The organism is Bifidobacterium sp. ESL0728 (assembly GCF_029392015.1).
Lineage (GTDB): Bacteria > Actinomycetota > Actinomycetes > Actinomycetales > Bifidobacteriaceae > Bifidobacterium.
The window spans coordinates 57,672-115,342 of the sequence record NZ_CP113925.1 but is presented as its reverse complement, the minus strand read 5'-3'; the positions used below and the strand labels follow the sequence as shown (position 1 = coordinate 115,342).

At 55.8% G+C, this 57,671-nt stretch carries 39 protein-coding genes and 1 tRNA gene (2 of these 40 cut by a window edge); 27 read left to right on the top strand and 13 right to left on the bottom strand.

The genetic code is table 11. The features are described from left to right. Together OZX67_RS00410 and OZX67_RS00405 are read left to right on the top strand one after the other, a co-directional pair. On the top strand, positions 1-1,865 hold the 3' portion of the coding sequence (locus OZX67_RS00410) for a serine/threonine protein kinase (protein ID WP_277143111.1). It extends 544 nt beyond the left edge of the window; 1,865 of the gene's 2,409 nt are visible here — the last part of the coding sequence; the start codon falls outside the window, past its left edge; the stop codon is at positions 1,863-1,865. A gap of 221 nt (positions 1,866-2,086) precedes the next feature. Next, complete coding sequence (locus OZX67_RS00405) at positions 2,087-3,043, top strand: thioredoxin domain-containing protein (RefSeq protein WP_277143108.1); 957 nt, start codon at positions 2,087-2,089, stop codon at positions 3,041-3,043. Between the two features lie 637 nt (positions 3,044-3,680). Here OZX67_RS00405 and OZX67_RS00400 read toward each other — a convergent pair. Next, positions 3,681-4,676, bottom strand: a complete 996-nt coding sequence (locus tag OZX67_RS00400; RefSeq protein ID WP_277143106.1) for a DsbA family protein — start codon at positions 4,674-4,676, stop codon at positions 3,681-3,683. Between the two features lie 540 nt (positions 4,677-5,216). Between OZX67_RS00400 and OZX67_RS00395 the strand changes: the two genes are divergently transcribed. The 6 genes from OZX67_RS00395 (at position 5,217) to OZX67_RS00370 (ending at position 13,945) form a co-directional block, all read left to right on the top strand. Continuing rightward, positions 5,217-5,290, top strand: a tRNA-Thr gene (locus OZX67_RS00395). A gap of 812 nt (positions 5,291-6,102) precedes the next feature. After that, positions 6,103-7,635: a G5 domain-containing protein gene (locus OZX67_RS00390; RefSeq protein ID WP_277143104.1), complete on the top strand. Its 1,533-nt coding sequence runs from the start codon at positions 6,103-6,105 to the stop codon at positions 7,633-7,635. 327 nt (positions 7,636-7,962) lie between these two features. Further along, a complete protein-coding gene (locus tag OZX67_RS00385) occupies positions 7,963-9,225 on the top strand; it encodes an ATP-binding protein (RefSeq protein WP_277143101.1) in 1,263 nt (420 codons plus the stop codon). Next, the gene (locus OZX67_RS00380) at positions 9,222-10,742 is read left to right on the top strand and encodes an rRNA adenine dimethyltransferase family protein (RefSeq protein ID WP_348519605.1); all 1,521 of its coding nucleotides are present in this window, start codon (positions 9,222-9,224) and stop codon (positions 10,740-10,742) included. Before OZX67_RS00385 ends, OZX67_RS00380 begins: the two co-directional genes overlap by 4 nt. Positions 10,743-10,991: 249 nt before the next feature. Then, positions 10,992-11,621 (top strand): LytR C-terminal domain-containing protein, encoded by a 630-nt coding sequence (locus OZX67_RS00375; RefSeq protein ID WP_277143099.1) that lies wholly within the window; start codon positions 10,992-10,994, stop codon positions 11,619-11,621. An 842-nt stretch (positions 11,622-12,463) separates the two neighbouring features. Next, positions 12,464-13,945 carry an RNA-binding domain-containing protein gene (locus OZX67_RS00370; protein ID WP_277143098.1) on the top strand — a complete coding sequence of 494 codons (1,482 nt, stop codon included), beginning with the start codon at positions 12,464-12,466 and terminating at the stop codon, positions 13,943-13,945. A 453-nt stretch (positions 13,946-14,398) separates the two neighbouring features. Here the strand turns inward: OZX67_RS00370 and OZX67_RS00365 are convergent, their stop codons facing one another. Next, positions 14,399-15,823 carry a CCA tRNA nucleotidyltransferase gene (locus OZX67_RS00365; RefSeq protein WP_277143096.1) on the bottom strand — a complete coding sequence of 475 codons (1,425 nt, stop codon included), beginning with the start codon at positions 15,821-15,823 and terminating at the stop codon, positions 14,399-14,401. Positions 15,824-16,200: 377 nt separating this feature from the next. On the opposite strand from OZX67_RS00365, the gene OZX67_RS00360 reads away from it, so the two are divergent. The 13 genes from OZX67_RS00360 to OZX67_RS00300 all read left to right on the top strand — a co-directional run bounded on the left by OZX67_RS00360 (position 16,201) and on the right by OZX67_RS00300 (position 36,079). Next, on the top strand, positions 16,201-20,196 hold the full coding sequence (locus OZX67_RS00360) for a BspA family leucine-rich repeat surface protein (protein ID WP_277143094.1): 3,996 nt from the start codon (positions 16,201-16,203) through the stop codon (positions 20,194-20,196). 72 nt (positions 20,197-20,268) lie between these two features. Further along, positions 20,269-22,020 carry an Eco57I restriction-modification methylase domain-containing protein gene (locus OZX67_RS00355; RefSeq protein ID WP_277143091.1) on the top strand — a complete coding sequence of 584 codons (1,752 nt, stop codon included), beginning with the start codon at positions 20,269-20,271 and terminating at the stop codon, positions 22,018-22,020. Next, positions 22,013-22,714: a PaeR7I family type II restriction endonuclease gene (locus tag OZX67_RS00350; RefSeq protein WP_277143088.1), complete on the top strand. Its 702-nt coding sequence runs from the start codon at positions 22,013-22,015 to the stop codon at positions 22,712-22,714. The genes OZX67_RS00355 and OZX67_RS00350 overlap by 8 nt, the downstream gene beginning before the upstream one ends. A 203-nt stretch (positions 22,715-22,917) precedes the next feature. Continuing rightward, positions 22,918-23,574 (top strand): NUDIX hydrolase, encoded by a 657-nt coding sequence (locus tag OZX67_RS00345; RefSeq protein WP_277143086.1) that lies wholly within the window; start codon positions 22,918-22,920, stop codon positions 23,572-23,574. After that, positions 23,532-26,489 (top strand): DUF6049 family protein, encoded by a 2,958-nt coding sequence (locus OZX67_RS00340; RefSeq protein WP_277143084.1) that lies wholly within the window; start codon positions 23,532-23,534, stop codon positions 26,487-26,489. Before OZX67_RS00345 ends, OZX67_RS00340 begins: the two co-directional genes overlap by 43 nt. Continuing rightward, entirely contained in the window at positions 26,486-28,867 is a 2,382-nt protein-coding gene (murJ, locus tag OZX67_RS00335) for a murein biosynthesis integral membrane protein MurJ (RefSeq protein WP_277143081.1), read from the top strand. Before OZX67_RS00340 ends, murJ begins: the two co-directional genes overlap by 4 nt. Before the next feature lie 69 nt (positions 28,868-28,936). Next, a complete protein-coding gene (locus OZX67_RS00330; RefSeq protein WP_277143079.1) occupies positions 28,937-29,554 on the top strand; it encodes a hypothetical protein in 618 nt (205 codons plus the stop codon). 182 nt (positions 29,555-29,736) lie between these two features. Next, positions 29,737-32,289, top strand: a complete 2,553-nt coding sequence (locus OZX67_RS00325; protein WP_277143077.1) for a hypothetical protein — start codon at positions 29,737-29,739, stop codon at positions 32,287-32,289. Between the two features lie 76 nt (positions 32,290-32,365). Further along, the gene (locus OZX67_RS00320; RefSeq protein WP_277143074.1) at positions 32,366-32,635 is read left to right on the top strand and encodes a hypothetical protein; all 270 of its coding nucleotides are present in this window, start codon (positions 32,366-32,368) and stop codon (positions 32,633-32,635) included. Further along, positions 32,628-32,957, top strand: coding sequence for a hypothetical protein (locus OZX67_RS00315; protein ID WP_277143072.1), 330 nt, complete (start codon positions 32,628-32,630; stop codon positions 32,955-32,957). Before OZX67_RS00320 ends, OZX67_RS00315 begins: the two co-directional genes overlap by 8 nt. A 27-nt stretch (positions 32,958-32,984) precedes the next feature. Further along, the gene (locus tag OZX67_RS00310; RefSeq protein ID WP_277143070.1) at positions 32,985-33,191 is read left to right on the top strand and encodes a hypothetical protein; all 207 of its coding nucleotides are present in this window, start codon (positions 32,985-32,987) and stop codon (positions 33,189-33,191) included. Between the two features lie 312 nt (positions 33,192-33,503). Beyond that, complete coding sequence (locus OZX67_RS00305) at positions 33,504-35,033, top strand: PLP-dependent aminotransferase family protein (RefSeq protein WP_277143068.1); 1,530 nt, start codon at positions 33,504-33,506, stop codon at positions 35,031-35,033. A 14-nt stretch (positions 35,034-35,047) separates the two neighbouring features. Beyond that, a complete protein-coding gene (locus OZX67_RS00300) occupies positions 35,048-36,079 on the top strand; it encodes a D-alanine--D-alanine ligase (protein WP_277143066.1) in 1,032 nt (343 codons plus the stop codon). 403 nt (positions 36,080-36,482) lie between these two features. Here OZX67_RS00300 and OZX67_RS00295 read toward each other — a convergent pair whose 3' ends face one another. Further along, a complete protein-coding gene (locus OZX67_RS00295; RefSeq protein ID WP_277143064.1) occupies positions 36,483-37,250 on the bottom strand; it encodes a rhomboid family intramembrane serine protease in 768 nt (255 codons plus the stop codon). A gap of 331 nt (positions 37,251-37,581) precedes the next feature. On the opposite strand from OZX67_RS00295, the gene OZX67_RS00290 reads away from it, so the two are divergent. Continuing rightward, positions 37,582-37,797 (top strand): hypothetical protein, encoded by a 216-nt coding sequence (locus tag OZX67_RS00290; RefSeq protein ID WP_277143061.1) that lies wholly within the window; start codon positions 37,582-37,584, stop codon positions 37,795-37,797. 285 nt (positions 37,798-38,082) lie between these two features. Then, positions 38,083-38,499, top strand: coding sequence for a sterol carrier family protein (locus OZX67_RS00285; RefSeq protein WP_277143059.1), 417 nt, complete (start codon positions 38,083-38,085; stop codon positions 38,497-38,499). Between the two features lie 54 nt (positions 38,500-38,553). Here OZX67_RS00285 and OZX67_RS00280 read toward each other — a convergent pair whose 3' ends face one another. The 4 genes from OZX67_RS00280 to OZX67_RS00265 form a co-directional block, all read right to left on the bottom strand. Further along, the gene (locus OZX67_RS00280) at positions 38,554-39,387 is read right to left on the bottom strand and encodes an amino acid ABC transporter permease (protein ID WP_277143057.1); all 834 of its coding nucleotides are present in this window, start codon (positions 39,385-39,387) and stop codon (positions 38,554-38,556) included. Continuing rightward, positions 39,378-40,061, bottom strand: coding sequence for an amino acid ABC transporter permease (locus OZX67_RS00275; protein ID WP_277143054.1), 684 nt, complete (start codon positions 40,059-40,061; stop codon positions 39,378-39,380). The genes OZX67_RS00280 and OZX67_RS00275 overlap by 10 nt, the downstream gene beginning before the upstream one ends. A 108-nt stretch (positions 40,062-40,169) precedes the next feature. After that, complete coding sequence (locus tag OZX67_RS00270) at positions 40,170-41,132, bottom strand: glutamate ABC transporter substrate-binding protein (RefSeq protein ID WP_277143053.1); 963 nt, start codon at positions 41,130-41,132, stop codon at positions 40,170-40,172. A 549-nt stretch (positions 41,133-41,681) separates the two neighbouring features. Continuing rightward, positions 41,682-42,110 carry a DUF3073 domain-containing protein gene (locus OZX67_RS00265; RefSeq protein ID WP_277143051.1) on the bottom strand — a complete coding sequence of 143 codons (429 nt, stop codon included), beginning with the start codon at positions 42,108-42,110 and terminating at the stop codon, positions 41,682-41,684. A gap of 138 nt (positions 42,111-42,248) precedes the next feature. Here OZX67_RS00265 and trpS point away from each other — a divergent pair, with 138 nt between their 5' ends. Then, the gene (gene trpS / locus OZX67_RS00260; protein WP_277143048.1) at positions 42,249-43,358 is read left to right on the top strand and encodes a tryptophan--tRNA ligase; all 1,110 of its coding nucleotides are present in this window, start codon (positions 42,249-42,251) and stop codon (positions 43,356-43,358) included. Positions 43,359-43,570: 212 nt separating this feature from the next. Here the strand turns inward: trpS and OZX67_RS00255 are convergent, their stop codons facing one another. From OZX67_RS00255 to OZX67_RS00240, 4 genes are all read right to left on the bottom strand, one after another. After that, entirely contained in the window at positions 43,571-45,124 is a 1,554-nt protein-coding gene (locus OZX67_RS00255) for an ATP-binding protein (protein ID WP_277143046.1), read from the bottom strand. Positions 45,125-45,517: 393 nt separating this feature from the next. Continuing rightward, positions 45,518-46,360, bottom strand: a complete 843-nt coding sequence (locus OZX67_RS00250) for a hypothetical protein (RefSeq protein ID WP_277143044.1) — start codon at positions 46,358-46,360, stop codon at positions 45,518-45,520. Between the two features lie 158 nt (positions 46,361-46,518). After that, positions 46,519-47,022 carry a hypothetical protein gene (locus OZX67_RS00245; RefSeq protein ID WP_277143042.1) on the bottom strand — a complete coding sequence of 168 codons (504 nt, stop codon included), beginning with the start codon at positions 47,020-47,022 and terminating at the stop codon, positions 46,519-46,521. 75 nt (positions 47,023-47,097) lie between these two features. Continuing rightward, positions 47,098-49,110 (bottom strand): threonine/serine exporter family protein, encoded by a 2,013-nt coding sequence (locus OZX67_RS00240; RefSeq protein ID WP_277145092.1) that lies wholly within the window; start codon positions 49,108-49,110, stop codon positions 47,098-47,100. Between the two features lie 1,139 nt (positions 49,111-50,249). Between OZX67_RS00240 and OZX67_RS00235 the strand changes: the two genes are divergently transcribed. From OZX67_RS00235 to OZX67_RS00225, 3 genes are all read left to right on the top strand, one after another. Further along, the gene (locus OZX67_RS00235) at positions 50,250-53,111 is read left to right on the top strand and encodes a phosphoenolpyruvate carboxylase (protein WP_277143041.1); all 2,862 of its coding nucleotides are present in this window, start codon (positions 50,250-50,252) and stop codon (positions 53,109-53,111) included. Positions 53,112-53,323: 212 nt separating this feature from the next. Then, positions 53,324-53,674, top strand: coding sequence for a DUF4143 domain-containing protein (locus tag OZX67_RS00230; RefSeq protein ID WP_277143039.1), 351 nt, complete (start codon positions 53,324-53,326; stop codon positions 53,672-53,674). A 488-nt stretch (positions 53,675-54,162) separates the two neighbouring features. Beyond that, positions 54,163-55,401, top strand: a complete 1,239-nt coding sequence (locus OZX67_RS00225; protein WP_277143037.1) for a Fic family protein — start codon at positions 54,163-54,165, stop codon at positions 55,399-55,401. 109 nt (positions 55,402-55,510) lie between these two features. On the opposite strand, the gene OZX67_RS00220 is transcribed toward OZX67_RS00225, so the two are convergent. Continuing rightward, on the bottom strand, positions 55,511-57,328 hold the full coding sequence (locus OZX67_RS00220; RefSeq protein ID WP_277143036.1) for an FAD-dependent oxidoreductase: 1,818 nt from the start codon (positions 57,326-57,328) through the stop codon (positions 55,511-55,513). Positions 57,329-57,368: 40 nt separating this feature from the next. Beyond that, positions 57,369-57,671, bottom strand: the 3' portion of a protein-coding gene (locus OZX67_RS00215) for a redoxin domain-containing protein (protein WP_277143034.1). 261 nt of this gene lie beyond the right edge of the window; 303 of the gene's 564 nt are visible here — the last part of the coding sequence; its start codon lies off the right edge, out of view — the gene reads right to left on this strand; its stop codon occupies positions 57,369-57,371.

Here is a 57,671-nt window from a genome sequence, read left to right as displayed (position 1 = left end):
GAGACGACCTGCAGCGTCTTGCCTCCAAACTTATCGATGCCGTGCGCGCGGTGCACGCGCAAGGCATTATCCACCGTGACATCAAGCCGACCAACGTCATGGTCTCGGCCGCGGGCCCGGTTCTGGTGGATTTCGGCATTGCCATGACCGCAGGCGAAAGCCACGTCACGCGAACCGGACTGGTGATGGGCACACCCGGCTTCATCGCCCCGGAAATCATCGACGGCGCGGAAAGCAACGAGGCCACCGACTGGTGGTCGCTCGCCAGCGTCATCGCCTTCGCCGCCACCGGCCGGCCGGTTTTCGGCAGCAAGCCGATGATGGCCGTGCTCGAACGCGAGGCGAGCGGCAACGCGAATCTCGCCGGCCTGCCGCCCAATACGCTTAACGCCTTGCGCAGCGCGCTCAACCCCGATCCGACGAAACGTTGCAGCCCCGACCAACTGTTGCAAGCCATCACACTCGACGCCTTGAATCCGTTCGAAAACGGCGAGCTGGACGATGACGATAATAGCGGCATTGAAAACGCCACCGGCAAGAGCGACAACAGCGCTGAAGGGGTGGTGCCCCCTTTTGGCCAAACGCCTCGGCCTGATTCGGATTCCTTGGACAAGGCGCCGAACAATCCCCGAGCCAATTGGACTGACGACCCATCTATATCGGTTACGCAGCCGATCAATTCCCCGCAACGTCAAATACGCGGTTCCACACAGGCAATGGCACAGGGCAAAAGCAACGGCGATGTGGCCGCAACGGTTCCACTTGCCCCAGCTACCGGGACAATGCCACTCAGCGCAGGGATGACACAAAGCCTGGAGCAGACGTCGCCTCTTTGCGCTGCGAACACGCAGGCGACACCACAACAAACCGAAGACGCCACGATGCCGCTCACGGTGGCCCCGGCACCATATATATATGGTCAGCCGAACGCGCAACCCGGCTATACGCCGCAACCGCAGCAACCCGGCTACATACCCCAGCAGGCCCAGCCCCAGCCCATGATTCAATCGCTGGAACCACAGCCGGCGGCGAACCCCGCGGACGTCAGGCGCGGCAAGCTCATTTCGCGCTCCATTCTGCCGCTGTGGCTTCTGGCGATTCCGTTCGCGCTGCTTTCGGCAAGCATGCCGACAATTTCGATATGCTGCGCGACGGCCCTGCTTTGGTTCCTTCTGACACTGGGCTACAGCGAAGAGGGCCAGCTTGAGCGCGAAGGTCGCCGCGGCGGCATCCGCAAGGGAGGGGACCCGGCGCTGCGCACCGTCGGTCTTCCCTGGCATATCCTCAAAGCCCTGATTTTCACCATTCCGCGAGCGCTTATCCTTTTCATCATCGCCGGTGTGGGCCCGGTGGTGGTGAATCTGGTTTCGGGACTTCCCACGCACATGGCGGCTCTGCAGATTGGTTCCTGGCACCTCCCGCTCCCCTTGCCTGCCGACCTTTCGCTTTCCTATTCGAGTGCATCGCTGGCGATATTCATGGCCGTCGCCTGGCTGGTCACCGTTTTCGGCCCGAAGACCACGTTGCTGCGTATCGGCGCCGGCCGTCTGCGCGGCCCCGCTTATCCCAAGCCAGACGTTGCGGCACAACCACTTTCCCCGTATCCTGCAGCAGACGGATACGGAAACGCATCGAATCAGGAAAGCGCGATGGGCGATATCGATGGCAACGCAGACGATATCGACGATATAGATGACGGCGAAGACGACGAAACAGACACGGAAAGCGCGAAAACCCTCAAACACCATTCGACTCGACGCTGGATGCTTTTGGCGATTTGGGCGATAGCAACGCTTGCGGCGCTCGCATTGGCCCTCACCAATCATCAGATCAACTGGATTCCACTCCCCAATCCCCAATTGTGATACACTATCAATGTCGTAGGCAAACCGAAATCGTACAATTTAGACAAAGTGGCAATATCTGCAAGAAACCGCCAACGCACTCAGCTGTAGGGCTATTCATCCACCCATACGTGCAAAATAAGAGAACACTGAGTCTATTTGAGTACATTTGTTGCTTGAGTCGTTTTAACGGTCGATGAACCCGCGATTGGCAGCATTTCTGTAAATATAAAGAAGGACATATGGCACAGCAGGGCAATAAAAAAGCGCAAAAACGCCAGACAAGAGCCAGACGCAAAGCCGAGGAAGAGGCACGGCAGAAAGCGCTAGAAGAGGCCGCTGCCAAGGAACGCAAGCAGCAGACCATCATCGGCGCCCTCGTCGTTGCCATCATCCTCATTCTCGCCATCATTATCGCCGTGGTTTCCTTGCAATCCATCCACAAGAAACACGAGGCGAACAAGATCACCCCGGATGCTTCATATTCCGCCCTGCAAAAAGTGAAGACCAAGCCGAAGCACATCGACAGCAAGGGCGGTATCCTCATCTCCAAGGACGGTTACGACAAGAAGATCGCCAAAGTACCGACCGTCGAGATCTACATGGACCCGCTTTGCCCCGGCTGCGGTTCGCTGCACCGCCAAATCGACACCGACCTCGATAAATTGGTGGATTCCGGCCAGATCAATCTCGTCTACCATTTCATGAATTTCCTGGACCCGGATTCAACCGACCAGTATTCCACCCGCGCCGCCGGCGCCTTGCTTTACGTCGCCAGCCACGATGCGGATTCCCAGCATCTGCTCGATTTCGTCAGCAACCTTTACAAGAAGGACTACCAGCCCGCCGAAGGCCCGGATTACAAGCCGACCAGCAATGCGCAGATTCAGGCGCAGGCCGTGTCCGCCGGCATTTCCCGCGACGTGATGAACAAGGCGTTCGACGGCACGTACAACAAGTGGCTCAAGGCGTCATACGATTACACGGTCCGGCGCAAGGACCTGCTCAACAGCTCCGGGCAGATGAGTACCCCGGCCGTCACCATCAACGGCAAGCTCATGGACATGTCCGAGATCTCGCAGCTGGGCATCACCCAGCAGCAGGCTCTGCTGAAGTCGCTTGGCATCAAAGAGGCACAAGTCGGCAAGGAAGGCGTCAAGCCGAAAATCGGCACCGGGGCGCCTGAATCCTTGAGCTGACAAGATTCTCACCATCCCGCTTCACAAAGCCGGCGGTAGATTCACGCTTTTGCGTGCAGTCTGCCGCCGGTTTTGTCGGTTATCGGCACGATTCATCGCTGCGATTGACAACTTTATGATTACTCCGTTTCAGCGTTAACAGGTTTTACTACTTTATTACTGACAGACTTGTTGTTTTATTGCCTTGCCACTTTGTTGCTTCATTGCTTTATTACTAACAGACTTATTGCTTCACTGTTTCACTGCTTCACTGTTTCACGGCTTCATCGCTTCATCGCAGAAGGCCCATCGTCCCGGCCTCACCGCTTGACTGACAACTTTGCGGCAACCGTATCTCTCTATATCCGCATCCCGGTGCGAAACCATTTAACGTGTTTGCTGTATCCGTATCCCGGCGCGAAACCACTTGGCTTGTTTACTGTATCCGTCAGCCGACATCAGCCATCCTGTATAGCTCCGCAGCAAACGAGCAGGAGCGGAAACCCGAATCAACGCGGCGCATAGAACCTACAGCTCGCCGTCAGCAAGACTACAAAACTACAAAACTACAAAACCGCAATAAAACAGGCAAGATTACAAAGCCAGCACTACCGCCACTACCGCCGAAGCCGCCCCCACCGGCAAAACCGCAGCAAGTTCACGCAGAAGGCTCGGTCTTGGGGAACGCTGGACTGCCGTTGCTGCCGATGGCCGGCTGCCTGCCGGGCATACCGATGTCTTCATTGGCAAGGCCGATGGACTGCAGAATGGCCACCTTATAGGTGAGGCCGATGTCGGAAATTCCCGAAATATCAAGCATCTTGCCGTTGATGACCACCACGGGCGTGGTGAGCTTGCCCTTGAACTGGCCGGTGATGTCCTTGAGCTCAGGCCGACGCAATGTGTATTGCGCAGCTGCGGAAAGCCACGGCTCGTATTCGTTGCCGAAAGCCTTGGCGGCAATATCCGCCGGAACACCGGACGCCACGGCCTGCTGCTGCAGCTGTTCGTTGCTCACGGGCTTGTAATTGGCCGCCTCTTCGGGCTGGAAGGCATCGGCGTGGATATTGGTGAGGAAGTCAAGCAGATGGTCGGGGTCGGGGTCGTTGGACGAAATATAGGCCACGCCGTTATCGGCACGCGATGAATAATGATCGGTTGACATGTTGTCCAGGAACGTCACCGGGTGAACTTCAAGATTGATCTGACCGGCATCGAGCAACGCACGGAACGTCGCATCCATCTGCTGATGGAGGACGGCGCATCCCGGGCACATCGGATCGGTGTAGATTTCGAGCGTCGGGGCGTTGGCGGCCTTTTTACCGTATCCCTCGTGCGAAAAGAGTATGCCACCTTTGTCGTTGGTATATCTCGGCTTCAGTTTTACGCTCTGCAACGCGGAGTAAGCCTGATCCTCGGTAATATTTTGTGCGGCATTGCGCTTGGCAATGGAACGGTAACTGACAAGTCCGATAACGGCCACGAAAATGACGACAATGACAAAAGCAATGAATCCGACGACACGACGCTGCTTACGTTCTTTGATTTCCTGCGCCCGACGGGCCTGAATCAGCAAATCTCCAGCGTCGGCGGCACCATACCAAGAGGTATTAGCTGTCGACCGTGCGTAGCTATTGCGTGTATGCCGAGCCATGCCCTGTCCTCTATACTCTTTGCGCTAGCAACGTTGTCCACTTTGCCGGACCCTTGCGGGATACCGGCCGATCATGTCCTAACATTCCTACCCCCCAACAAGCTATGTGGCATTTACGAAAATGCAATACCAAATACGATGTGCAAGAAGCAGCATTCTTACAATATAACACGAGTCAAAACCCGCCGAATCATGTCTCGTCTAGCGAAGTCGTTTTGCGCAAAACGCAACTCCATTTTATATGACGTAGAATGATAAAAGAGGCCAGAAATCCATTTATATCAGTAATTATCACTTTTTAACACCCATAGAAAACCGGAACTAAAAATAAACGTGGAACGTTTTATGTCAAGCCTGAATGTAGTCATACTTCGTTTTAAGTAACACTTATCACAAACGTTTGAATTACGTTTGGAATGATGAAATTTTTTAGTTCAAATTTCCGCGTACTACGAAAGCCAAACGAACGCCTCAAGGTAATCGAGCCTTGCTGTTACAGTAATGGTCTGTCTGGTTTTGTCGGATACGATCGAAGCCAACGCCTCCTTAGCTCAGATGGCCAGAGCGGCCGCCTTGTAAGCGGCAGGTCGTCGGTTCGATCCCGACAGGAGGCTCACCGGTGCGATGTTGCGGTGAGAGACAAGGGTTGTTTGTGTTGTAGATGTGTGCAGTTGAGTTGTGTGTTGTAGTTGTTCGCGGTTGAGGCAAGCGGTGCGCTTCAATTAAAGCAGTAACGGATTTTGTTGTAAGCCCACGAGAGTGGGTTGTGTGCGTTGTGGCGGTTCGTAAACCTCACGTCACAGCGATCCCGGCGTGAAGGAGGCGCCGACGGTATTACTCGTGCTCGAGTAAGTAAGCGTTGTTCCTCTTCCATACGGGGGCAACGTCCAAGGGCGAAACTTCCCCCAATTTGCTTCGCCCTTTAGGGGCGGGAATATCCCCTTCTCTCCCGCCCCTTTTCCCTTTTTAAAAGTGCCTAGCACTTTGGGATTCCAGTGGGAAAAGCACCATTTCAACGCCGATTTGGTGCTTTTCCCACTGCCCCACAACCCAACCGAGGAGAAAAGCACCTTTTCGAGGCCGTTTTAGTGCTTTTCCCACTGATTCACAACCCAACCGAGGAGAAAAGCACCATTCCACGGCCGTTTTAGTGCTTTTCCCACTGATTGACAGGCTTCCCGTGGAAAAAGCACCATTTCGAGGCCGTTTTAGTGCTTTTCCCACTGCTTCATAACCCACGTGAGGAGAAAAGCACCTTTTCGGACAGCGCCATTGAGTACGCCGTCTGTAGCCATGCTTTCTTTGCAAAACCTTGACCTCATAACCCGGATAGGCATGCAACCCCCAGCGTGAAACCGATAGACTGTAGAATGGATAGGACTATGGATATGCGCGGCATATCCGGCAATTTCTTCAGGGGGTTTGGATGGCACGTCGATGGACTCCGCGGCGCTTCGTCACGTTGCGCAGGATTCGCGTGGCGGTTTGCGTGGGCGTGGTGCTGCTGGCCAGCATCATTTTCTTCGCCATCACCGCGCGCAAAACCGTGGCCCTGACGGTCAATGGCGAAACCAAAAACGTCACTACTTATTCGGCGAGCGTTCCCAGATTCCTTGAATCGCAGGGCGTCAAGACAAAAACCCACGATTTCATCGATTCCACCAACGAGCAGGCGGGGCTTACCAATAACGATGTGGTCACCGTGCGCAGCGCCTACCAAACCACCATCAATATCGAGGGCCAGGAAGTGCCCTTCTGGACCTACGCGACGAGTGCCGACCAGCTGCTCGGCTTCTTCAAGGCCAATGATCAGAACGCCGCAAAGGTGTCGGTCAACGTCGGCAACGTCTATAACCAGCTCACCGGCGGGTTCGTCATCAACAAGGCCGGCCCGGTGACGGTGATCGCCGACGGCAAGACCTCAGTGGCACCCAACGGCAAGCTTACGGCCGCCTCGATTCTCGATTCCAAAAACATCACCATCGGCAAAGACGACCGGGTGAGCGTCAGCGAGGAAAATGGGCAGACCATTCTGCGCGTCCAGCGCGTCACCCATGGCGAGGAGACGAAGGACGTCAGCCTGCCGTTCTCCACGCGCACCGTGGTCGACCCGAACCTCCAGCCCGGCCAGACCGAGATTCGCCAGGCCGGCCAAAACGGCAACAAACAGCAGGTCTACGACGTCACCTACGTCGACGGACAGGCCGAAAGCTCGACGCTCAAATCCGAAGCCGTCACGCAAGTGCCGGTCGACCAGATTGTGGCCGTGGGCCCGGCAGCGCCTGCTCCGGCGCCTTCAACCGGCGGCGATAGCAGCAGCAATGGAAGTAGCACTGGAACCGGAACCGACTCTGATAGCGGATCAAACAGCAGTAGTGACGCGAACAAGGGCAATGACAATTCGAGCAATTCGAGCCCGTCCGCGCCTTCACCTTCTGCTCCGTCACAACAGCCAAATCAGCCCAGCCAACCGAGTACACCTTCCGCGCCGGCTCAACAGCCGCAGCAACCTCAACAGCCACAGCAGCCGAGCAAGCCCTCACAGCCGGCACCGGCACCAAGTCCTGCGCCGGCTCCGGCACCCGCACCTTCGACACCCAACCAAGGCGGCTTGTGGCATGCTTCCGGAACGGTGGCACAGACCTACGCCTGCGCAATGGTGATGCAACACAGCGGATGGGGCTGGGGCCAGGGGGATTGCCAGCCGCTCATCAACATGTGGAACAAGGAATCCGGCTGGAGATGGAACGCACAGTATTACAATAATGGTCGCAATGATCCATACAATAACGCCTATGGCATTCCCCAGTCGTATCCCGGTCGCAAAATGGCCGACTTCGGCAGCGACTGGTTGGACAACTCCGCCACCCAGATTGATTGGGGCTTGAGCTATATCCACAACAGGTACGGCAGCCCGACAGCGGCTTGGAACCACTGGCTGCAAACCGGCAGCTACTGATACGCGTGGTGGATGGTAGCGATAGCGGTAGCATTCCGCGATTCCAGGTCCTTAATCTGACTTGTAAGTCTTCGTCTTCCTGAATATGAGAGTGTAAGTTATACCTGACGCTCTCATATTTATCCCGTAAAACGTAAGTTATACCTGACGCTTTTGCCGTTTTCACCATCAACTTTCAGGCGTAACTGAAACTTCCAGCATACAAACCTCGAAATATCAGTTACAACTGACACTCTTACATTTTATTATGAAAGTGTCAGGTATAACTTACACTTTTACAATTTTATGCTAAAGTGTAAGTTACAACTGACACTTTGGAGCATCACTATGAACCATAAAACCGCCGTCCTCCGACCGCAATATCTTGCCGAACTCAAGCCCTTCATCGGCACGGAACAGGTCAAGGTGCTTCAAGGCGTCCGCCGCTGCGGCAAATCCACCATCCTCCGCATGATCTGCGACGAACTGGCAGCCACTGGCGTGCCAAAAAGCAACATTTACTACAAGCGCTTCGACGAATTCGGCCTGCCTATGCGCAAGACCGGGGATGAACTGACCCGGGAACTCTCGAAAGCCTTCGAACGCAGCGACCCCAGCAAGATGATGTACGTCTTCCTCGACGAGATTCAGGAAGTCGACCAATGGGAAAAGGTCGTGCGCGGCCTGCACACACGCGAAAACACCGACGTCTATATCACCGGTTCCAACGCGGCCCTGCTTTCGAGCGATCTCGCGACGCTGCTTGCGGGACGTACCATCACTTTCAACATTTACCCGCTTTCGTTCGCCGAATACCTCGATTTCATCGACCATTTCAAAGAAACCAGCGCCAAAGTGCTTGCCAAAAAATCAACCGATGATCTATTCTTGGAATACCTGCGTTTCGGCGGCATGCCAAGCCTTTTCTCACTCCAATCCTGGAATCCGGAAATCATCGCGCGTGAATTGGACTCGATTTACAACACGGTCATCCTGCGCGACGTGGCCGAACGACTCGATATCCGCGACATCGCTCTGCTCAACCGCCTGGTCTCGTACCTGTTCTCCACATCCGGCAACCTTTTCTCCACACGTAAAATCGTCGGCGCACTGGTGAGCTCCGGCAGGAAGACCTCGGCGGAAACGGTGGAAAACTACATCGCCGCGTTGAGTCAGGCGTTCATCATCAACGGCGTGGCACAAACCGGGCTTCGGGGCAAAAAAGCGCTCACGCCTCTTCGCAAGTTCTATCCGGTCGACACCGGCTTGCGCAACATGGCGAACGACTTTTCAGCCAGCCGAGACCTCGGTTTCCAACTCGAAAACGTGGTATGCAACGAGCTGCTGCGCCGCGGCTGGAAGGTGGAGGTCGGCACAGACGGCAAGGCGGAAGTCGATTTTGTGGCACGAAAATACGCGAAAATAGAATATTTCCAAGTTACGGAAACCATGCTCGGTGCTGACGTTCGCGCCCGTGAGCTCGCGCCGTTGCAAGCTCTGCGCGACTCGTTCCCAAAGACGGTGCTGACGCTGGACCATTTCTCCACCGGGACCACCGAAGACGGCATCAATATCGTCAATATCATCGACTGGCTGACTGCAAAGCAATGAGCCGCGCCACGCCTACGAGTAATTTGGACTGCATGAACGAGCGAGCAACGAGGGACATGATGGGGCAATCTGGAACGGTTCCGTCCGGCGGCAACAAACGCACAGCAGAAACGAGAAATGAGGCGACGCCGCCTAGTCGGATAGATGACCGGTCGCACACCGGCCACTTATCGGACCACTTATCGGACCGTTTATCGGAAACGCAAGAAACAGAAAATAACGACGCTTCAGCCACTCACACAGACGGTCGGTCACATACCTGCCATTTATCGGGAACGAAAGACGCAGAAAATGGGGACGCTTCGGCCACTCACGCCAACGGACAGTCTCATACCGGCCACCTGCTGGGGGCGGGGGATATTCGGCGGATCGCTAGCGAAGCGGGGATCAGCCCGACCAAGAAATTCGGGCAGAACTTTGTGATTGACCCCGGGACCGTACGGCGAATCGTGCGCGAAGCCGGGGTTTCCGCCGATACCAAAGTGCTCGAAGTCGGGCCCGGCCTGGGCTCGCTTACGTTGGCATTGCTGGAAAGCGGCGCATCCGTCACGGCGGTGGAAATCGACCCTGCGCTGGCGAAACGTCTGCCGGAAACCGTCGCCGAATTCATGCCGGAAGCGACCGACCGACTTACCATCGTCACCGCCGACGCGATGAGCCTGAGTCCCGAGACGCTACCAGATTTTGCGCCGAACAATGTTTGCCAACCTGGCCGTAGGCATTCGGCCATAAATACTGAGACAAATTCGGATTCCAGCAACAACAATGGCAACTCTCTAGCGAACGTTAAGGGAAACGACGCTACCAGCAAAGATGCGTCAGAATCTGAGACTTCAACGACTGGTTACAATATTGGCAGTGCCAAATCATCCGCCAGCTGCCCAGACACTACAAGTGGCAGTATCGGCAACCCCTTTACCCTCGTCTCCAATTTGCCTTATAACGTGGCGACGCCGATATTGCTGACTTTGCTGGAACGCTTCGAAAACCTCGACCATTTCCTCGTCATGGTGCAGAAGGAAGTGGCCGACCGGCTTGCAGCCAAGCCCGGCTCCAAGATCTACGGCACTCCGAGCGTGAAACTGGCATGGTACGGGCAAGCAGAGCGCGTCGGACTCGTTGGTCGCAACGTCTTCTGGCCAGCGCCGAACGTCGATTCCGCGCTGGTTTCGTTCACGCGCTACGACGAAAACGCCAACAGCAAAAATGAGACGACGAGCGACGCCGACACAAAACCCGGCCAGAACGCCGACAAGAAGTCCGCCCTTCAAAATTCGCAATCCACAGATACCACGAATCGGCCCACCTCACCCATTAGAGCACAAGCCAGTCGCGAGAAGGTGTTCCAGCTGATTGACGCTGCTTTCGGCCAGCGCCGCAAGACCTTGCACGCGGCACTGAAAAAGCTGGTACCGGCAGAGGCATACGCAAAAGCCGGCATCGACCCGACCAGACGCGGCGAGACCCTGACCATCGAAGAATTCGCGTCACTGGCGGCCGTCGCGGCCGAAAGCTGACTCTCTTTGTTCGCCCTATTCTCGCAGCTTCTGGCTCATTCGAAAAGTAACTATAATCCAATGAATTTCAATACAATATATTATGAATAGGTTTTGTTAGCCTTGTCGCCGCCGAACGCGAATACCCGTCCTCGCGTCACACTCTCACGGTAGAGTGAAAACGTCGATATTTCGCCAAATCCCCTGCACGTCGGGTAAGTCCACGAACTTGCGGGGAATGGCCCAGACACGGGTTGACAGGAACGAACAATGCAGCAATTTAGCGACGAACGCCAGGCACGCAAGCAGTATGTGCACCACCGTCAGGTGCGCGTGTTTTCAACGATTGCGGCCGTTCTCGTTGTCGCGCTCGTGATTTCGTTCTTCGTCTTCTTCCACACCATCGGCAAAAGCAACGCCGGCGTGCCACAGGCGCAAACCAATTTCGGGGCGCCGCTTGTCTGCGCATCCGACGACCCCGTTAAAAGTCCGGCCGCGTATCAGGCAAACGGCAACGTTGAGGTCAACGTATTGAACGGGACGAAAGCGGTCGGCCTTGCCAAAGCGGTCGGCGACGCGCTGCAAAACCGTCATTTCAACGTCTCCACCGTGGGTGATTTCAGTTCGCGAAAAGTCGAACGGACCACTATTTACTACGGACGCAACAATATTGCGCAGGCTTATACGGTCTACAGCAATTTGACCGACGCGAAAATGGTGATGGATCAGCGGCAGGACGCGGTGGTGAGCGTGGTCATCGGCTCGACGTTCACCGATCTGGCCGCAAAGGAATCGGTGCCCGCCTCCGGCACCGCAATCAAAAACATCGAGGGCTGCATCCCGCCGAGCAAAGTCGACGTCAACAAGCTTCCCCGGGATTTCCGCCAGCCCAAGCAGTAATTACTCGCAATTAGCGATTTAGAAATATTAGCTTTTAAAATCGGCGGCAGATTACTCCGCCGCCGAAACCCGCCTCGCTACCTGCAAAGGTAGTTCGGTACCGGCGCTACTCTAGCTTCCAGACCACCAACAACAGGCAACCTGCAAGAATCGCAGCCTCCCAGAGGGGATCAACCCTGGACACCATCGCGAGCAACACCACCGCCGCGAGCCGGCAGAGCCCGGAGTCCCCGGGCTTTCTATTTCTAGACGCCATTTCAGGCCTCCAAACTTATGTGGATTCAGCCGGCCTTATGGTCCCGGCCGGTCGCCCGCACGTTTCCGGTTCTCCGTCTCACGGGATTACCGTGCCACGTGCGTGCGGCATATCCAACGTGACACATTGAGAGACGAATTGCAAATTAAAACAGCAAAATCAAGGAAAAATCAAGAAACCTTGAGAAAATTTGAGAACCAAACACCGTTGTGATATGTTCGAAACGTCGGTTGGAGTCGTCTCACCTCGGGGCATCAGCCCGGGTCTTCAAAGCTTCGCTCCGTTGGACTTCACCGATAGGGCGTTGTCTATTATCGTCCTTACTTATGTAGATGATTTGTGCGGGTCGCTGGCTTCGGCTGGCGGCCCGCACGAGTTTTTTGATTGCGCCTATAACCCACGCTTACTCGGCGATTAAGCCACCTTCTGGCCTATAACCCAACTTTCGCAGTCCAACGCTTCAACTCAGCGACAGCGGTATCGTGGCCGGCGGGATTTGCGACCGATCAAAGCCTTCTCTATTCTGGGTTATCATCGAATAAAGGAATACCAATAGGCATGGAGCCGCTTTCGGAAAGGTTGAATCATGGCTGATCGACTTGACATTTCGAAGCTGTGCGAGACCAACCAGATAGAGGCCAAACTCGCCAAACACGGCCTTCCACATAGCATTTGGGAGACCTATTCCTCCTTCGCGAACAGCGAGGGCGGAAAAATCCTGTTGGGCGTCGCCGAAGACAAAGCAACGCGCAAACTGTCCATCTCCGGCGTGGACAACGCCGAAAAACTCATCAGAGATTTCTGGAGCACTCTCAACGACCGTGAAAAGGTCAGCATCAATATCCTCACAGACGAGGACATAAGCGTCCAGTCCGAAAACGGCAAAGACATTGTCGTCATCAACGTCCCCGCAGCCAGACGGGAAAACAAGCCCGTCTATCTCGGGCCCAACCCGCTCACCGGCGCATACCGCCGGAACGCGGACGGCGACTACCATTGCACGGCCGATGAAAGCCGTGCGATGCTACGCGACAGCAGCCTTGCCCCTCTCGACCGCAAAATCGTAGAAGAGGTGAGTCTCGACGCCATCAGCAAGGACACGCTCGACACCTACCGCAAGAACCTTGCGTTCCGGCGTCCCGACCACCCGTGGAACAGCCTGCCAGACAAGGATTTCCTCCTGAAACTCAACGCCGTGGATTTCGCGAAGGATTCCACGCTTTATCCGACCCGCGCCGGCCTGCTGATGTTCTGCGACAATCAGGCAATCACGCGGGAATTCCCCGACTATTTCCTCGATTATCACGAAAAACTCGGGCAGAACCGCTGGGACGACCGCATCATTTCAACCGAAGGCACATGGAGCGGCAATCTTTACGACTTCTGGCTAAAAGTCACCACGAAACTCATCGCCGCCATTCCGCACCCCTTCCGGCTCGCCCCGAACATGCAGCGGATCGACGAAGGCCCGATGGACAAGGCCGTACGCGAGGCGCTGACCAACACCCTCGTCCACGCGGATTACTACGGCCGACGCGGAACCGTTGTCATTCGCGAGCTCGACTGCCTCGAATTCACCAACCCCGGCGGGCTCAGGCTCACCAAAGATGAAGTATTACAAGGCGGCATCTCGGATTCACGCAACCCCACGCTGCTTGCGATGTTCAACCTCGTCGGCGGCGGGGAACGCATGGGCAGCGGGTTCGATGTGATGCGCCAGGGCGCTGCAGACATCGGCGCCGAAGACGCCACCCTCACCACCACCCAGTCGTTCCCGAACCGCACGACGCTGACCGTGCCGATAAAGAACGTTAAGAAGCGAGCGACAGATGTATCGGAAGCGGAAAATCAACAATCCGAACAAGCGAACTCGGGGCTTTCCAATAATGAACGCCGCATAGTTGACCTCTTGACAGAATCCCCCCAACCAATGAAGACAAGCGAAGTAGCGCAACAGCTCGGCTTAAGCATTTCTTGGACAAGCCAACAGTTGAGATCCCTTGAGGCGAGAGGGATGGTTAGCCGTGATGGGGTTACAAGAGGTGCACACTATACAGTCCACAAATAACTAAACAAACCGAAAACGCGAGGCCCGCCATAGTATTTTGGCGGGCCTCGCGTTATCTCGCGTTATCTCGCGTTATCTCGCGTTATCTCGCGTTATCTCGCGTTATCTCGCGTTATCTCGCGTTATCTCGCGTTATCTCGCGTTATCTCGCGTTATCTCGCGTTATCTCGCGGTAACTCGCGGTAACTCGCGGTAACTCGCGGTAACTCGCGGTAACTCGCGTTATCTCGCCCACATTTTCGCGTACATTTTCGCGTACATTCGCGTACGTTTTCGCGTATTCGCGTACATTCGCGTACACAATCTCGTACTATCTCGTACTATTTCGCGGTAACTCGCGGTAACTCGTACTATTTCGGAGTATCTCGTACAATCTCGCGTACATTCGCGTACGTTTTCGCGCATTCGCGTACATTGCCGATATCAAACGTGCTGTCGACAGTCACAGTCGAATTAGCTGACCAAGCCCTCATCAGTGGCCCAACGCTTGAGCTCGGCGACCGCCGTGTCGTGGTCGGCGGGGCCGTGATCGAGGCGGTAGTCGAGCATGTGCTTGTAGGCGCGGCCGACCTCCGGGCCGGGCTTGATACCGAGGATTTCGATGATCTCGTTACCGTTGACGTCCGGGCGAATCGCGTCGAAGTCCTCTTTCTTCTTCAGGTCGCGAACACGGGCCTCCAGCTCGTCCATCGCATCGGAGAACATCAGCGCCTTGCGCTTGTTCTGCGTGGTGGCGTCGGCGCGGGTCAGGCGGTTCAGACGCTCGTAAAGATGCCCGGAATCCTTGACATACCGGCGAACGGCAGAGTCCGTCCACGGCTCGTCGACGTAGCCGTGGAAGCGCAGATGCAGGTTCACCAGCTCACTGACGTCGGAGACGATATGGTGGTCGAAACGCAACGCTTTCAGGCGTTTGCGCACCAGCTTCGCCCCTACCACGTCGTGATGATGGAAGCTCACCTTGCCGTGCGGTTCGAAGCGGCGGGTGGCGGGCTTGCCGATGTCGTGCAGCAATGCGGCAAGGCGCAAGGTCAAATCAGGTGCCGGCACAGGCCCGTCGGGCCCGGTTTCCAGTGCGATCGCACGGTCGAGCACCATCAGCGTGTGCTCGAAAACGTCCTTGTGACGATGATGCTCGTCGATCTCCAGCTTCAGCGCCGGAATCTCAGGCAATACGATATCAGCCAAGCCGGAATCGACCAACGCCTCGATGCCCTCGTGCGGGCGCCCGGAAAGCAGCAGCTTGGTGATTTCGTCACGCACGCGCTCGGCGGAGACGATGGAGATGCGGTCGACCATGTCGGTGATAGCCTCGGCGGTGTCCGGCTCGATGCGGAAGCCGAGCTGGGCAACGAAACGCACCGCACGCATCATGCGCAGCGGGTCATCCTCGAAGGATTGCCGCGGGTCGACCGGCGTGCGTAATACGCCCTTAGCCAAATCGCTGGCCCCGCCGAACGGGTCCACAAACTCAAGGTCGGGGACGCGCAGAGCCATCGCGTTGACAGTGAAATCGCGCCGCGAAAGGTCACCTTCCAGCGAATCCCCATAGCTTACTTCCGGCTTGCGGGAATCGGGGTCGTATTTATCAGAACGGTACGTAGTGACTTCGACCTTGACTTCGGTGCCGTCCTTGCGACGCCGCATCGCACCCAACGTGCCGAATTTGCGGCCCATATCCCAGAAGCCATCGTGTCCGAAACGCTTCAGGATCGGCTCGAACTGCTCGGGTCGTGCGGAGGAGCAGAAGTCAAGGTCGTGGCTTTTGCGGTGCAACAGCAGGTCGCGCACGGGCCCGCCCACCAGCGAAAGCTCGTATCCTTGATCTGCGAACATGTGCCCCAGCTCAATGGCCTCAGGCCACACCTCAAACTCCACGATTTGCCTCCAACGTTCGAATTTCACGCGCCTTCCAGCATACCGTCACCGTTGCCCCCGCAAGTTCCCCGCGCCCGACCGGCCGTCGCCATACCCGATAGCCGCGAATGACACACCAAGGCAACCGGTTGAACCGATAATATTTCGTATTACTTCCTTGGAATTACGTAGCATTACGTAAGTTGACCAATTACCGGCCATAAAACGCCGAATCCACCGCATTTATTATCCCACAAACAAGGTAATATAAAAGGCGCATATTGATTATCTAATTTACTGGAAAGAAGTATGCCGGCCGACGAACGGCGAGGGCAAAAGTGCTCGCGATGACGCATGAAACGGGCACGAGACCAAAGAAGGAAGAAGGGAGCAAAACGATGCGCAATGCATTCAAGGCGATAGGGGCGGCCCTCGTTTGCGCTCTTTCCTTCAGCCCCGCGCTGACCCAGACGGCTATGGCCAACACCCTGCCCGCCGCCTTGACGCAGCCGAGTTCCGAGCAACAGAAAGCCAACCCAGCACCGTCAACGCCCAATGCAGAAAGCACCGACGCCGCGGATCCGGCTCAGACTTCTGCGGACGATCCTTCGAAAACCCCTGGCCAGAATCCGCCAAGCCAAACTGCAGCCGACCAAACCTCACCAAGCGAAGCTAAACCAAACGCAACCTCATCCAGTCAATCTCCATCCATCGCATCCAAACCAAGCAGCACTGAGTCAAATCATCTGGAAAGCGGCACCGTTCCATCGAAAACTAAACCGAACCAAAATGGGGAAGCTGCAGATGCTGCGTCATCTGCACAACGCAAGAATGCAGACGAATCAGCTAGCGACAGCCAAACACAAGACAAACAAAACGACACCGCTGTAACAACGAGCCCAGAAGAAAACCCCAAACAGCAAGCAACTGTGGGGCCACAGAGTAGCTGTGCTCCCGTTCCAAGTCAGCGATGGGGAGACAGCGACGTTACGTGGTCAATCGACGCCAGCTGCACCCTCCACATCTCCGGAGGCACGTCGCCGGACATCCGGCCAGAGGATGGTACAACACACATCCCATGGATCAAAGATGACTCCAATTCAACCTATGTCTCGTACAGAACCCAAATAACCGCCGTCAGCATCGAAGGCAACCTGACCGTTACTGCCACAAAAGAAGCACAATATCTGGGCACGTACCCTAACGACTACTGCACGGGCCTTTTTTCAGTGAACAAACTAAGCCAGTTTTCGATTACCACAGGTGCGGCCCTTACCCTGAAAGACTCAGCCGCAGCTTACATGTTCTCCAAATGCGGCAGTCTCACCGGCCTCAACCTCACCAACTTCAACACCAGCAAAGTCACCAACATGAGCTACATGTTCTACTACTGCAGCAGTCTCACCGGCCTCAACCTCAGCAACTTCGACACCAGCAACGTCACCGACATGAGCGGCATGTTCGCCGTCTGCCTTTCCCTCAGCAGCCTCAACCTCAGCAACTTCGACACCAGCAACGTCACCAACATGAGCGACATGTTCGGCAACTACGCCCTCAGCAGCCTCAACCTCAGCAACTTCGATACCAGCAACGTCACCGACATGAGCGGCATGTTCGAAAACTGCAGCAACCTCACCAGCCTCAACCTCACCAACTTCAACACCACCAAGGTCGCCGACATGCACGGCATGTTCAACGGCTGCAGCAACCTCACCAGCCTCAACCTCACCAACTTCAACACCACCAACACCACCGACATGAGCCGCATGTTCAGCTTCTGCAGCAACCTCACCAGCCTCAACCTCAGCAACTTCAACACCAGCAACGTCACCAACATGAACAGCATGTTCTACGGCTGCACCGGACTCACCAACCTCAACCTCACCAACTTCAACACCACCAACACCACCAACATGAGCAACATGTTCAGAGGCTGCGACAGACTCGCCACCCTTGTTCTGGGGTTGAAAACGAAAATAGACTCTGATACTCGTCTTCGCGACGCTAATTGGACACGCATGTATGGGAGCCCGAACCCGGCAAAAACCGGCATCACAACCGATCAGCTTTACACGGAGACACAGCAAGGGCATGCACAAGGCACCTACGTGGTCAACGGCGGGCTGAGTTCTGCATCCTACACGCTTAGATTCAACCTCAACGGGGGAAGCGGTACCACGCCTCAAGTCCTGTCCGGCACCACGGGAAGCACGGTCACCCTCCCCCAATTCACCGGAATCAGCAGAAACGGCTACGCGGCAACGTCATGGAACACCCAACCCGACGGCAACGGATCCGACTACCAGGCCGGCAGCACCTTCTACCCGGCCGCAGGCTATACCACACTCTACGTGAAATGGGTGCACAGCTGCACGCCCGTCGGAAGCACGCCGTGGGGCGACAGCGACGTCCGCTGGTCGATCGACGCCGGCTGCACCCTCCACATCTCCGGTGGCACCTCGCCCGACATCAGGCGACATGACGAGGTAACCAACACCGACATCACCGACATCCCCTGGGTAACCAACGACACCTACCGAAGCGAAATCGCCAAAGTCATCATCGAAGGCAACCTAACCGTCAAAGCAACAAAAGAAGCAAAACCTCAGGGTTCAGCCCCTAACGACTACTACACCGGCCTTTTCGCCTCAATGAGCAATCTGGGACAGTTCTCGCTCGCCCCCAGCGCAACTCTTTCTCTGCAAGACCAAGCCGCAGCTTACATGTTCTACTTCTGCCGCAGCCTCACCAATCTCGACCTCAGCAACCTCAACACCACCAACGTCACCAACATGAGCAGCATGTTCTACAACTGCAACAGACTCACCAGCCTCAACCTCAGCAACCTCAACACCACCAACGTCACCAACATGAGCAGCATGTTCTCCAGCTGCACCAGTCTCACCAGCCTCAACCTCTCCAAGTTCGACACCAGCAACGTCACCAACATGAGCAACATGTTCTCCATGTGCAGCAGCCTCACCAGCCTCGACCTCTCCAAGTTCGATACCAGCAAAGTCACCGACATGAGCAGTATGTTCTACAACATGAGAACACTGACTACCCTCGATCTCACAGGCTGGGACACCAGCAAAGTCACCGACATGAGCTATATGTTTGCCGGCATACCTCTTGCTACGCTCGATCTGTCCGAGTGGGACACCGGCAGCGTCAGCACTATGAACAGCATGTTCTACAACATGAGAATGCTGACTAAGCTCAATCTCACAGGCTGGGACACCAGCAAAGTCACCGACATGAGCTGTATGTTCAAAAACTTGCAGACGCTCTCCGTCCTTGACCTATCTGGATTCGACACCAGCAGCGTCATCGCTATGAATGACATGTTTTACAGCTCACCAAACCTCTCCACTCTTGATTTATCAAGCTGGGACACCAGCAACGTTCAAAACATGCAAAATATGTTCAGCTATGTAAGCAACCTTAAAACGCTTGACTTATCTGGCTGGGACACCGGCAACGTCACCAACATGGATCAAATGTTCTACACGACGAACAACTTGAAACGCATTAGCATCGGAGCAAAAACAAAATTAAGTAATGCAACAAACAATAATGTTTCTTTGTACAACGCGACATGGTACAGGCTTTCTGGAAACGGCAACCAAGCAACAGCCCCCTCTTATACTTCTCCTAATCTTATCGCGGCTTCGCAAAACCCAGGAGGCGCGGCAGGTACATATGTCACGACGTTAAGCATGCCATTCACTGTGCTATTTGATGCCAATGGAGGCAGCGGAACCATTCCAAATATAACCGGGACTACGGGAACCGGAATAGGCAATAGCATAATCATTCCCACCGGCAATGCACTCGTTGCAAAACCCGGTTGCACATTCCTTTCGTGGAATACCAGAAGGGACGGCAACGGTATTACATATCACATGGGGGACAGGATGTATCCCGCGGATGGCACGACTGTTCTCTATGCACGCTGGTCAAATGATGGCGTCCCACCATTTATTGCAATGAGTAAAAATACATTCCGTACTGATGAGGCTATTTCTGGAACTGTTTACGAACATGAGGGCGGCCCTGCCGAAGCATACGACATCATCACCATCACTTGGCCCAATGGCATGACCAGCAAAGTGACGAGCGACGCAGACGGCACATGGTCATTCAGGAAATCGGCAAGCTCCACGCACGGCACGGGAAGCGCGTCCATTACTGCCAAGGATCTGGACGGCAATGTCAGCACAGCCGTAAGCATCACTATCAAAGACCCGGCGACTCCCGACACAGTCTCCAGCGTTCCGTTTACAGGCGGGCATGGGCAGAACTTCCCGATTGTGCTCATCATCTTCGGCATCATCGGGGCGTGCGCCACCTCCGTCTTCCTCAACCGCAATAGGTACAGGAACCGTTCCTGAGCTAAGTGATGTCAGCCCGATTCCGGCCGGTTTTGTGCCGTTTGTTATGCCGTTACCCTACCTGCAGTTCTTTTGCACTTAGATCTGCTGGGTTCCATAAGTATGGCAATTCATACTCAAGTTTTCTCTACGTCTTGCCTTGATTCCTACCTGAGACCTATAGTTGAAACGGATTGCAATGAAAGGCGGTGGCTCATGGCTCAAGGCAGCAAAATCTATACCAAACCATGGGTCGTCGACTTTATTTTGGATTTGGTTGGCTATGACGACAAACATGACATCCTATCCAAATGTATTGTGGAACCCTCCTGCGGAGAAGGCTCATTTACTTCACAGATCATCGATCGACTATGTAATGCGACGGAACAACAAAAAGGTTCCCTCTCTTGGCAGCAGCTTTCGCGTTGCCTCAGAGCCTATGATCTCGACCCGGTTGCCCTCAAAAAAGCCCAAGAAGGAGCGGCAAAGATTCTGGCCGAGCACGGCTGCCCAGCTTCCGTCGCAACCAACCTTATAAATTCTTGGTTCATCTGCGCGGATTTCCTGCTGACCGACGCTCCAGCATGCGACTGGGTGGTAGGCAACCCTCCCTATATCAGATCCGTATCAATCAACCGCCAAAAGCGCGAAGCCTACGTAAAGGCATTGCCCTGTATGAGCGCCGGATGCGACCTCTATATCGGCTTCTTCGACAAGGGGCTTTCATTACTCAACGACGGCGGCACATTGGGCTTCATCTGCTCGGATCATTGGATGCAAAACGCCTACGGACGCAAGCTGCGCGCCGAACTCAACCGAGACAATGACCTGTTTGGCTCCGCTTTCAACCTGACCCGCCATATTCGGATGTACGGTGTCGACGCCTTTGCCTCCGAAGTCGACGCCTACCCTGCCATTACAACCATCACCAAGCAGCGCCGAAACGATTCCTTTGCATATGTCTCTTGCGAGAGCGATTTCTCATATGCGGACATCCCTTCTTTGCACGCTTGGCTCGAACACCCTTCAGCCGATAAACCGGCTCCACATTGCTCGGGTGCTGTGTTGGAAAAACCGTCGGGCGATAGGGTTTTCTCTTTGGGGAATGCCGAAGATGTCGCTTTCGTGCATGAAGCCGTCGACCGGTATCCGCAACTGGTCGAAGCTGCTGGCATCGGCATCGGGATTGCAACCGGCTGCGACGACATCTTCCTGACCGAAAACCCAAATATCGTTGAGCCGTCACGCCTTTTGCCACTGTTTTATATGCGAGACTACCGGCGCGGCCAAAGCGACAGACAACGTTGGCTCATCAATCCATGGAGTAAAAACGGCGACCTCGTTACGTTGAGCAAATACCCGAGACTGAAAGCGTATTACGAAGCGCACCGCACTCGTCTCGAACGCAGGCACATAGCACGAAAGAATGAGGCTGAATGGTATCGCACCATCGACAAACCGAAATTCGATTTGCTCTCTCGCCCACTGCTTCTGCTGCCTGATCTCGCAGCCCACCCGGATCCCATTCTTTCCGAAGGCAAATATCCTCACCACAATTGCTATTGGATAGACTCGGATATCTGGGATTTGGAAGTGTTGGGCGGCTTGCTGATGAGCCGGCAAACACAGATGTTCATTGACACGTTGGGCGTGAAAATGAGGGGAAATACGCTGCGTTTCCAAGCCCAATATCTGAAGCTGCTTCACATACCGGAATATGACGACCTCTCGCCAGAAATACGGAACGGCCTACGTCTCGCTTTCCGCGAGCGCAACCGCGACAAGGCTTCTACTTACACCCAAGCCGCATACAAGGCAACAAGAAACGAGAAACATCATGCGTGACGACGTAAAGGCTGCGGTCCTCGGAGTCTATACCGCCATCGACGAAGCGAAAGAACAACAGGAAACACACGGGCAAGCCGACCAAGGCAATCGCGAAGGTATCACTTCTGGAAAGCATCTCGATAAGCTCGCTGAGTTGATTGCAGATGATCTCGTCAAAAAGGGCTTTGATAAAGACGGGATACATATAAAACGCGGGGAACTGTCCATACCCGGTTGGTTCCGCCCCACAAAAGCCTGGGATATTGTTGCTTTCCACGAGAATGAACTCGTTGCAGCCGTTGAATTGAAAACCATCAACAGCTCCTTTGGCAACAACGCGAATAACCGCGTGGAAGAATCGCTCGGTTCAGCTGTGGACGCTCAAACCGCCAGCTCCGAAAATCTTTTAGGCAACAGCGCAGTTCCGCCTGCTTTGGGCTACGTCATGCTTGTCCGCGATTGCGAGGATAGCCGAAAAATTACAAAGCCCAAAAGCAAGTTTTATTCCATTGATCAAGTTTTTAATAATAAGTCTTATCTCGATCGATTCCAGATTCTTTGCACCAGACTTCGCCAAAAGAACATGTACAATGCGGTATGGCTGGCATTTGTGAACCCTGAAAAGGGAACGGTAGAAGAGCCTTCGAAGGATTTGACCTATGAAAAATTTATCGCGACTTTGAAGGCTTCCAACGATATTCGCTGTGCGTAATGGCGAAATTGCAGATGCAAGAATTTTAGCGTTCCTAGGCTATCCCGTAACTTGTTCACGAATCAGATAAGCCGGACCAAAAGTATTAACGAGTGAAAATGCCAATTCAAAGCGCTAGGTCTCCTGAACCCGATTCCGGCCGGTTTTGTGCCGTTTGCTATCCCGTTACCCTACCTGCACATCCTTCTGAGTAAGCTGGAGGTATGATTACGCCCGCAGACCTGGCCCGCATGATGGCCAACGCCTCGGGCGACCATGCCCAAAACGAGGACAGGCAAGACAAACTCCTTTATACTTCCGAGTCCGAAGGGCATATCGTCCGCTTCATCGAGCCGGACGGGGCACCGACACCGAAGATGATGCCGCACCATCGCGCCACCCACGGGCCGATGAAATTCGCGACGCTCGACGCCCAGGAACTGCCCGTGGCACGCGAATATTCAGCCGGCGGCTTGATTTTCGATACCCATAACCGTGTCGCGCTGATCGCACGCCATTCCCGCAGCGGACACCTCGAATGGTGCCTGCCGAAAGGTCATATCGAAAAAGGGGAGACGCCGGAAGAGACCGCCGTACGCGAGGTACACGAGGAAACCGGGATTTTGGGCGAAGTCATCGATTCCATCGCCACCATCGACTATTGGTTCACCGGCCAGTCCGAGCGCGTCCACAAGCTGGTCCATCACTTTGCATTACGTCAAATCGGCGGCAGCCTGACCGTGGAAGGCGACCCCGACCATGAAGCGGAAGACGCAATCTGGGTGGATTTCGATGACCTTGACCGCGTGCTGAGCTATCCTAACGAACGTAAAATCGCGTGGCTTTACGCCAAGAAACTGAACAGGCAGGCAGAAGGTTGAAACGCTCGCACACCTGCGTCGCACGCGCCGATGCGCAACACAGGCAATCGCTGATCCGCAATCGGATTTCGGCGATTGTTTCGTCCGCCATAGCCTTGCTTTGCGCGTCCGCCCTCGTTTTCTCGCCGAATACCGCATTCGCCGCAGACCCGGCAGAAACGACCCCACCTTCCGGCAGCACTTCGGAACCCGGCGATACCGGCACGTCGCAAACCCCCGCCTCGCCTTCCACGCCAAACGACGATACCAATACGGAACCGGCAAAACCAGCCGTTCCAAGCCAACCGGCTCCATCGCAGCCAAACGGAACATTAAAAGGGCAAACACCGAACCTGCAGACGACCACGACGCCGCGCTCCTCAAATAATTCATCATCTTCCTCAAGGCGTTCAACGCAAAACAGCACCGGCAACAGTTCCCAAGACAACTCGGCCCCCAGCGTGCAGGACACCGACGGCGCGGAAAAAGAAGCCGAAGTCACCGTTGCCGCCTCAACCCCTGTGGTCACCTCGAATTCCGGCTACCACCTGAGCGTGGCCATCAAAAACCTGAGTGACGACGCGCTGCCGGCGGGCACATTGAGCGTGGCCGTCAACGATTATTACACCTTCGCCTCGCGTTCGGACCTGCAGCAGTGGGCGCAGGGAAATTCGCGGATCCAGGTGCCCAACCAAATCGGGCAGGCCAGCGTCCCGACAATCGCAAAAGGCGAGAAAACCAGCGTCACCATCGACGCGAACCCGGACCAGCCGAGCCTGAAAAACATGCTTTCGTGGGGGCCGAAACCGGTGCGTATCGATTATTCGTTCGTTCGGGATACGACGGGCAACGGCAACACTTCCTCAAAATCGGGGAACAACTATTTCAATACCACCCACACCTTCCTGACGCGTTCCACCGACGGCCTCAAAACGGCAGGCACACCGCCGATGGATATCACCATCGCCCTGCCGCTCACGAGCGACGGCTGGCAGATTGACGGCGAAAAACTCGCACAATTCATGACCGCGGGGGAGAACGATACCAGCAAAATCGTCAATACCCACAGGCTTTCGCAGGCCGCCGAGCAGCTGGTCAACAAGCATCCCGGCCTGCAGGTGATCACCGATCCGACGCTGGCGCAAAGCCTTCCCGTACCGCCGAAATCCAGCGGAATCATGCAGTCCGGCGATTTCGATATCACCGCGTATTCCGCCATCAACGACGGCAGCGCTTACGAAAAAGCCGGGATTGCAGCCAAAGACTGGAACGCGGAAACGGGGCTCAAGGAATACCGCGACGCCTTGGGCGACGGCAACGCCAATGCGCCGGCTTACGCCTGGCCGGGGCGCGGGCAGTGGACAATGGCCTCGCTGGAAACGGCCAGAGCACAGGGGTATTCCACCGTCATCGCGCCGGATGCGACGGGCGCTGGCGACAGCAACACCAATTCCACCATCCGCACCGGCAAATACATCGTGCACACTCCGGCCGGCGACGTCACCGTGCTCACCGGGCAGGACGAGCTGAGCCGCCTGGCGCAAGGCAAGGCGACCGACAAAACCGTGGACGGGGAATCAAGCCCCGCCGGCCGGCTCGCGCGCTTCATGGCCCAAAGCGCCTTCTACCAGATGGAAAGCCCCTACGCCACGCGCAACCTGCTGATCTGCTTCGACAACGAAACCGCGAATTCCGAAAGCAACGCGATGGACGCGGATACTTTGATGCAGACTGTGGAGCAGGCGCCGTGGCTCAAGCTGAGCAATATGGGCGATCTCGACCAGGCCAAAGCCTATCTTTCCGCGGAAAAGGCCACCACGCTGGTTCCCGATTCGCCCAACATCCGCGCTTCCACGTTGAAGAATATCCGGCAGACGCTTGCCACGCTCACGGCAAGCAAAAACGACATCGACCGGTTCAAATCATCTATTCTCGATGAATCTTCTTCCGATTCGTCTTCCAATTCACCGTCCGATTCATCCTCCAATTCGTCCTCGTCGGGGAATTCCAGCGATTCAAGTAATTCCGGAGCATCGAAAACGCAAGGCGGGCAAAACGGCTCATCGAGCGCCAAATCGGGGGCGGGAGCCAGTTCCAGTTCCGGCTCGGCCACAGGTTCAGGGTCAGGGTCAGGGTCAAGCTCGAGCGCAGGAAGCGCCTCGGCTTCAGGCCAGTCCGGAAACTCCTCCAAAACCAGCGGTTCCGACAAATCAAGTAATACAAATAATTCCGGAAACACTTCTTCCTCCTCGTCTTCGAATACCAACGGCGGCAACGGAAACAACGGCAACAACCCACTCACCGGCAACTCCAACGATGCCAACGGCGGCAAAACAGACACCGGCGACGCGCAATCCCTCGCCCGCCAAGATGCCGACACCACGGCGAAACGCTCGAAGAACGGCTGCGACTGGATCGCCGCCATCGCCTCGATGCAAAACTCCATCGCCCTGCACGCGCTTTCCAGCAACAACACCGTTGCCAAACGCATGGGCGCGAGCGCCCAGAACCTCGCCGCCCAACTGATGGACGGCATCAAAATCACCCCTTCGGAATCCATCACCGTCTTAAGCGAGTCGGCGAAAATGCCGGTGACGGTGAGCAACAACCACCCTTACCCGGTCACGGTGAAAGTCTCTTCGCTTTCCGATTCGATGGAAATTGTTACGACACGTTTCGTGACGCTTTCCATCCCCGCCCGCAGCGAAGCCCAGACCACGTTCAATGTGCGCGTTTCGACCTCCGGCACGGCCACCGCGCACCTCGCGCTCACCGACCGCAGGGGAGACGACTTCTCCACCCCGCAATCGACACGCATCACCAGCACCTTGCGTTTGAGCGACATGAGCGGCATGATTTTCATTGCCATCGCGCTGGTCCTCGGCGCGCTCGGCCTGTGGCGCCAATTTAACCGTAAGAAAGATCCTGACGAATGAGTTCTTCTGTAGGTCATAATTCGATGGTTATGGCCGTGGGCACGGCCGCGAGCCGCGTCACCGGTCAGATTCGCACCATCTTGCTTGCCGCCGCTCTTGGTACCACCGGGCTGGCGGCGAACGCCTATCAGGCCGGCTCAACCATTCCGCAGGTCATCTTCACGCTCGTTTCCGGCGGCATCTTCAACGCCGTGCTTGTTCCGCAGATCGTACGGACGCTCAAGGCCAAGGACGCCGAAGACCGGCTCAACAAGCTCATCACCTTCGCCATCGTTTTGCTCGCCGGGGTCACCGCGCTCGTCGCGGCGCTCACCCCGCTTCTGGTGCGGCTTTACGTGCACGCCGGTCCGGATATGCTCGCGCTTTCCACCTCCTTCACCTTCTGGTGCGTCCCGCAGATCTTCTTCTACGGGCTTTACACGGTCATCGGCCAGATTTTGGCGGCGAAAGACCATTTCGGCACCTACGCGTGGAGCTCGGTGGGCGCCAACGTCATCAGCTGCATCGGTTTCACGGTGTTCATCTTCGTGTTCGGCCGCTCAAGCCACCAGCCGCTCGGCTACTGGACCGCCGGCAAAATGGCGCTGACCGCCGGAACGTGGACGCTCGGCGTGGCCTTCCAGGCGCTGATTCTGTTCGTTCCGCTCTTCCGCATCGGCATTCATTACCGCCCGAGCTGGGGGATACGCGGCATCGGCCTGCGCTCGATGGGTTCCGTGGCGGCATGGAGCCTCGGCATCGTCGTGGCCGGGCAGATCTCGAACATCGTCAATACCCGCGTGCTCACCAGCATCCCCGGGAAAGCCGCCGCAGCGCAGCACTTGAGCCAGTTCGACGTCGCCGGCAACGCCTCGTACCAGAACGCGTACACCATTTACATCCTGCCGTATTCGCTGATTGCCGTCTCCGTGGCCACGGCCGTTTTCCCCAAAATCGCGCAGGCCATCGCCGACCGCAACATCGACGCCGCGCGCGGCGACCTCAGCGAATCCCTGCGCAACGTATGGCTGATGATGTGCTTCTTCACCGTCGCCTTCGTCGTGATGCCCACGCCGATTGCGCTGGCCCTGCTTCCCAGCGTCAGCGTCAAGGAAGCCGTGCTGATGGCAGCACCGATGAGTCTGCTCTCGCTGAGCCTGCCGATTTCCTCGGCCTACCTGCTCATCCAGCGCACGTTCTACGGCTTCGAGGACGGCTACCATCCATTCCTGTTCGTCGTCATCCAAAACGTCATACAAATCGGCATTCTGCTGGTCGGCTGCCTCTTCATCTCGCCTTCGAACTGGGCCTCATTGCTCGCGTTCTCAAGCGCGGCCGGCTATATTCTCTCGTTCCCGACGCTGCTGGTGATGATCCGCAAACGTTTCGATGGCAATATCGACGGCAAGCGCATCACCGCGACCTACACCAAGGGCATCATCGCCACGCTGATCGCCATCGCCGGCGGGCTGTTGCTGCGCTACCCGGTCTACGCGCTGTTCCATTCGGACATCGAGCCGGGCTCGGGCGTGCGCGGCGGGCACATGAACTGGTTCCAGGCCGTTGGCGTCTGCTGCGTGCTGGCCATCGTCATCATCCTGCTTTACGTGGGTACGCTGTGGGTGCTGCGTACGCACGAATTGATGCCCATCGCCCGCTCGCTTGCCGGCAAATTCGGCATCAAACTCCCTGGCGGGGCTGACGCTCGCGGTCGCGTAAACGATAATGGTAATGGAAACGGCAACGATAACGGTAGCGGCAGCACTGCCAATGACAGCAACGACAACGGCGGCACCAACACCAGCGGCAATGCCAACCGGAACGTCAGCGATAACGGCAACCGGAACGCCAGCGGCAACGGCACCACACGGTCTGTCCGAAGCAGCGCGCACACCGCCGACGGCTTCAGCCAAATCATCAACGGCACCCAATCCGACGCCGGCCCAGCCAACCTCACCTCCTCCGACGCCGGCTCGGCCGACCTCACCTCCTCCGACGCCACCTCAGCCAACCTCACCTCCTCCGACGCCACCTCAGCCAACCTCACGCCGGCCGAGCGCAACTTCGCGCGTACGGAGGAAATCGAAGACGCGGGCATTCCCGGCAATTTCGGCGTACCGGACGAACCGGATGTGCCGCAAACGGACGAAACGAACGATTCGGATAATCCAGACAATTCCGACGATTCGGATAATTCAGACAATTCAAACAATTCAAACAATTCCGACTTATCACAAACGAATAATGCGAATAATTGGGGCACGAACCAAACAGGGAAGCCCGAAATGTTGCAAGAAACAAGGATCAACGATTCGCCTGTTGCGCCCCGTGGCGCTACAGTAGGGGGTATGCCCACCACGAACGTCGATTCCCCAGATACCGAAAAGAAGGGCTTCTAGATTTTGGAAGACAAATTTCCTTTCGGCGTAGGCCGCGCACGTCATTATAATCCGATAGGTTTCAACCCTTTGAAGAGCATTTCATTGGGCGTTGGCCAGTCGGATGACCATCCGTTGAGCACCGGTTCAACGGATGGCGATATCCTGCGCGTCAATCCGTCAATCGGCGAGGAAACGAGCGGTCTTCCCGAAGCTGCGCCAACGTTACCAAACGCCGGGGCCTCGGCCGATACTGTGGAAGCCGAAAACCAAAACCCCTTGCTGGATTTCAGGATATCGGACGATCTGACGTTCTCTTCCATTTCCGCACGTTCAACATCAAGGGACGCAGACGGGACGGAGCTTCCCTCCCTTCCCATCGAACCCATCAATTCCGGCGATGGCTCTTACAACGAGCGCCCCGCCTCCCAGATCAAGCCGCTTTTCGGCTCCGCGAACGTGCCGGCACGCCACGCCGAGGCCAAGGCCGACGCCGAAACCTCCGAAGCCGAAACCTCCGAAGCCGGAGACGGAGACGGCAACGCCGAACCCCCAACCCCCGCCGAATCAGACACCAGGCTTTCGGCCTCAGCCGATAAATTTGCCTGGCTTACCGCAGAGTCGCTCGGTCTGCCGTCGATGGCCGAAAACTACAAAATAACCTTGAAAGAGGAAATTTCCAAGACCGCCCGTCACCGCGCGCGCTGAGCCGGCAGAAATCTGGCATAACGCAAAAATCCGATGCACTACAAACCGCGAGTTTTCCGCCAAATCGACACGAAACCTTGCCACAAAAAATTTCACCCCGGCTACGGCCATGGATAGAATAAAAGGGGCGATTTGTCGCCTGATATTTTTTACATTCGTTTGCGGGTAGGGTCGAGGACATTATGAAGCCACAGCTGGGAGATATCGTCATCAGCAGATATACGTTGGTGTCGCCGCTGCGTAGCATACCCGGGCTTGAGGCGTGGAAGGCCAACGACCGCATTCTCGCGCGCGACTGCCAGCTTTTCATCGTCACCGACAAGGCCGCGATTCCCAGCTTCGAGGCAATCGCGTCGACGCTCACCCTCTCGCGCAACCCGCATTTCACGCAGGTCATCCAGATGCAGCACGTCGGCGAGATTCCCGTGCTCATCACCCGTCTCGACCAAGGGCTTTCGCTTAATAATTTCATCGGCCACGGCTCGCGCAGACTTGGCTACGAAGCCATGCGCTCCATCATCGCCGAGGCCGCCGACGGCATGGAAACGCTGCTGCGCGACGACCTGAAGATGAAGGCCCTGAGCACCGACATCGTGCGCATCACCTCAAAAGGCGTTCAGATCGCCGATGCCCCGCTTGAAGCGATGTTCGTCAGCAACCCCAAAACGCAACATTTGCAGCCGGAAATGCTCGCGGTCAACGAACTTGCCCTGCTGCTTTACGCCATGCTCACCGGCGAATGGACTTCGGAAATCAAGGATTTCGACCTTTCCGCCATTCCGGAAGACACTCCGGAGGAACTGCGCATCATCTGCGAACGCGGGCTGCCCATTACCGATGTGGACGGAAGCCCGACCCTTTCGATGGTCTCCCTAGCCGAGCTTGTCGCATTGCTCGGTGCGGTCAAGCCTTTGGCGGAACTTCCCCCAAGCGAGGTGAGACGGCCGAATTCCGACGGCGAGGCTTCCGTTTTGAGGCTTGCGGTGCGCAGGGCACGGCCGGGCAATCTGCTTGATTTCCCGCAGAACCTTTCGACCAACCAGCTGCAGTTCCGTGCGCGTCAGGCCGCGAGCGCCGCGGAATCGGCCGCAGCGAAGGGCGCTGCCACCGCTGCGGGGGCCGGCGCTCTGGCCAATGCGGCACAAAAGCAAACGGGGGCAGCGGCCTCGAATGCCGGGGCTTCCAGGGCTTCCGCGGTTCCCGCCGCCGCTGCAGGCCGGCCTGGTGCAAAACCGGTAAAGGCCGGTTCCCCGAACCAAACGAAAGCCTCCGGACGTGCGGGTGTTGCCGGAACCGCGAACGCCAACCCCGCTTCTGGCAACACTGCTTCTCGCAACGCAGCGACCGCTTCAAAGACGGCATCGTCGCAACATGGTACGGCACCGTCGCCGAACAAACGCACCGCGCCAGGCGCGTCAACCGCTTCAGCCCTTCCCATGCCTTCGGGCGCTGCCGCAGCCAATAACGCCAAGGGCAACCCCGCCGGGGCGCAGGGCACGAATCCGGGCGAACCCGCTCAAGACAAATCCTCAAAATGGTGGCGTCAGCGCGGCAAGTCCGGCAGCAATCAGCCCAAGCCTTCCGACGATTTGACCAACGCCGCAGCCCCGCGCATGGATCTGCACGATCTGGCCGCAGCGGAAATGGCGGACGCTTTCAAATCCTTCGATTCGACCGCCGACGATTCCATTTTCCCGGATTTCGACCAGAACACGGTGCAGACCACCAACCCGACGATGCAATTCGACTTCGCCATGAAGGGCAACCCCGCTGCGCCGCACGACACCACTCCCGGCAACCGCACCGAGGCGACGGGCCGCATTCCGCTGCTCGACGCCAACGGGAATTTCATCGAACCAGGGCATGAATCGGCTCAGGCGCTTCAGGCCGAACAAGAGGCCATCGACGCGGCCAACCCGGTCATCACCCCGCCGAGCTTCACCCCTCAGCAGCAGACCCAGCAGCAATCCGCCAACCCGACCGGCGACGACATCGCCGACACCCCGTTGCTCGGCAAGCTCACCACCAAAGTCGTGGCCATCATCGCCGTCATCGTGCTGATTCTCGCGGCTGCAGGCGTCGCCGCGTACGTGCTGACCGACCACAACAACAAAGGCAACGGCAGCTACCAGCAATCCAGCTCCGACCCGTGGCCGAACATGAACCTCAACAAGGTGCCGTTCGGCGCGCAGGGCAACGGCGCCAACAGCGAGGATCAGGGCTCGGGTAATTCCGGCAACTCCGACACCTCCGGCAAGCAGAACGGCGGTTCTTCGACCGACTCTTCAAACGGCGCGTCCGGCGGGTCTTCTTCCAAGTCGGAAGCCGGCTCCGGCTCCGGTTCGAAACTGATAACCGCCGACAAGATCGCCAACGCCGTGCCAGCGCCATCGATCCCGGTGAACAACACCCCGCTGACCATCGACAAGCAGGAATTCTACCGCCAGCCAGCCGGACAGAACGGCCTAGCGTATTACATGCATGTGAGCCAGCCCGCGGACGTCACCCGATTCGTGGTCCAGATCCGCACTTCCGGCGGCACGGGCTATCTCATCGCCAACACCACGCAGGACCCGAACGCCGGCCAGCAGGTCGCGCAGTTCACGTTCGACCAGAGCGGCACCACCGAGGTCAAGCTGCAGAAGCCCGTCAAGTCGCAGGACTTCCTGCTCTGGGTGCCGATGGACTCCCTGCCCAACCACTCCCTCTACATCAACCACGTCCAGCTGTTCTAAAGGCTCGCATCCGTGATACATCATTTGAATTTCAGTATTTTTAAATTAAGTCCCAAAATATGGTACTATATTAATCATGATTGAATGTGAGGATTCAGCGTACAAGCACTGGCTCACACAGCCGCAAATCGACTACGTGTTCCGCCATCCTGTCGCCATGTTCGAAGTGTCTTCACGCAATCCAGGGGATCGGGTCATGGCGATGCTCGGTTACCCGGACGAATCCGAGGAGCGTCGTGTGGAGATTCTGGTTTCCGCGCGAACACGAAAGGTGTTCCACGCCATGGATTGTCGTCCGGAATGGATAAGCCGCTTCGCAGAGCACGAAAGAGGAAACAATGACTAAGAGCCCACAAAACAATAAGACCAAATGGGAAGAAATCTCAGACAGCTACGCGCAAACGACGCCCGAGACAATCGGTCCGGTACTTCATCCCCACCGGGAAATCACCATGGACGACCTCAATGACATCTTTGCCGGTCGCCCTTTGGTTGACAGCCCACGTGAAAAAGCCACCGTCATGCGTAAGACCTACCTCACAGAGACTTTGGACAAAAGTGTACGGCAGCAGGCCAAACGCGAGAACCTAGGCATTAGCGCCTTCATACGCAAGGCGATAGCCACATATCTCAACGGCACACGCTCAACCGGCATACAGACGGCATGAGAAGCAATAACGGAGGCATCCACAGTCATGACTCAGAAATTCGTCGAAGACCAGGAGATTGCTTTCTGCCTACGGCCCTCCGCATCGTTCAACCCGAACCAAGCAACCACCAAAGCCATGCGATACGCACAGGAAAGAGCCGGCGGGAAAGTGCCCGACGACTCACCGACGTTTACCAACGCAGCAGATGCCATGGCTTATCTGAACCAAAAGGCCGACCATAGTTCAGTTTAAGACCCGAATCCAATCATTCGTCTCGTGCTCATTGACGGGCACAACCCAATTCCCCCCAGTACCACTGCAATAAGGGATTGTAGTTACGCTGATACGCCAACCTTTTTTGCTTAACATCTTCATTAACGCCTAAACAAAGATACGCTATACGAACCGCCGGAAGCGTGTTGAAGCGGTGCCGGTTTTTCGCGGGTGTTTACGCGGCGAGCGATGGCGACTAAAGTCTGCTTCTATATTGTTTAAACGCGCGAAATCTGTTTGGAAAGCGGAGCTCGTTTGAAGCGGGGCCGCAACCGAAGAAAGGGATGGTTGATGTCTGAGACCAAGAACATTTCCGGAAAACCGAACGAGGGGAAAGGCAGCGGTTTGAATGCGAGCGCGAATGCGGCGAACGCCGGGAACGACGCCACCGCCGCCAAAGCCGAAGACGCCAAAGCGCGGAAACAAGCAGGGAAAACGGCACAGATACCAAGCGCGTCGGAAGTCAACGGCACGAAGGCAACAGGTTCAACGGCATCGGGCGCGAAAACCACGGAGTCCAAGGTCTTCAAGAACGACCCGTGGTACGGCTCCTACGCGGCCCGTGCCGACAATATGCGTGCCTCCGAGATCCGGGCCTTGTTCGCCACCGCCTCGCGTCCGGACGTCGTTTCGCTGGCCGGCGGCATGCCGTATCTGGAATACCTGCCGTTCAAGGAGCTTTCGCAGCTTATCGCCAAGATGCTCGTCGATAAGGGCGATGTGGCCTGGCAGTACGGCTCGGCGCAGGGCGACCCGCATCTGCGCGAGGACGTGCTGCAAATCATGGAGCTTGAGGGCATCACGGACGTGCAGCCCGACGACGTGGTGATTTCCAACGGTTCGCAGAACGCCATCGATCTGGTCACACGCATCATGTGCGACCCGGGGGATGTGGTGATTGCCGAAGCCCCGAACTACGTGGGCGCACTCGGCGTCTTCTCGTCCTTCCAGGTCGACGTGGTCAACGCGCAGACCGACAAGGACGGGCTCATCCCCGAATCGTTCGAGGAGACCATCAAGGCCCAGCTTGCGTCCGGCAAAAAGGTCAAGTTCCTCTATACCGTGCCCAATTTCCACAACCCCGCCGGCGTGACGATGAGTGTCGAGCGCCGTCCGCGCATCATCGAGATCGCGCGCAAATACCACGTGCTTATCGTGGAGGATAATCCTTACGGCCTGCTCGGTTTCGACGGCCAGACCTACCCCGCGCTGCGTTCGATGGACGCCGAGAACGTGGTCTACCTTTCCAGCTTCTCCAAGATCATCGCGCCGGGCATGCGCATCGCGTGGATCGTGGCGCCTCCGGGAATCCGCAAGAAGCTCATTCTGGCCAACGAGGCGTCGATCCTCTGCCCGCCGAACATGAGCCAGATGACCATCACCACCTACCTCGACAACTTCGACTGGAAGCATCAGATCAGCCAGTACCGCGGCATGTACAAGGAACGTTGCGACACCATGGACGCGGCGCTGCGCGAGTACTTGCCGTACTGCTCGTGGAACAAGCCCAAGGGCGGCTTCTACATCTGGCTGAAGATTCCTGAGGGCTTGAATTCCAAGGAAATGCTGCCTCGCGCCATCACCGCGAAAGTCGCCTACGTGGCCGGCACCGGCTTCTATCTCGACGGCAGCGGCACGCACCACATGCGCCTTTCGTTCTGCTATCCGACGCCGGACAAGATCACGCTGGGCATCAAGCGTCTCGCGGGCGTGATGAACAACGAGCTCAAGACCGCCGAACTCTTCGGCACCGCATCGGCCGACGCGGACGCGCGTCACGACAGTCGCACCACCACAAATAAGACGGATAAGAAAGACTGAAGGAGCATTCCATTATGGCAAAGCACATCAAAGCCACGAAGCACGCAGCCACAATAAAAGACCACGCTCCCATCGACCGCGCCGCCACCAAGGTGCTCGTCATCTGCGGCGGCATGAGCCACGAGCGCGACGTCTCGCTTTCCAGCGGTCATCGCGTCGGCGGCTACCTTGAAGAGGCCGGCTGGAACGTCGCCACGCACGATATGGACAGCGAGCTGCTGCCGTACCTGAGCGACCCCAAAACCCGCCCCGACATCGTCTGGCCACTGCTGCACGGCGCCAACGGCGAGGACGGCTCGATCCGCGACATCCTCGAAATGGAAGGACTACCGTATATCGGCTCGCGCGCGAAGGCCTCGCGCACCGCCTGGAGCAAGCCCATCGCCAAGAACGTGGTGCGCAAGCTCGGCGGGCTTTCAACCCCGGTTTCGGTCGCGCTGCCCGAATCGACGTTCCGCGAGCTCGGTGCGAAGAAAGTGGTCGATTTGCTGGTTTCCTCACTCAAGTTGCCGCTTTTCGTCAAGCCGACCCAAGGCGGATCCGCGATGGGCTGCACCCGCGTCGACAAGGCGTCAGAGCTGCCGCAAGCGATGGTGAAGAGCTTTGCGTACAGCGACGTCGCGTTGGTGGAGCAGGCCGTCACCGGCACCGAAATTTCCGTATCCGTGCTGGAAATCGACGGGGAACCGCTCGTCCTGCCGCCGCTGGAAGTGGCCACGCCCGACGGCGACTACGATTACGAAGCCCGCGTGACCCCCGGCCCCACGGATTTCTACGTCCCCGCGCGTCTGCCGGAAGACGTTCTCGAGGCGGCTCAAGAAGCGGCTTTGACCGCGCACAATACGCTGAGCCTGCGAGACATCTCCCGCACCGACTTCATCGTCGACGAGTCCGGCACCCCGCAGTTCCTCGAATCGAACGTGGCCCCCGGCATGACCGCGACCTCGCAACTCCCGCAGGCCGCCATCGCCGCCGGTTACAGCCTGTCCGACCTCTACTCGCAGCTGGTCGAGTCCGTTCTGCGCCAGCATCGCGCGGATAAGTAAGGGATAAACAGACAGGAAATCCCCTATCCGACAACCATCCCGCGTCAGCAAGGTGCAATCTGGCCATGTTCAGGTTGCACCTTTCGTGTATTACGTCAAAAAGGTGCACTTTACCCCAGCCAAAACGCACCTTTTCAACACCACTGTCGGAAAAGTGCACTTTACCTTCGCCCAAACGCACGTTTTTGACGGCACCGTCAGAAAAATGCACCCTATCCACACTAAAACGCACCTTTTGCACACCACCGTCAAAAAAGCGCACCACACCCCAGCCAAAACGCACGTTTTTGACGGCACCGCCAAAAAGCGCACCACACCCACGCTAAAGTGCACTTTTCAACACCAACGTCAGGAAAACGCCTAACTGACGCCTACAGCTACCGGCTAGGCCGGGCGTACGCGTTTACGGCAGGTTGAGCTGTTGCCCAGCTTGCTCTAGCCTGATCACCCACGACGGCGTCAGCACCACCGCCAAAGCCACCAGCAGCACCGCAAGAATCAACCCGTAAACCAGCGTGCGCACCCACAACGGACGGCGACGCAGTGCGGGAATCCCGTCAAGCAGCAACCAGCCCAGCACCAGGCCGACCACAAACCCGCCGACATGAGCCTGCCACCCCACACCCGGGATGAACAGCGGCATCGCGAAATTGATGGCGATGCACACCAGCATCGCACGGATGTCGGTATGCGTACGCCTGAAAACCAAAAGCAAAACCGCAAAAAGACCGAACAGGCCACCGGAAGCACCGTACCCGCCCGTAGCCCAATCATGGGTGAAATAGCTGGATACAATCATGCCGTCGGCCGCGCCAAGCCCGCAAACCATATAGACCCCGAGGAAACACCAATGCCCGAGCAGCCCCTCCAAATACGGCCCTATGGCGATCAACGTGAGCATATTGCAGAGCACGTGCAGCACATTGGGGGCGTGCATGAACATCGACGTCAGCCACGTCCAAGGCTTCAAAAGCGCCAAACCTGGGATGAACGACCAATCGTAAAGCATGGTATTGTAATCCTGCGTAGAAGCTAGTTTACAGAGCACTTCTACAAGCCACACCACCACGCAGATGACAACGATTGTCCACGTAAACACCGGTCCGTTGGACTTCCATTGGTATCGTAGTTTTCGATACACAAGCTGAAGGTCGCTGTTCTCATTGGTCATTGTTGCATTTTATCGATTGACAGGTACAAAACCGATTGCGGCGTCTTACACTTTCCCTGTATTTCCAACGCTTTTCGCCTTTCAATACTTTTCCAGAACCATTACGGCAGATTCAGCCATCTCGCTTTTGTCTTTATAGGATATATTATTTTCCAGTCTTTTATATAATCCATCGCAAAGCCACACCTTCAAAAACCTTGATTCCCATATCAATAAACCTTGAACTTTTTGGTTTTCTTCAGGCTTTCCACTCAATTGTCACAGAACATCGGCTAGGATAGAAGCAACGTTGGCTTGGACGCGCAAGCCGGCACTTAAGAAAGGAGCCGTCATGGAGAACAAGTCTTCTAACGGTTGGAAGTTCTTTGCGCTGCTCTTCGGCGGTCTGCTCGCTGCAGTCGTCGGTCTCTATATGTACAAGCAGCAGAACCCCGACTATGATCCGTGGGAAGAGCCGTGGGAAAACAGCTCTTCGCCAGTCGATTTGGGTCTTGATAAGGAAGCCGATTCGAAGCCCGAAGAGGGTTCGGAAGCCGCTACCGACTGACCTTTATTTATTTTATTATCCAGAACCGTCGCATTGCCTTGGCGCTAGTGCGGCGGTTTTGTTATGCCTACCTCCGTCCACAAAAAGAGACATGGGAAACAACTGACTGGCTATTGCCATTCACGCCGTTCCGTCCACAAGGTGGGGGACGGGAAAAACGACCGACCAGGTATTGCCTTTCATCTTCTTCCGTCCACAAGGTGCAGGACAAGAGAAAAGCGACCGACCGAGTATTGCCATTGCCTTTCATTTCCTTCCGTCCATAACGCGAGGGACGATGACGCTATGGCAGCGATACGGGAACAGGATATTTCGAAGGGCATGGCGGCGCTGGACCAGTGGCGCAAAGCGGCGGACACGCATCGCGGAGAACCGCTTGAGGCGAGACTCACGTTTTCACCAGACGGCCTGCCGCGCAACACTTGGGCGATGGCCGTGCGGTATTCGCTCTATCTTTTGGAAAACAAGGCTCCCGGCCCCGGCGTCGAAGTCCGCGTGGCACCTTGGGGAGCGGTGAAAATCCTAGACGGGCCGGCTTCGGACCCGCATAATCTCACCCCACCCGACGTCATCGAACTCGACCCTGACGTATGGTTGCGCTTGGCGTGCGGCCTGACCTCATGGGCCGAAGAGAAGGACGCCGGCCGGGTCACTGCGGTGGGCGAGCGCGACGATTTAACCGCACTGTTACCACTAGATTGAAAATCGAGTGTCCATTTTTTGACTACAACCCAAAAGCGTCCACAACTTCAAGCATCAGACCTCAAAATCGAGGCCAAGCCGGTCGGAAAGCCAGCGCGCGAACCACGAAATCGCATAATTGATAAGCACATAGATAATGGACGTCACCAAATAGACCGGCAGCAAGCTGTTGTAGTTGGCGATGAGCACCTTCGTGTTCTGCATCATCTCGGGGTAGGTGACCACGTAGCCGAAGGTCGTGTCCTTGACGACCACAACGAGCTGGGCGACCATGGTCGGCACCACGATGCGGAACATCTGCGGCAGGACGACGGACTGGTACATCTGCCAGCGGGTGAGGCCCAGCGAAAGTGCGGCCTCCTTCTGCCCGATCGGCACAGCCTCGACGCCCGAGCGGAAGACCTCGGCGAGCACGGCGGAGGCGTAGCTGGCCACGGGAATGACGACCATCCAGTAGGTGCTCATATGGATGCCGAACTGCGCCGGCACAAGGAAGAAGAAGTAAATGAAGAGCAGGGTCGGGGTTCCGCGCACGAACTCGATGACGGCGGTGCAAAGCCAGCGAATCGGCGCAACGCCGGACATGCGCCCGAACATCAGCACCAGGCCGCACACCAGCCCGATCGCGCCTGCACCAAACGCCGCACGCAATGTACCGATGAGGCCCATTCCGAGGAATCCCCAGACCTTCGGGTCGCCGAAAAGGCTCCAATACATGGGCGCGAATTGCCCATTGATATACAACCGATAAACCACCCACGCGAGCAACGCCAGCAGCACGGCGACGGCCACGGCGGTACCCACGGCGATGCGACGCTTGGTACGCGGCCCGCCAACCTCAAACAGCGCGGCCTCGGTGGGACTTAACGATCTCGATTTCACCGACATAGCGCCACCTTCTTCTCGAGGAACCGGCCAAACCCGGCGATCACCAAGCCCGTGCACACATAGAACAGCGCGGCGACGAAGAAGGTGGGGATGCCGAGCGCGTCTTTGGTGTTGATCTGGTTGACCAGGCCCGTGAGCTCGGTGTGGGCCAGCGGCACCATCGCGCCGATCGAGGAGCTGACAATCACCGAGATGAAGAGAGTAACCATCGGCTGCACCACCGTGCGCAGCGCCTGCGGCATGATGATGGAACTGACGATGTCGAAGAACGTGAGGCCAAGCGACCGGGCGGCCTCCACCTGGCCCGGGTCGATGGCGTTGATGCCGCTACGCAGGGCGTCGCAGCCGAACGCCGAAGCCACGAGGATGAGCGTAACGATAACGCTGGGCTCGTAGTCGATCACCAGCCCGACCTCAGGCAACGCGAAGACAATGAAAATAAGGAGCGCAAGCACCGGGATGTTACGGAAGACCTCGACATAGAACGAGACTGCGGCGCGCAGCGGGGGAATGGGGCTGACACGCAGCATGGTGAGCACGAACGCGAGCGCCAGGCCACCAAGGAACGAGAGCACGCCGATGCGCAGCGCGACCCCGTAACTGGAGACATACTGCCAGCCATAGTGGGCGAGGAGGTAAACCAGCGACCCCCATAACGATTGATGTGTGGCCATATCCGCCCTTCTTCACCATCCCTGTTCACGATGCGTCGGTTTGCGCGCACGCTCTCGCGCATCCAGCCGTTTACCCTATTATGTGCCTACGCACGCACGAACCCTTGCTCACTCCTTGGTGATGGCGGGAGGCGTCGGCACCTTGGTAACGCCGGTACGATCGCCAACGGTGAGTTTCCAGAGCTTGGCCCATGTGCCATCAGCCTCGATCTTCTTGAGCCAGGCGTTGACGAATTCGGCACCGTCAGATCCCTTGGGCAGGCCGATACCATACTCGTCCTTGTCGCCGAAGGGCTTGCCGGCGAGCTTCAAGGCCTGTGGGTCCTTGGCAATGTCGCCGAGCACGAGCGACTCGTCGACCACGTAGGCGTCGATACGGCCCTGCTTGAGGGCCTGCACGAGCTCGGCGTCGGTCTGGAACTCCTGCGCGTTGGCCTTGGGCGCGAACTTCTTGACGACGGCCGGGCCGGTGGAACCAGCCTGCACGCCAACCTTCTTGCCCGCCAGGTCGGAGGCGGAATTGATGGTCTTGTTGGTGGACTTGACGAGAATCGCCTGCTGGCTGGTGAGATAGGGACCGGCGAAATCGATCTTCTGCTGGCGCGCCGGATTGATCGAATACGTGGCGAAAACCGTGTTGACGGTGCCGTTTTGTAAAACGGCCTCACGAGTGGAGGAGTCAACCACACTCACCGAGGTCTTCGCGTCACCCAGGATGTAGCGGGCAAGCAACTGGGAGAGGCCTGCGTCGAAACCACGCACCTTGTTGTCGTCAGGGCTTTGCAGCGAGAACAACGCCGAGGACTTCACACCGCCGACTTTCAGCACGCCCTGCTCCTTGACAGCTTTGGCCCACTTGTTGGCATTGACGGTGGAGCCGCTCGCCACCTCGCCGGAATTCACGAGCTTGTCGTAGGCCTTGGTATCGAGCGGCTTGCCCGTGGCCTGCGCTGACGGGCTATTGGCCGGCACGGAACTGGTGCCACCGCAGCCCGAAAGCGCGATGCCCAATGCGGCCACTGTTGCCAGCAAGCCAACCGTTACCTTTTTCCTGGATTTTGAAAGCACCATGTGCCCTCCTCGATTCTTTCCTTATCGTTTATCGTCGCAGAACCGGCGCATCCACACCAATCTGCCACATATACCCCTTCAGAGCGCGACGCCCACCACCCGTTCGTCATCAACTCGATTTCATTGTGCTTCACTTCGCTTGGATTGGCTCGGTTTCGCTGGATTCAGGAGAGAAATGACTGGTGTCGTACCCCAGTTGTGGTTCAAGTCTAAACGCTGCGGCTGCGTCAATCTAAGAAAAAAATTTCAAAAGATATCGTGAATACTTATGACGCTTCATCGAATGGTTGCAATCACAGTCAAACCCGCGTGCAATCGCCCCCGCAACGGAAGTTACAGCACTTAGCCATCAGCGAATTGCAGAGATGCTACAGGGCCAATAAGAGGCTGAACGAAACCGATAAGAGGATATCCTGATATTCCCGATATTGCTCGTCCCAGATTTCGTCGAAGTCGCTAAAGTCTCTCGAATACAAAAAGATCCGCGCGCCAACGAAAATTTGGTCACGCGGAAATACCAAGCCTACTGTTGCTGTTTCAGCTCTGCTTTCAGGCCTCGCTGGCTTTAGGCTTGGGCTTGCGCAGGGCGCTGGGAATAGGCATGTGAATCGGCTTATGCGGCTTGGGCATCGGCGCTTTTTTGGTGCTAGCGCTGGAAGCGGACGCGGGCTTTGCGCTGTCGCCACCAGCCGCTTTTGCCGCAGCTTCCGCGGCCCACTTGGCATAGTCGTCCAAATCATCGTCGGCGACCGGCGAATCCTCATGCTCGTCTACAACGTCGGTATTCGTGTCTTCATCGGACCTGCCATGAGCCCGTGAATATTCCTTCTCAACCTCAGTGAACGGATCCGCCGCTCCACTGCCCGGTTCCTGCGCGCCAAGCTCCTTTGCCAGCTCGTCATAATCGGTATCGGTTGTCAAATACTTCAGCTTACGGGCCATTTTCTTTTGTTTAGCCTTCTGACGTCCGCGGCCCATTTGACCCCCTGAATATCCTGTATTTGCATTAATCCATCAATATGTAGGATACCACCCAATCCGTCACGTTTCATTGTCGGCTCAGACTTTTACCATAAAAACAAGATTTTCAACGTTTCCAGACATTAAGGGCAGGTCATGGCGGACATACAAAACGGCGCGGAAAACGAACAGGTCACTGCGGCAGGCAACGAGATAAGTGCGAGCTTTGTCGAGGCGAAGAAGCGTTCTGACGCGGTTTTGGCGAAACTTGAGAAGAACCCAGGCAAGTTCACCATGCTCACCGGCGACCGTCCGACCGGACGCCTGCACCTCGGCCACTATTTCGGCTCGATCCGCGAGCGTGTCGCGATGCAGAACAAAGGCGTGCACACCAACGTGCTCATCGCCGACTACCAGGTCATCACCGACCGCGACACCACCGAGCACATCCAGGACAACACGCTGAACATGGTTCTGGACTATCTCGCCGCCGGCATCGACCCGAACAAGACCATGATTTTCGCGCATTCCGCGATTCCCTGCGAAAACCAGCTGATGCTGCCGTTCTTGTCTTTGGTCACCGAAGCCGAATTGCTGCGCAACCCGACCGTCAAAGCCGAGGCCGAGGCGAGCGGCCACGCGCTGACCGGGCTTTTGCTGACCTACCCCGTCCATCAGGCCTGCGACATCCTCTTCTGCAAGGCCAACGTCGTGCCGATCGGCAAGGACAACCTGCCGCACGTCGAGATCACACGCACCATCGCACGCCGCTTCAACGAACGTTACGCCAAGAAGAATCCCGTCTTCCCCGAGCCGACGGCCATTCTTTCCGATGCGCCCGAGATTCCGGGGCTCGACGGCCGCAAAATGAGCAAGTCCTATGGCAACTCCATCATGCTCGGCGCCACCGCGGAGGAGACCGCCAAGCTCATCAAGAAGAGCCCAACCGATTCCGAACGCCGTATTACATTTGATCCGGTCAACCGTCCTCAGGTTTCGGCGCTGCTGACCACCGCCGGTTTGGTTACCAACCGCGACCCGAAGGATATCGCCGAGGAAATCGGCGACGCCGGGGCCGGAGCCTTGAAACAGTACGTCATCAAGTCCGTCAACGAATTCTTGGCCCCGCACCGCGAGCGCCGCGCCGAGCTGGCCCAAGACATGGAAACCATCCGCGACATCATCCACGACGGCAACCGCCGCGCCAACGAAATCGCCGAGGAAACCCTCGACCAGGTTCGCGAAGCCATGGGCATGAAGTACTAAGTCCATTGTGTTTGCGACGCCTAGCACTTCATCCGCGTCGCAAACACAATCCCACTTTGCAAATATGACGGATATAGTCCTCATTGTGTCGCATCCGCAATCATTCATTGCAATCGCGACGAATTTGGGCTGATTACCGTCACATTCGCAATAAAACCTGATTCATTGCCATAAAATCTTGGAGTCTCGCACCCACTTTTATCCTGCTTTTGCTATTCGACAGTCCGATAGGTCTGCTTGCTACTGTTCGGTTTCCCGGGAATCCCCAACGTCAACTTGCCCTCGCGTACCAGCGGATTCACATATCGTTGCATGGTATACCCACTGCCCAAACCGACAAATCCCGAAAGTTCCTTACGAGTACGCGGTATATGACAATATTCAAGTATTGCTTCGGGATTACGATGAGAATCCTTTTCTTGCAATCGCTGCACTGCGGTCATAAAACCACCATTCTGAGTGTCCAAATATGAAGAAGTGCCTATTCCTTTCGGAAGGTCAAAAACCCCTGTTCCTCTACGACTAAGGTTTCTTGCCAGATCCTCGTTCTTCGACAATCTCAGAATCGCTCGAAACTCACCATTCTTGCTTTCAAATTCCGGAGCCGGCAAACCGGCAGCTTCGGTCAAGTAACGAACAGCTGGGATTCCGGAATAACGGTTCTCCGTTAATCCCATAATTTCCATCGTATTCGCGATAACCGGGTTTCTGGTGTCCGGTTGCGCTTTTCCGAGTTTATCCACCGTCATACGCCCGTACAAGCCTCCAGGATTAGTGACAACCAAACGATCGGCAAAAATCTGCAACTGGATTGGCATACCTTGGGTATGGATGCTGTAATCCCTATGAACTAGAGCATTGAGAATCAACTCACGAACAGCATCCAACGGATATTGTGGCCGATCAACCCGTTGTCCTTCTTTGGTGATTGTGACGGATACCTTTATATTTTTCCGCACAAAATCCATTGCCCCTTGCAGTTGCTGGTCAAGCGTGCCATCAATCCTCTGATTATCAACAAAACGTTCGCCAGAAACCCCAACCTCTCCAATTTCAGTTCCTGGCAACGTAGTCGCAATAATGTCAAGCTGAGGTAAGAAAGCCTGAGGGTATTCTCCCAATACCAACATGCCAGCGAGTGTCGGCACCCCATCTTCAGTCATCCCCATGAGATCAAGAATTCGGGAATTATCAAGCTTCGCCAGATTTGGTCTGCCTTCAACCAGTTTCGCTTTATATTCCATCAATTTTACGGTCGAAAAATCCTCTATCCCAGCTCTTTCAACCGGACGCAATTCGTCTTCATACTTCTTGCGGAACGCCTCATAACCGTAAATCTCATTCTCATCCATCGGCTCATCGGCGTCGCCTACACGGACATACGAACCTTTGTAACGTCCCTTACTTGCATAAAAACATGGGCGCTCAGAGACATCGAGCGAGGGAATTTCAGCACTGACAACTGTTTTGTCACCAATATTACAAAGGGTAAAAACCGCGCGGACTTTAGGCCGCATCTGATTGCATTGCTCAGTGACACGTTTTTGCAAATCTTGCGCATCATAGACACCACAGACCGCATAATCTTCCTTCTCATCGATTCCAAAGACGATAGTCCCACCAGCATCCTGATTTGAAAAACTCGATAACGTGTCATAAAGATGCGTCGGACAGCCAGATCTTGCGGCTTTAAGCTCAATCGTTGATGATTCAGCTTTTGCTTTTTGGATTTTTTTGACCAAACTTTGCAATTCGATTTCTATCACGACAATCCTTTGCTCAAATTTATCAAATTCTTATTATCAATTTATCAAATTTATAAAAGTTTATCAAATTTTACATGTACTTTATCAAATTCGATTCTTGCGAATTTAAATCTTACAAAGATTCTAAGAATTTTAAAGCATATTCTATGAATCTTATTAAGAATTCTTAGAATTTCTATAAACGTTATTGAAGTTCTGCCACTGAAAAAAGACGAAACACATTTCTACCCATCTTGACAATAAGAATGAGCGCGAATCGAAAATCAAAACGAAGCTTTCTCAACTCGATAATTTAACGACATATACTTAGCCATAAGAGACACAGAAGTCCGCACCGGCGCAGAAACAGGATTGTTGTGGTTGCTGTCGCCGTTCTCGTCGCCATCGCGACAATCAGCCATTCTGCGAATTACCCCGGCCGGTATTCGGGTTGTTGGGGTTGTTGGGGTTGTTGGGATTATTCGGATTATTCGGATTATTGCCGTTAGGGCTACTTGGGTAATTCGGGCTGCTCGGATAATTAGGGGAATTCGGGTTGCCTGAGTTATTCGGGGTAGTCGGATAATTCCGATAATCGGGATAATTGAGATTATACGAACGACTGGGATAGTTTGCGTTAATGGGGTAATCGGGGTAATTCAGATTCCCCGGGTTATTCGGATAATTAGCATTATTGGGGTAATTCGGATTATTCCTGTTATTGTAGCCATTCGGGTTATAAGGATAATTCCGGTGATTCACGTTGTTCCCGTTATTCCCGTTACCCGAAACTTTTCCCACTTTGCCGAATATCCAACAAACAATGCCAAGGGTGATGCCGCAATATACCGCTCCTTGAATGAAACCCATCCCCAGACTTGTCTTCGGGGACATCCCAACGCCAATCACAACTACCATTCCCCCAACACCGAAAGTGTGCGCGTAATGCAGCATCGCTTGCCTGCACATCCTGGCGAAGAAAACAGATTGATCAGAGGGCTTCAGACTATGAATCCAGTCTTTTTGCCTCCGCCACTCCTGATAAATGTAAACGAGGAGAACCACCACCACGATAATGGCGGTGTTCCAAGATGCTATCCACTCTATGATATTCCACGGGATAAAATCCAAATTGGCGAAATTAGAACCTATCGGCGGAGCCATGTTGGTAGCAAGAAACTTGGCATAAACGTAGGGAACAGAGGATAATCCACAAAGCAACTTGCCGAGCCCCAACACAAGTAGATTCATGGCCATGCCCATTCCTCGTCAAATGAATTACCGATAAAAATTAAACTTCATTGTATATGGTACTCAATCAGCCTCATACGTCGTATCGCCCGACCTTTTGATGAATCCGAGGGCCAATGCGGCAATCTTTTTAACCGGCACCAACGGAACCTTGTTTCACCGTTCTACGAACTGTGTCGCCCGGGCTTTATGCCGCTGGTATCCGGCACTTTGCCGAATATCCAGCAACCGATACCAAGTGTTATGCCGCAATATATCGCCCCTTGAAGGAAGCCCATTCCCGAGCTCGACTTCTTCCACATCCCGACGATAATCACTGCCGCAAACTCCAGCACACCAAACGAGTATGCATAACTCAGCATCGCCCGACGGAACAACTGCGCAAAGAACGAAAACCTGCCATATTGCAGACGACGGATTTCCTTTCTCTCCACATAGCACTCACAGCAAATGTAGATGAACAGAACCACCACCATCACGGTCCAGGTAGTCCAAAACATGTCCCATTCCTTGCCGTCGATCGGGAAGAAATCCGGCTGAGCGAGATTGGAACCGGGAGGCGGAGAATCGCGGCCCTCGTAGGCCATAGGACGATTGGCCACATAACCATTGACAACAGACGAGAATCCGCTGAGCAGCCAACCGGATTGCGATAACAATGGGCCCATATCCGCGCACTCTCCTCTCATTCATTGAGTCAAAGCATCATTGTATTCACCATTGTACGGAACCAACGGCCGGCCTCACACGTCGTAGCGCCAGGACTTGTCGGTGATGACGCGGGCCATCGCCAGGCCGATGGGCAGGCAGAGGATGACCATGAAAGCGCGGAAGGCCCAGTCCAACGCGTTGAGGGTGTCGAACTGGCCGAGGTAGAACATCGCGCGGTACATATAGAGGCCGGGCACCATGATGACGATGGCCGGGACGGTCAGGCAGATGCGTGGGTAGCCGAGATAGGGCGGGAGAAAGCCGTGGCGCACCGACGAGCGCCAAGCCGAAGCGAGCAGGCCGGCGAGCATCGCACCCAAGAACGCGGCAGCTTCTGGCGGCATGCCCATATCAACGATCGTCAGGCGCAGGGTGTCGGTGATGGCGCCGATGAAAGCTGCCGTGAAGCACATGCGTTGCGGCGAATTGAAGAGGACCGAGAAGCCCCAGACCCCGCCGAACGCGCAGAGCGCGCGCAGAGCGGTATTGACCCACGGATTGAGGCCGAGGGGTTCGAAGCCCTGCGGATTGAGGTGGACGATGGCCGCCACCATCCATCCGGCGAGCGTGGCCATCAGGATGATCGCCATGGTGTAGACCAAACGCTGGATGCCGCTGGGCAGATCCATTTTCGCGATGTCAAGGCCGCCGGTAATCAGCGGGAATCCGGGGATGACGAAGAGCATTGCGCCGATGTAGGCCGTGTCGTGTCGAAGCGCGACAGGGTCAAAGAACCCAATCAGACGCAACGTCCCGATGCAGGCGAACGCAGCCACCGCAACGGCTACGAACGTGACGAAGAACTGGTTCAAATGGTAGATGAAAAGCCGCCGACGAACCCAGTGGCCGATGCCCGCGCCCACGAACGCACCGATCATGTCGAACGGGCCGCCACCAAGCAGGAAAACGAAGCACGCGCACGCCACAGCCGACGCGAGGCCCGAGAACCATGGCGCGTATAGCGGCTTGCGGTGCTGAATGAGGCTCAGGCGCTCATGTGCTTGCCGGACGGTGATGCCGCGACTGGCTTTTGCAGTAGCAGAGGCTTTCGATTTGGCTTGGGATTGGGAATTCGTCGATTTTGTCGCAGCAGGAGGATTTGCAGCGTTGACATTTATATTACTTACATAGCCGACGTTTCCATTTTCGCCATTACCGACATCAGCACTAGCGGAATTCCCATTGAGGATATTGCCGCCATCAGTGCCAGCGGAATTATCGGATACTTTGGTTTTACTGACATTCGCGGAATCATTGAAAACGCGACCGGAATTGCCTCTTTTGCCGTCACTCACCGTAAACTTGTCGTCTCGAACCGCCGACTTCGAAATCGCCGTATTAACGTGAGACTGATTACCAACCTGACCTTGCACCTGTGCCGCATCGCCCTGCGACTGACCGCCGACCTGGCTTTGAGCCAGCGCGGCATCGGCCTTGGCTTGAGTCTCTGCGGCCGCAGCCTGCTCGGCGGCGACGTCCTCGCGCGTCTTGCCGATATGCTCGAAATGCTTGGCATACTGGCCTTTTGGCGGACGGAAGCCACGCTTTTTGGCACGCTTGACGGCCTTTTCGTGGACACGTTTACGCTTTTCAAGCTCACGGTGGGCCTTTTGCGTAGCCGACAGTAGAGAACGCTGGGCATCCGGGTTGTCGAGCTGTTGCACCATTTCGGCCGAAACCGCAGGCTGGGCATGATAGGTGGTTCCCGGCTCGCCGATATTGACGCTGAACCAGTCCGCAAAATGCTCAAGCAGCCAAATGCGCTCAGTATTGACTCCAGTTGTCGGCAAATCGACAACCTGCGTGATCCTGCTGACACCGTCGCTGCACGACACGTCCATGTCGGTAAGATTGATGTTCGCGCGAACGTGGACGCCAAGCGGATATCCGATACGATGCATCAGCTCATGAATACGGAAGCTTCCGGTTCCCGCGCGCAAATCCAGCAACCCGACTCGTGCGATAATGCTGGCTTTCGCCGCGATGCCCGCATCAACCACCGGCGTATCCCAATCGCGTTCGATATCGGCGGTGTCCAATGGCATGTAATGGGTCAATCGGTCGTGGACCTTGGCCCGATGGTCACCGCGAGCGCCGGAACCGGCCACATCGCCGCCGTCGCCGTAATCGCCGCCACCGCTGCCGTCGCCAATCGAAGCCACCGCTTCGGCCACGCGCCGGTATTCCTCGGAATCGGATTCATCCAAATCTCCAAAGATGTCTTCAAGCCCGGAATCGCCCTCAACAGCGTCCTCGTCGTCGCTGCTGTTCACCGTCTTCTCGATGTCTTCGGCCACCGCCTCCATGCCGGTTTCCTCTTTCGCGACTTTACCTAAATTTTCACGGTCACTCACGTTTCCCCTATCGCTTTCCGCAGCTTCTCGGCCCATTGCATCATCCGCACCAACGTTGTTGTCAGCCGAATCCATATCGTTCATCGTCATAATCGACTTCCCCTCATCGCCTTCCGGCGTCATCTCGCCATCTTCTCAAGCGTCACTCATTTCTCAAGCCGCAATAAGCCGAGTTCTCTGCACTCACGCTTCATTGGAATCTAAGAGATGTTGATAAACCATATAAAATCCGGCATATCCGATACATCATTTCTAGCACGCTGCCTCTAAATTATTCGCAGTAATGCCGCACAATGATTGTTGCGTAAACGAACTAAATTCTTATTTCGTATCAGCAATTACTAAATTATTAAACTTGCCTAATATCGTTGATTTAAAGCCAGAATCATGCCTCTGCATCATCGCATCTTACATTTTGCACCAGTTTGATTGTGCATTTTACACCGTTTTCATATTACATTTTGCACCAAGTTTGATAAGACATTACAGAGTCTCGCCAACCCCAAACTGCCAACTCAGGAAATGAAAACGGTCCAACTGACGGAAATGCAATCCCAGAAATCCTGATATATCAACGAAAACAACCGATTCTTGCCGGCACGTCATGAAATCGCCAAACTCGACCACGTACCCACGTAACGCAACCAATCCGTCCGCAATATGGCCATTGCTGAATTTCGTTACGTAAATGTCGATTAGGTCACCCTACAATCGAACAGGACTCGCCAAGCAATGGCTTTGGGTTCGCAACAGATGGCACCACAACCGCGGAGGAGCCGCGGAATGCCAACAGATCGAACAACCGGACGCTTGGTTTGAAGGAGGTCTGCATGGCTAAGAATACCAAGAATCAGCCAGACAATAATCAACCAATCACGCAGCCTGATGCCGCACTGTTCACTTCCGGAGTAGGGACCAAGGGCCCCGAGGAACGTGATCTCCCCCAAACGCTAAAAGACGATCTCGCACTCTGCCTTGAAATTCTGCGCACCGTGCTCGGGGAGTACGACAAGGATCTGCTCTCCACATTCGATACCGTCCGCGACTACGCCGTCAAGGCGAGCGCCGAACACTATGCGGAGACCATCGGCAAGGAACACCCCAAGGAAGACAACCTCGAAAAGGCCGAAAAGGTCATCGACGCCCTGAACGTCCACCAGGCGCAACTGCTCGCGCGCGCGCTCACCACCTACTTCCATCTGGCGAATCTCTGCGAGGAGAACTACCGCGTCTCCGTGCTGCACAAGCGCGAATCGAACGTGGGCGAGGACGCTGCCACCGATCCGGTCAACGAACTGACAGGCGCCTACCACCAGCTCATCAACGAGATGGGCCCGGCGAAGGCCAAGAAGCTTTTGAACAAACTCGAGTTTCATCCCGTCTTCACCGCGCACCCCACCGAGGCCCGCCGCAAGGCCGTCGAAGGCAAGATCCGCAGAATCGCAACGCTTTTGAGCGCCGGAAAACTGCTGGGCGGGTCCGACAAGAAGGAAAACTACCGTCGTCTCTATAACGAGATCGACGCGCTTTTCCGCACCTCACCGATCGGCGCCAAGAAGCCGACACCGGTTGAGGAAGCCGACACCATCATCGACATTTTCGACAACACATTGTTCGACACCATTCCCCAGGTCTACCGCCGCTTCGACGATTGGATCCTCGGCGACCAGGCCGGAATCGCGGAACCGCAGTGCCCCGCGTTCTTCCATCCCGGTTCCTGGATCGGCACCGACCGCGACGGCAACCCGAACGTCACCGCCAAAGTCAGCCGCGCCGTCGCCCGCAAGTTCAGCGATCACGCCATCGAGGCACTTGAAAAGGCGACCCGTACCGCCGGCACGAACCTTACGATGGAAGCCGTCACCACGCCTCCGAGCGACGAACTTGTCACCCTTTGGAACCGTCAGAAGGAGATGAGCGAGCGTCTGACCGACAAGGCCGCCGCTACGTCCTCGCACGAGATGCACCGCGCGGTCATGCTGGTCATGGCCGACCGTTTGCATTACACTGTGGTGCGCGACGCCGACCTGATGTACAAGAGCTGCGATGATTTCATCGCCGACCTCAAGATCGTGCAGCGTTCGTTGGCAGATGCCGGCGATAGACGCGCGGCTTACGGACCCGTTCAGGACGTCATCTGGAAGGCGCAAACCTTCGGATTCCACCTCGTCGAGACGGAATTCCGCCAGCATTCGCTCGTTCACACCCGCGCTTTGGAGGATATCCGCGAGCACGGCCTGCACGGCGAACGCGGCGAGCTGCAGCCGATGACCCACGAAGTGCTCGATACCTTCCGCGCCCTCGGCGCCATCCAGAAGCGCAACGGCCAGAAGGCCGCCCGCCGTTACATCATCTCGTTCACCAAGTCCGCGCAGAACATCCGCGACGTCTACGAACTCAACCGCATGGCGTTCTCGAACCCCGAGGATGTGCCGACCATCGATGTCATTCCGCTCTTCGAGCAGCTGCAGGACCTGCAGAACTGCGTCGACGTGCTTGACGAAATGATCAAGATTCCTGAGGTGCAGGCCCGCCTGAAGGCCACCGGCGGCAAACTTGAGGTCATGCTCGGCTACTCGGATTCCTCCAAGGACGCCGGCCCGACCACCGCAACGCTCGCGCTGCATTCAGCACAGGGACGCATCGCGGAATGGGCCAAGAAGAACAATATCGACCTGACGCTCTTCCACGGACGCGGCGGCGCTGTCGGTCGTGGCGGCGGCCCCGCGAACCGCGCAGTGCTCGCGCAGCCGAAGGGTTCTGTCAACTGCCGCTTCAAGCTCACTGAACAGGGCGAGAGCATCTTCGCTCGCTACGGCAACCAGGCGCTGGCCATCCGCCACGTCGAGTCCGTTGCTGCCGCGATTTTGCTGCAGTCGGCCCCGAGCATGGAGAAGACCAACACCGAGATGACCAAAAAGTATTGGGGCATGGCTGAAAAGCTCGACGAATCGGCTCACAACCGCTTCCTCGATCTGATCAACGCCCCGGACTTCGCTCCGTGGTTCTCCACGGTGACGCCGCTAACCGAAATCGGCCTGCTGCCGATCGGCTCCCGCCCGGCCAAGCGCGGCCTCGGCGCCAAGTCGCTCGATGACCTGCGTACGATTCCTTGGGTCTTCTCCTGGGCTCAGGCTCGCATCAACCTCGCCGCCTGGTACGGCTTGGGAACCGCGTGCGAAGATTTCGGCGACCTCAAGACGCTACGCAGCGCCTACAAGGAATGGCCGGTATTCTCCACGTTCATCGACAATATCGAGATGTCGCTGGCCAAGACCGACGAGCGCATCGCCAAGATGTACTTGGCGTTGGGCGACCGCGATGACCTGCGCGACAAGGTCTTGAACGAGATGGAACTGACCCGCAAGTGGGTGCTTGCCATCGTCGGCGACCAGTGGCCGCTGCAGCATCGCCACGTGCTCGGCCAGGCTGTCCGCGTGCGTTCACCGTACGTCGATATCCTTTCCGTCATCCAGGTGCTTGCCCTGCGCAGCCAGCGCGAACTGCAGAAGAAGCAGGACGCGGAAGCCGCCAAGGCGAAGGCCAACGGCGAGGCTCCTGCAGCGGGTGCCGTCGCTCCCAAGAAGACAGATAACGATGAGCTGGCCCGCGACCAACAGCGCGGCGGCTTCACCTACCTCATCCTCTGCACGGTCTCCGGCGTCGCCGCCGGCCTGCAGAACACCGGCTGATTCTATAAGCTGACCCGTTAGGAAAACGCCGCAGACGTTTGCGAATCGTTATTGATTCGGTATTCGTCTGTGGCGTTTTCCTATGCCTTGTCTCCATCTCAAATCAGTGAAAATGTGTAAGCAATCGCCCAAAATAGCAGTGAAAGTGTGCAAAAACCATCAAAAAGTACCATGAAAGTGTGCATAAACAGACCTAAAATACCTGTGAAAGTGTGCAGTATAAGCCTAAGAACCGCAGAATAACAAGGGAACGACAACTGACGGCGAAACTTGCCGAGCAACTCGCTTGCCAGGAACTCGTCGCGGCGGGTTTCAGGCCAGATTACTGGACCGATACCAACGCCACCCACGAACTCGACTTCGTCACCCAGCTCGCCGACAAAGTCGTGCCGATCGAGGTAAAAGCCGGCACGAACCTCACCGCCGCCAGGCTCAAATACGCGATGAAGAAGTTCGATTTGCCAACCGCAGTCCGTTTCTCGTCGCTAGCCCCGCGTCACGACGGTGCCATCTACGATTTGCCGCTGTATGCGGTCAGCACGGTAAGTAAGTTTGGGGAATAGCATAAAATCACAAATTTTATTGATTAAAATGCATAATTTTAAGCGCTTATTTAAGCAAATCACTATTGCTCAAAACCGTTGATTTTCCGACGATTCTAAGCCTCTACTCCACAATTAACATAGGTGCTACTACCCAATTAACATAAATTTTATTCCGAAATTTGCATAAATATTCAGTTCGAATCAACAACAAAAACACCGAATAAGTTCACTTCATTGAGCAACTTTCAAACCGCTTTACCGCCTTTCTACTTGTCGCTTTTGCATAAAATCGACAGATAAAAAGCTAATTCGACAATTTTAAAGTGCGAAAAGCACCAAAATCACTCTTTAGCGCCTTAAAATTCTTCCGCTAAAACACGAAATCAGTCAAAATCGCTGCTTAGCACATCAAAATTGACACTCTAAAGTGCGAAAATGGCCAAAATCGTCATTTAGAGGTATCATTTAAGCCACCTAAATGATGATTTTGAGAGAAATCGGTATTTATGAAATATAACGATATCGCCACTACGTTTCACATGGCTTCAATATCAGAAGAGCCTGCAAAATTTGCTGAAAAAGAATATAGAAATCGTCTAGAACTCCCCTCAACTTTTAAAACAAATATCATACTGGAAGGTTCTCATTCAGTTTTCGCCGTATTGTTTCGTGAATCCATTATGCTGATCAGCGATATACTCCATCGTGAATCCCATGTAGATGGCATCTGGCAGCAACTCCCTGGTGTCGCGCGTAAGGCTTATCTCAGCGATTTGCTAACTGAAGAGTTACTCAGCACCAATCTCATGGAAGGCGTGCAATCAACGAGGCAGGAAGTAAGCGCCGCCCTGCAATCTGTCGATAAGCCATCCTCGCATACCAGATTTAGTGAATTCGCAAAATTGTACACAGGGCTCAACAGCAAAGATGCCTTGCAATTGCCGGAATCGCTTGTCGATATACGCGATATTTACGACAAAGTTGTACAAGGCGAATTGGATGAAGGCACGGAACCGGACGGCGAATTATTCCGCAAAGATCAAGTCTATATTCATGACATATCCACAGGCCGTGAAATCCATCGTGGTCTGCCTTCAGAAATAAGCATCCAAACAGCACTCACTCAGATGTTGATTTTCATGCACAAAGAAAATATTCCGTCATTAGTAAAAGCAATTATCTGTCACTATGCCTTCGAATACATTCATCCTTTTTATGACGGCAACGGTAGAACCGGAAGGTTCCTATTGGCGTTACAGCTTCGAGAACATCTATCCGCGCCTACGGCATTATCGTTAAGTCCGGTAATCGCTGGAAACAAACAAATCTACTATAAGGCGTTTGAGAATGCCGAAAATCCGCTGAATTGTTCCGAACTCTCGTTCTTTGTGTATCAGATGCTGCAATTTATACAAATCGCGCAGAAACAACTTGAGGATAGTTTACAAGAAAAGGATTATGCTTTAGGCAATGCCTCAAGAGCTGCAGCCGAATTTGCCGAACAAAACCATCTAGATAAAACATCCGATGCCATACTCAGTATGTTAATCCAACAACGTTTATTCCATGAGCAGTCACCAGAATTGACTCGAACTGTATTCGCACGATATGAGGGTGTTGGTCAAGTGAAAATTCGCACGAAACTCCAATCACTCATAGAAAAGGGCTTGGTGTCAACCGTCGGCAAAAGGCCGATATATTATGAACTTTCCGATAAAGCCTGCGAATTATTCGGCATTGTCTGACAGGAAAGATTCGATAGCTTTCCCATATAAATTTGTTTATTCCACAACGTATATAAAAAGACCTCCGCCGGAATCAGCCGGGGAGGTCTTGAGAATGGTAGGTTATTCGCTACGCTTCGTCGATGAGATCCAGCATTTGCGGGACCGTCTTCTTGCCGAACTCGATCTTTTGCGAGGTCGTGCCGTCAGGCGCGGTCTTGTTGACGACGATGCAGGGGACGCTCATCGCGCCGTACTGGCTCTGCAGCTCGGGGAAGTGCGAGATGTCGTATGCCTCGGCCTTCACGTTCGGGTTGTCGGCGGCGATGCGCTGCGAAGAGAGCACCGTGGTCGGGCACATCGTGCAGGTCAGCGAGACCAAAACCATCACATCGGTGGTGCCGCCGTCCGCGTCGAGCTTCTCGATGCGCTGCTGGGTATCGTTGTCGACGGACTGGCCGGGGCCGGCCGCGTTGTATAGCGCCAACACGAACGAGTTGAACTCGTGGCCGCTGGGAACCCCGTGGAACGCAAGTCCGGTAGGCCGCAGCTTGCCGCTCGCATCCACCTTGCACAGGCGGACACAAGGACGAGCCATCGGCATCACGCCTTCGACGTCGAACTTGGCACGGCCTTCCGCGTCTTCCTCGCCGTCAGCTGGTTCAGGCGCGACAACCGAAGTAAGTTTGCCGCCGCTTAATCCGACAAGTTCTTCAATGAAACCCTTGAGCTCCTGCGAAAGCTTGGTCTTGTCAAGCGAGAGCTCCAGCACCAGCGGTTGGCTCATACGGCCGAAGACCACATCGAGCTGCTTGCGAATGGCGTCGTCGAAGAACCCGGAGGTCTTGACAGGACCAGCGGCCTGGCCGGCAGCACCAGCGGCATCAGGCGCAGCAGCCGGAGCCGGGGAAGTGCCGGAATTCGCGGCTTTCCTAGCCTCTTCGGCCTCACGCTTTTCGTAATTCGAGCTGGTCGGGCGAGGCGGCACAAGACCGGTCTTCTCACTCAAATCCTTGGCGTAGCGCTCAAGTTCCACACCTGCGACGGCTCCGTCGGAAACTGCGGTGACCACCTGGCGCAGATTCTTCTCACGCAGGTCGCCGGCAGCGTACACCCCGGCGGCGGAAGTCTCGAGATAATCGTGCGTGATGACGTAGCCGTGATCGTCAAGATCGATGACGCCTTTCAGGATGTCGGTCTGCGGCACATAACCCGCAAAGACAAAAACACCGAAGTTCTTGCTCTTGCTCGGCTTCCATTCCGTGTCCTCGCCGGTTTTGCGGTTGTGGAACACAGCACTTACCAGGCCACCTTCGCCTGCCGAAACCGACTTCATCTCGGTGTTGTAGTGAATCTCGATATTCTGGTCGTTCTTGGCCTCGTTGGAGACGGAGGCATCGCAGGTGAAATCGTCGCCGCGCACCAGAATCGTGACCTTGCTGGCATATTTGGTGAGGAAAACGGATTCCTCAGCCGCGGAAAAGCCGCCGCCAACGACAACGACCTCCATGCCGTTGAAGAATTCGCCATCGCAGGTCGCGCAATAGGAAATGCCGCGACCGGCGTATTCGGCCTCTCCTTGGAAGCCGATCTTACGGGGGTTCGCGCCCGTAGCCACCAGAATACCGAAGGTTTTCAGGTCGCCGCGGTTGGTGTGAACGGTCTTGATATCTCCGTGAACGTCAATTCCGGTGGCTTCGGCCGCCATGAACTCAGCACCGAAATCCTCGGCTTGCTGGCGCATGGTTTCGGTCAATGTGCGACCGTCCGTTTTGGCGATGCCAGGATAATTGACCACTTCATTGGTGATGGTGATCTGGCCGCCATACTCTTCCTTTTCAAGGATAAGCACGCGATACCGCGCACGCGCGAGATAGAGACCGGCGGTAAGACCTGCCGGACCTCCGCCAATAACCACTACGTCGTACAAATCGTCTTGTTGCTTCATGGTTTCCTTTAGTACAGCCGTACAGGAATACAGGCAGGAATCAGAGCTGGCCGACAAGGTCGAGGCTCGGGGCGATGGTCTCGTCACCCGGCTCCCACTTGGCGGGGCAGACCTGGTCTCCGTGCTCGTAAACGAACTGAGAGGCCTCGACGCGGCGCAGGATCTCTTCCGCGTTGCGGCCGACGTTGGAGGAGATGACCTCGTAGGCCACAACCTTGCCTTCAGGGCTCAGGATGAAATCGCCGCGCTCGGCCTGGCCGTTGACCTCGTCATAGCTGTCGAGATCGCGGGAAAGCGTGTTGGTGGGGTCGGCGACCATCGGGAACTGGATCTTCGCGATCTT

Excerpts from the sequence above, each read along its gene's own strand:
- OZX67_RS00220 (WP_277143036.1), bottom strand. The coding sequence starts at position 57,328 with ATGAAGCAACAAGACGATTTGTACGACGTAGTGGTTATTGGCGGAGGT.
- OZX67_RS00250 (WP_277143044.1), bottom strand. The coding sequence starts at position 46,360 with ATGGCCATGAATCTACTTGTGTTGGGGCTCGGCAAGTTGCTTTGTGGA.
- OZX67_RS00370 (WP_277143098.1), top strand. The coding sequence starts at position 12,464 with ATGGCTGATCGACTTGACATTTCGAAGCTGTGCGAGACCAACCAGATA.
- OZX67_RS00295 (WP_277143064.1), bottom strand. The coding sequence starts at position 37,250 with ATGACCAATGAGAACAGCGACCTTCAGCTTGTGTATCGAAAACTACGA.
- OZX67_RS00385 (WP_277143101.1), top strand. The coding sequence starts at position 7,963 with ATGAACCATAAAACCGCCGTCCTCCGACCGCAATATCTTGCCGAACTC.
- OZX67_RS00380 (WP_348519605.1), top strand. The coding sequence starts at position 9,222 with ATGAGCCGCGCCACGCCTACGAGTAATTTGGACTGCATGAACGAGCGA.
- OZX67_RS00320 (WP_277143074.1), top strand. The coding sequence starts at position 32,366 with ATGATTGAATGTGAGGATTCAGCGTACAAGCACTGGCTCACACAGCCG.
- OZX67_RS00400 (WP_277143106.1), bottom strand. The coding sequence starts at position 4,676 with ATGGCTCGGCATACACGCAATAGCTACGCACGGTCGACAGCTAATACC.
- OZX67_RS00375 (WP_277143099.1), top strand. The coding sequence starts at position 10,992 with ATGCAGCAATTTAGCGACGAACGCCAGGCACGCAAGCAGTATGTGCAC.
- OZX67_RS00225 (WP_277143037.1), top strand. The coding sequence starts at position 54,163 with ATGAAATATAACGATATCGCCACTACGTTTCACATGGCTTCAATATCA.
- OZX67_RS00235 (WP_277143041.1), top strand. The coding sequence starts at position 50,250 with ATGGCTAAGAATACCAAGAATCAGCCAGACAATAATCAACCAATCACG.
- OZX67_RS00275 (WP_277143054.1), bottom strand. The coding sequence starts at position 40,061 with ATGGCCACACATCAATCGTTATGGGGGTCGCTGGTTTACCTCCTCGCC.
- OZX67_RS00325 (WP_277143077.1), top strand. The coding sequence starts at position 29,737 with ATGAAGCCACAGCTGGGAGATATCGTCATCAGCAGATATACGTTGGTG.
- OZX67_RS00245 (WP_277143042.1), bottom strand. The coding sequence starts at position 47,022 with ATGGGCCCATTGTTATCGCAATCCGGTTGGCTGCTCAGCGGATTCTCG.
- OZX67_RS00240 (WP_277145092.1), bottom strand. The coding sequence starts at position 49,110 with ATGCCATTGGACACCGCCGATATCGAACGCGATTGGGATACGCCGGTG.
- OZX67_RS00360 (WP_277143094.1), top strand. The coding sequence starts at position 16,201 with ATGCGCAATGCATTCAAGGCGATAGGGGCGGCCCTCGTTTGCGCTCTT.
- OZX67_RS00310 (WP_277143070.1), top strand. The coding sequence starts at position 32,985 with ATGACTCAGAAATTCGTCGAAGACCAGGAGATTGCTTTCTGCCTACGG.
- OZX67_RS00305 (WP_277143068.1), top strand. The coding sequence starts at position 33,504 with ATGTCTGAGACCAAGAACATTTCCGGAAAACCGAACGAGGGGAAAGGC.
- OZX67_RS00350 (WP_277143088.1), top strand. The coding sequence starts at position 22,013 with ATGCGTGACGACGTAAAGGCTGCGGTCCTCGGAGTCTATACCGCCATC.
- OZX67_RS00290 (WP_277143061.1), top strand. The coding sequence starts at position 37,582 with ATGGAGAACAAGTCTTCTAACGGTTGGAAGTTCTTTGCGCTGCTCTTC.
- OZX67_RS00315 (WP_277143072.1), top strand. The coding sequence starts at position 32,628 with ATGACTAAGAGCCCACAAAACAATAAGACCAAATGGGAAGAAATCTCA.
- OZX67_RS00300 (WP_277143066.1), top strand. The coding sequence starts at position 35,048 with ATGGCAAAGCACATCAAAGCCACGAAGCACGCAGCCACAATAAAAGAC.
- trpS (WP_277143048.1), top strand. The coding sequence starts at position 42,249 with ATGGCGGACATACAAAACGGCGCGGAAAACGAACAGGTCACTGCGGCA.
- OZX67_RS00285 (WP_277143059.1), top strand. The coding sequence starts at position 38,083 with ATGGCAGCGATACGGGAACAGGATATTTCGAAGGGCATGGCGGCGCTG.
- OZX67_RS00405 (WP_277143108.1), top strand. The coding sequence starts at position 2,087 with ATGGCACAGCAGGGCAATAAAAAAGCGCAAAAACGCCAGACAAGAGCC.
- OZX67_RS00280 (WP_277143057.1), bottom strand. The coding sequence starts at position 39,387 with ATGTCGGTGAAATCGAGATCGTTAAGTCCCACCGAGGCCGCGCTGTTT.
- OZX67_RS00270 (WP_277143053.1), bottom strand. The coding sequence starts at position 41,132 with ATGGTGCTTTCAAAATCCAGGAAAAAGGTAACGGTTGGCTTGCTGGCA.
- OZX67_RS00345 (WP_277143086.1), top strand. The coding sequence starts at position 22,918 with ATGATTACGCCCGCAGACCTGGCCCGCATGATGGCCAACGCCTCGGGC.
- OZX67_RS00390 (WP_277143104.1), top strand. The coding sequence starts at position 6,103 with ATGGCACGTCGATGGACTCCGCGGCGCTTCGTCACGTTGCGCAGGATT.
- murJ (WP_277143081.1), top strand. The coding sequence starts at position 26,486 with ATGAGTTCTTCTGTAGGTCATAATTCGATGGTTATGGCCGTGGGCACG.
- OZX67_RS00265 (WP_277143051.1), bottom strand. The coding sequence starts at position 42,110 with ATGGGCCGCGGACGTCAGAAGGCTAAACAAAAGAAAATGGCCCGTAAG.